Genomic DNA, 46,606 nt, shown 5'->3' on the forward strand with positions numbered 1-46,606 from the left:
GGTTTTCCCAGTCCCCGCCCATGGCGAGCGTGGCGCAGCGGATCGAGCCGCCAAAATCGAAGGCGAAGACCTGCGCGCCCGGGTAGCGGCGGAACTGCATCGCCATCAACGCGAGCAGGACTGATTTGCCCGCTCCGGTCGGGCCGACGATCAAGGTATGGCCGACATCGCCCACATGGGTGGAGAAGCGAAACGGGGTCGTGCCGTCGGTTTCGGCGTGAAACAGCGGCGGGCCGTCCAGATGGTCGTTGCGGTCCGGCCCCGCCCAGACCGCCGAGATCGGGATCATATGGGCAAGGTTCAGCGTCGAGATGGGTGGTTGACGGACATTGGCGTAGAGATGGCCGGGCAGGGAGCCGAGCCAGGCCTCGAGCGCGTTCAGCGTTTCCGGGATGCAGGTGAAATCCCGCCCCTGCACTATTTTCTCGGCGACCTTCAGCTTGGCCTCGGCGGTTGCGGGATCCTCGTCCCAAACGGTGATCGTCGCGGTCACATAGGCCGCGCCCGCCACATCGGCGCCGAGTTCCTGCAGTGCCTCGTCGGCATCCGCCGCCTTGTTGGCCGCGTCACTGTCGAGCAGGGTCGAGGCTTCGTTGGTCATCACCTCCTTGAGGATCGCGGCCACCGATTTACGCTTGGCGAACCACTGGCGGCGGATACGGGTGAACACCCGGGCGGCATCCGTCTTGTCGAGGCAGATTGCCCGCGTGCACCAGCGATACTCGAAACCCTGCGCGTTCAGCTCATCAAGCAGCCCGGGCCAAGTGGCGCTCGGCAGGCCGATGATGGTCAGGGTCTTGAGATGCGCGGCGCCGAGCCGGGGTGTCAGTCCTCCCACCAACGGGTCATCGGCCAGCACCGCGTCGAGATGCATCGGGACCTCGGGCACGCGGACGCGTTGGCGCCGGGTCGACACGGTCGAATGCAGGTAGGTCAGGGTCTCGGCATCGGAAAGCCAGGCGATCTCCGGCATGAACCCGTCCAGCAGATCGGTCAGCCGGTCGGCGCGGCTGACAAAAGCGGAAACCAGATCCTGAGGTTTGGTGCCGCGATCGGGGGCGTTCTCCAGCAGCCAGCCTTCGGCGCGGCTCGCATCATCCGTAGGCGGCATCCAGACCAGCGTCAGGAGATACGCGCTCTCGAAATGCGCGCCCGCTTCTTCGAACTGCGCGCACCGTTCGGCATCGACGAGGGCGGAGACAGGATCGGGAAACTCGGAGGTGGGGTAGTCCTGCGCCGGTATACGCTGCGCTTCCACGAAGACAGCCCAGCCGGAGCCAAGCCGCCGGAGCGCGCTGTTCAGCCGGGCCGATGCGGCGACCAGTTCGGCGGGCGTGGCGGAATCCAGATCCGGCCCCCGAAACCGCGCCGTGCGTTGCAGGCTGCCATCCTTATTCAGGATGACACCGGGCGCGATCAGCGCCGCCCAAGGCAGGAAATCGGCCAGTAGGGCGGATTTGGAGCGGTATTCGGCCAGACGCATCATCGGCTCAGACTCCGAACCAGGAGGGGTAGCGCAGATGTCTGCGCGCCACCTCGGCGATCTGTGCGTCCCGCTTCGCGGCCCAGACCGCGAGAAGGTGGCCCACTAGCCAGAATGCGAGGCCAACGAGCCAGAGCCGCAAGCCGAGCCCGATGGCGGCCGCCAGGGTGCCATTGGCAATGGCGATGGTGCGCGGGGCACCGGCCAGCAGGATCGGATCGATCAGGGCGCGGTGCACCGGCGCGAAATAGCCGGGGATGTCGTTGGGGTTCTCCATCAGATCAGCGCTCCGCCGCCGAAGGAGAAGAAGGAGAGAAAGAAGCTCGAGGCCGCGAAGGCGATGGACAGCCCGAAGACGATCTGCACCAGCCGCCGGAACCCGCCCGAACTGTCGCCGAAGGCCAACGTCAGCCCGGTCACGATGATGATGATCACAGCAACGATCTTGGCGACCGGGCCTTCGATCGACTCGAGGATGGTTTGCAAGGGGGCTTCCCATGGCATGCCGGACCCGGCGGCGAGCGCCGGCACAGGCAGGGCGAAGACGACGAGGCCGAGCGCGGTTGCGCCAAGGGCTGTGCGAAATGATGGCAGAAGGGTCATGGATGGCTTCCTTGTGTTGTTGGGAAAAGGGGGGTGAGGGCATAATCGCCCGAGGCGGTCAGGCCGGTGACACGCGCCAATTCAGAGAGGCGACGTTCGGCGCCCCGTCCGGACAGAACGGCGATCAGGTCGATGGTTTCTGCGATCAGCGCGCGCGGAACTGTCACCACCGCTTCTTGGATCAGCTGTTCGAGCCGCCGCAGCGCGCCGATGGCGGACCCGGCGTGGACCGTGCCGATCCCGCCCGGATGGCCGGTGCCCCAGGCCTTGAGCAGGTCGAGCGCTTCGGGGCCGCGCACCTCGCCAATGGGGATGCGGTCTGGGCGGAGCCGCAAAGATGCGCGCACGAGATCGGACAGGGTCGCGACCCCGTCCTTGGTGCGGAGAGCCACGAGGTTGGGGGTCAGGCATTGCAGCTCGCGCGTATCTTCGATCAGGACCACGCGGTCCGAGGTCTTGGCGATTTCCGCCAACAGCGCATTGGTGAGGGTCGTCTTGCCGGTTGAGGTCCCACCCGCGACAAGAATATTGGCCCGGCTGGTGACCCCTTCGCGCAACTGCGCAGCCGCATCTGAGGAGAGAATGCCCTTTGCGACATAGTCCTTGAGGGTAAACACCGCGACGGCGGGCTTGCGAATGGCGAAGGTGGGCGCGGAAACCACTGGCGGCAGCAAACCTTCGAAGCGCTCGCCCGTGTCTGGCAGTTCAGCAGAAACACGCGGGGCCGCGGGATGGACCTCCGCCCCGACGTGATGCGCGACAAGACGGATGATGCGCTCGCCATCGGCGGGAGACAGCACTGCGCCTGTGTCGTTCAGCCCATCGGCCAGACGGTCAACCCAAAGCCGCCCGTCGGGGTTCAGCATCACCTCGACGACGCCGGCATCCTCGAGCCAGGCGGCGATGCTTGGGCCAAGGGCCGTGCGCAACATGCGTGCGCCGCGGGAAGACGTCTCGGTTTTGAAGGGCGTAACGGTCATGATTGGCCTCGCGATGGATCACGGGACCGATCAAGAAGACCGTTATTTGGGTACGCGCAACAGCTGCGAAAGCGGAGTAGTGTTATTGGTTAGAACGGCAGGGTTCCGGCGGAAGCAAGTCCCCAAACCGGGGCGTTCCGGCGCGACGATTTCCGCGACCACCGGAACGAATACGAATCCTATTCTACGCTCACGGCTTCAAAGCTCGCGAGGGCTGCTCGAAGGTTTTCCATAATCTCTTCTGCCAAAACGTCGGGCTCTGGGAGATTTTCGAGATCGGTCATTGACGCATCACGAAGCCAGAAAAGATCGAGGCTTGCCTTGTCACGTGCCAGTAGTTCTTCCCGGTCAAAGGCGCGCCAGCGCCCATCCGGGCTTTCTTCGCTCCAGGTCGGGCTGCGTTCATATCGATTTTCGGGTTTGTAGCACGAGACGAAATCTTCGAGGTGCACGTACGTCAGGGGCTTCTGCTTCAAGGTATGATGCACGTTGGTCCGGTAATCGTAGTACCAAACCCTGGAGGTCTGCGGATCAGGGCTGGCGGCACGGTTGTCGAAGAAGATCACGTTCGCCTTCACGCCCTGTGCATAGAAGATGCCTGTAGGCAGGCGAAGAATGGTATGGAGATCCGTCGTCTGGAGCAGTTTCCGCCGGATGGTCTCTCCCGCGCCGCCCTCGAACAGGACATTGTCGGGAACAACCACGGCGGCCCGCCCCGTTGTCTTCAGCATCGTCCGGATGTGCTGGACGAAGTTCAGCTGCTTGTTAGATGTGGTAGCCCAGAAATCCTGGCGATTGTAGGTCAGGTCGTCCGTCTCCTGCTCGCCTTCCGCATTGGTGAAGCTCATCGAGCTCTTTTTGCCGAAAGGCGGGTTCGCCAGAACGTAGTCGAAGGTCTCCGACGGCGGCGAGATCAGCGCGTCGGCCGGCGACACCAGCGTATCCCCGGTCATTTCGCCGATCCCGTGCAGGAACATGTTCATCAGGCAGAGGCGCCGGGTCCCGGCGACAATCTCGTTGCCGAAGAAGGTCGAATGCTTCAGGAGCGCCTTCTGATCCTTGTCGAGCCCATAGTTGTCCGGGTCCGTCAGGAAATCATGCGCGGCGAGGAAGAATCCGCCGGTCCCGCAGGCCGGGTCGGCGATGGTCTTGCCAGGCTCGGGGCGGACGCATTCGACCATTGCGCGGATCAGGGCACGCGGCGTGAAATACTGGCCGGCGCCCGACTTCGTATCCTCGGCGTTCCGCTCCAGCAGCCCTTCGTAGATGTCTCCTTTGACATCTGCCCCGAGCGTCACCCACTTCGTGCCGTCCACCATGTCGATCAAACGGAACAGCTTCGCCGGATCGGTGATCTTGTTTTGCGCCTTGGTGAAGATCTGGCCGAGCATGCCTTTCTGCTCGCCCAGCTTGCGCAACAGCATAACGTAGTGCGCTTCCAGTTCCGCTCCCCGCCGCGAGGTCAGACTGGTCCAGTCATACCCCGCGGGGATCCCTACATCGCGGCTATAGGGGGGCTTGGCGTATTCGCCCGCCATCTTAAGGAAGATAAGATAGGTGAGCTGCTCCAGGTAGTCGCCATACCCAACGCCGTCGTCGCGCAGCGTGGTGCAGAAGCTCCAGACCTTGGAGACAATTGGGGCCGTATTCATGGGTGATTACTCCAAGTCTATCCAGGTTTGAGCCGCCATGGCAGCAAGACGTTCTCCACGCTCCCGGATTTCCGCCTCCGTCCATTGGTCTTTTTTGGCAAACCACTTGTTCAGAAACAGCCCGGTGTGTTCTTCGAACTTTTCCTTCTTTACGGTAAAGCCAGAATTTCCAGAGGAGATGTTCAGACCGCCTGTAAGCAAGGTCAAGTTTCCGAGGGAATGAACGAGGGTCCGGCGCGCCAATGCATCCGGTTCATCAGAATAGATTTCGTGGGTCTGCCCGTCCGGGAAAGGCCATTCATCGGTCCAAGTCTGAGGCAGAACGTGCTCGACCCAAAGGCCGGTGGGCTTCGTGGCGCTTTCTGCCATATGGGATCTGCTCGCAATTTCCAATTCCCACAGTATGTCAACCAAGCGAGTTCGAGGGGCGATGCTGTAGGCGTTTCCATCCAGGATACCGCGCTGGAATTCGTCATTGCGCGGGAATCGGGTGCTGTCGCCAGACCTCTGGTTAAAGTAACCTCGAAACGCTTCCACCGAGGGTCCTTGGCGCAGGAATACCTCTGCAATGGACTGGAAAACCTTGTTCAAGTTCTTCGTTGTCAGCTCGCACATGGCCCGCCGCGCCAAGAAAGAATAGATCAACTGGGCAAGGTGCATCTTCTCTGGCGCAGGCAAATCCGATCCACCTATCTGCAAGGCAACGGGGAACACGGTTGTCACCTGCCATTCCGCCAGCTTTCGCCCAAGCCAGTAGAGCGCTGGGTCTTCCTCGGCCCTGCCTTCCAACGTTTCATACAGGGGCGCATACCGTTCCAGCAGTTTCAGTTCATGCTCAACATCGTCAAATCGAGGTTTGCCCTTCGGAACCGCGAAGGCCCGGTATTCGGCATAGAGTTCGCGCACCGAGATTTTCTTGCCCGTTTCGGCGGTCAGCACATGAGCGAGAAAGTGGTCCAAGCGCGGGCGACGTGGGCGCGCATTGGGCGCAGGCTCGCGCCACCACATGTCGTCCAGGGGGTCCCACAGCTTGGCATACAAGTCCTCTACGGGGGCGTCCTGTTTCTCCGCTCGGTGGAAGATGTTGTTCCGCACGAGGTCCATGGCGAGAAGGGGCTCACCCTTCGAGTTCAGCGTCTCAAAGATCACCTGTGCATCGTCGTTCTCACCGAGCGTGATAACCACCAGCTTCAGCCGATCAAGGACGGCACTGAGCAGGGCTTCAAGGCGTTCTTCCAACACCTCAAGCTCGACTTCGTACTCACCGCCGGTCTTGCTCTCGCCTTCCAGATCGAGTTCGCTGTCTTCCTCCGGGCCATGGAAGGCAAACTCCTCAATCCAGGTGCAGAACAGGTGGTAAGCACGGAAAGCCGGAAAGCTGGTGTTCTTGGGCACGCGCTGACCATAGAACAGGCTGCGGTGCTTATGCGTTACGTCCTCGTAGGACATCTCGATTATGTCGTGAAAGATGTCCCGGTCCGACGGTGTCGGTGTCAGTTTGAACCGTGTCAGAGGGTCCTTGTCTTTGTTCTTCGGCTCATTGAACAGATAGCCGTTGATGTGCCCCATGAGGTCTTCAAGGTCGTGGTCCCGCGCCACTTCGCGCAGTGCGGCCAGGAAGATTTGAAAGGTGGTCAGGCGTTGCTGGCCATCAACCACCTGCACACGAGGCGTGCGGGCGATCTGAGAACCTTCCTCGACCGGAGACAGGATCAACGCGCCCATATAGTGTTCGAACTTGCTCTCACCGTCCAACACCTCGGCGGCCTTGGCGGACACGTCGTCCCAGAACGGCTCTAGCCGGTTGTCGCCCCACTGATACTTCCGCTGATAGAGCGGAACCATGAAGCGGCGGGCTTCCTTCAAAACAACTTCTACGGGGTGATCGTCTGCGTCCAAGGTCTTATTCCTCCGGTGGGCCGTCCCAAACACGGGCGGTTTCGGCGTCGAAAAATTTGTAGGAGACTTTGCTGCCTTCCAATTTGCTGAAACGAGACAATTTGGCGTCGGCTTCGCGGATCTTGGCTGGATCGGGCCTATAGATGCCGAACCATACGCAATCGATATTCTCGTTTCCGAAAATCGCATGGTAGATGTGCGCGTCGTTGTTGTCCGCACTGTGCCCGAACACAAAAATATGTCCCGTTTGCTCGCGCAACTTTCCGAAGCAATGACGCAAATACGGGCTGGCGAAAATCTTCCTCGCCTTTGCTACTGAGCTGCCTTCTGCGACATAAAGAGGAAGGCGCTTTTCCTCAACAATTGTCCGGGAAATCGTGGCAATCACACCTTCCTTAGTGTGCTGAGCCTTGTAGACTTCATCCTGACGATTTTGGAAGAGATGCAGTCCGCCGTGCAGGTTGAAGATGTGGCAATATGCATCCTGCTTGAAAGGTCCTCGGAAACGACCGCTTGGGCTAACCTTTCCTAGCCCGAAGCCGTCGTTCAAACGCTCCTTATGCAGGTTCACCCAATACAGTAGGAGGTCATAGTTCAGCGTGAAGATTGTCCCGAAGTGGCCTATGAAAGCATCCGCGCTTTCGTATTTGAATGTAAGTTCATCGCGGTGTGCGGGGTGAGTGGCGTTGACTGCCTTTACGAGGGCTTCCCGAACCGCCTGTGCGTCCCTCTCAAGCTCATCCGCATGATCTTGGTTGCCATACGCCTGCTCTACAACAATGGCGTCTTCCAAGGCGCGAATAACGGCCTCAAAGTCCACGGTATCCAAGGCATCGAACAGCGCCTTGATCGGGCTGCCTTCTGCAAGGTCCGCCGCTTCACGAAGGTTCTGGTAGCTGAAGTAATCAATCGAAAAGCCATTGCCGATAAGGAGCGCCCTATTCCCACCCTCGGTTGCTTCAATCGCATCGTGGAAACTTACGACTTCATCGGGCATCGGTTTTTTCCCGTAGTTTCGCCGTAGGAGCCTTGGCGCGGATGTCTTTGATTTGGTTCAGCGGGGATAACGGACCCAGTTGGCCGCCGATGCTTCGCTGCATCTGGAGCAATTCGACGTCGCTCATCTTCCCAACTCTTTCTCCAGCCGCTTCAGCATCCACCGAGCTGTGACCACGACCAATTGCAGACGGAACATGGCGTCGTGTTGCGTGGAGATTCGAGGATGCGCACCGTCCGGATGAAGAAGCTTTGCCAGACCGGGCAGGAAGGTCTGTTTGTTGCCATCCCCGAATTCATGCTTGTCACGCGATAGAAACCCTTGCTCGGCTAGCAATTGTCGTTTCTGCAATCCACTGGCTCGATTAGCCGCCTCTGCGGGGTATAGCTTGTCTGCGATAGCGTCGGTCAGCGCTTCAAGGAACGTGCGGCACTGGCTATTTGCAGCTTCCCAGTCTGCTTGAGTGATGTTTTCCTTGGCGCTGGCCAAATGGCGCTGCGCGACTGCGAAGCCATTTCGAGCCAACATGATATCGACTTCACTCCCAGTTTCCGGAAGCGCCACGAAGTTCGGCAAAGCGGTGGTGAAACCGGTAATGGTCACTTCGTCGTTGAACATGCCCTGTTTCACGTCTTTGAGAAGTGCGAAGCCATCCAGGTTCAAATAGCGTTCCAACTTGTTCCACGGTTGTGCCTCGCCGTTTCTTCCGTCCAAGCGGATCGCCAGATCAATCAAGAGTTCGGCGAGGGTCTTTTTTCCGTAGTCTGTGTGGACCACAAAGGTTGGGTTCTGGACCGCGAAGGTCTTGAGATTCAGAAGCGTCTTGGCGATTGAGCCGGCGGCCGACACATATTCCGACAGGCCGTACTCCAGCAGAAGGCTTTCCAGATCAGCGTTCGTTTTTATCGCCCCTTCCAGGATGCCGCAGGCAGAAACGACAGCCCCCCGACCAATTGAGGGATTGGATTTGGTCATGCTGAAACCCTCCGCCGTTTGGTCGTCGTCGCCTTGGCGCGGTCGGCCTTGATCCGATCCAGCAGGTTGGCGGCGGGTTCGTCGTTGGGGTTCTGGGGGACGAGGTGGCCGGCGAAGGCTTTTTTCAGGATGGATTGGCGCAGGGCGTCGGCGCGGGTGAGGGCGGCGTCGATCTCGGCGTCTAGCGCGTCGGCGGCTTCGAGTTTTTCGTCGAGGATGCGAACGATTTCGGTTTGTTCGTGAGGGGAACAGACTGGGACAGGTAACCCTTCGATCTTGGAGATACTCAGGGTGTGGAGACCAGAGGTCGAGCTTGCCTGTGCTTCGATCAGCTTTCGGCCAACCGGCGACATCATGAAATAAAGCGCGAACCGCGATGACAGGATACCATCTGCACTGAAACGGATCAGATGGTTTTGGTGGGTCATGTTCGGGATGCTGCCATCCCAGATGGCGACGCGCCCGATTTGCTCTATCGACCCGTTGCCCTCCACAAACAGCAGGTCTCCGGTGACAAGGCTAGTCTTCAACAGCTCTTCTTCCGTGACGCCGATCTCCATGATCTCGTCGAGTTCGAGCCGATTTGAATAGACGTTGGCGACGCGCAAGTATTTGGCCTTGAGAGGAAAGGCATTGCGTTTCTGGTTCTTTGTCAGGCCACCGGTCGTTTGCCCGAGATCGGACATCGCAGGAATGAGCCATTCCGCTGGAACGGGAACCGTCACCCCCGATGGAATCTTGGCCGAGCCAATGAAATCTCTGGGCCGCTTCGGCTTCGCGGGTTTCTTGCCCTTCTCGCCGTCGGCGCGCCACTGGGCGAGCGCGTCTTGCCAGGCGTCGAGGGCGGCTTTGTAGCGCGCGTCGCGTTCGGCTTGGATGCGGGCGAGGAGGGTTTCGGGGGCTTCCAGCTTGTCGGCGTTCTGCGCGCGCCAGTCGGCGGTGAGGCGGCCTTCGAAGGCGGATTTCAGCAGGGACTGGCGGTAGAGGCCGAGGGTGGTGCGCGCCGTTTGCAGGCTCTCGACACCCTTGTCGATCTCGTCGAACATCGCCTCGATCTTCTCCACGATCCGGCGTTGTTCGTTGAGGGGCGGGATCGGAATTGGAACTGTCGCAAGGTTGCCCCGCGAAATGCGCTTACGCGTCGACCCTGACTGCAGGGCAGAAATTTTGCCGCGAACTTCCGGTGAGTTGATGGCCCGCATGAGGTAGCGCGGCTCGATTGCGGCGCTGCCCAACCTGATGGCGCAGACATCAACTACGGTTACGAAGCGTTCTTCACCATCAAGCGGAAAGATACAGCACCGGCCCAATGGATCAGGCATCCGAGCAACTAGTAGATCACCTTTCTTGAGAAAGGTGCAGTTCAGTTCATCGGCCTTCTCGCGCGTCAGAAAGCGCGATGACTTATTGACAAAATGACTATCAGCAATGTCTGCCAACTGAATTAGGCGAACCGAACCATTCGGGTCTTGATCCTTGCTTTCGACCCAGTCGCCATCGGTGAAGATGCCGTCATGCGCGATTAAGTCAGGGGCGCCTTGGCCCATCCGCGCGGAAAATCCGTCATGCCGAAAGCGCCTCATTCATCTCGGTCATGACCTCGTCCATCCCATCCCCAAAGAGCGCATACATCTGCCCCATGCCGCCCTTGGCGTCGAAGGGGGCCATTTCCAGATCGTCGCGCTCGATGGTGAAGGAGGTGGCAAGGTGGTCGCGGATCATGCGCAGCCACTCCATCTGCTCCTCGGTGAACTTTTCCCCCGCGCCAGAGTGGCGGTTCAGCACCCAGTTCTGGAAGTTGCGCCGCACCCGCTCGGAATGGCGGGTCAGCGTGTCGTCGAGCCCGGTCACCCTGCGGATCAGCGCCACCAGTGCGGTCAGGTCACTGGCGGGGTTGCTGCCCTTGTAGTCATCGAGATGCGCATAGGCGCGCCAGACGGTGAGCGGAGCGAGGCGCGGGCGATCCTCGGTCAGTTTCTTAAGCACATCCTTGATCATCGTGTAGGTAATTTCGGCGCGGCGGGCGGGGGTGTTGAAGTAGATCGATAGCGCCTCGATCTCGTCCCGGTTCTCGGTCAGATATTCCTCGAACTCCTGTGCGATCTGCTTGGCGTTCTCGGCCACATCGCCCGCCCATTCAGCGCGCAGCAGCGTGTCGAGGTTGTCATGGTCGATGGTCTGTTCGTTGTCGCGGCGGATCGTGTCCATCAGGTTGATGAGCGGGCCGGTGAAGACGTTGGCGGCCTGCCTGATCCGCTCCTCGCGCGCGGCCTGGATGGCCGTGTCATCGGGCTCGGGGTTCCCGGCGGCCTTGGCATCCGCCTCGACCTTGTCGGGGTCGATGGCATCGAAGAGGTCGCGCACGATGGCGGTGAGGGATGTCTCGGACTCGGCCGCGATCTTCTCCTGATCCTCGGCCCCGAGCTTGTTGTCCAGCCGTGAAAGGCGGGCGGCGAGCGAGCTGACGGTTTCCTCGGACCGGTCGCCCATCATCAGCCCCATGGCGAGGTCCTTGAAGGGGATCGAGGGCTTGGTGTCGAGTGGCTGGCTGGCGGTCTTGAGCGATTTGGTGACGCCGACGGCATCGACGATGACGTAATGGGTCTTGGCCTGGGCAGAGGGGGAGACCTTCTTCAGGTCGTCGGGTTTGAGGACCCGGGTGCCGCGGCCCTTCATCTGCTCGAAGTAGTTCTTCGACTTCACGTCGCGCATGAAGATCAGGCATTCGAGCGGTTTCACGTCCGTGCCAGTGGCGATCATGTCCACGGTCACGGCGATGCGCGGGTAGTAATCGTTGCGGAAGGCCGAGAGTGAGGATTTCGGGTTCTTCGCCCCGTTGGTGATCTTGCGGCAGAAATCGTTGCCCTCGCCGAACTCCTGCCGGACGGTCTGGATGATGTCGTCGGCGTGGCTGTCGGTCTTGGCGAAGATCAGGGTTTTCGGCAGTTCCTTGCGGCCGGGGAAGATCTCGGGCCACTTGTCGTGGAATGTGCGGATGACTGTGCGGATCTGGTCCGGGTTGACGACGGAGCGGTCAAGTTGGGTGGCGGCGTAGGCCTGTTCGTCGTCCTGCGTTTCCCATCGACGCGCGCGGGTCTCGCGTTCGCGTTTCTCGACCAGTTGCTCTGCTTTGAGGGTTTCGCCACCCTGGGTGATCTCGGTTTCGATCAGGTAGATTTCGTTGCCGACGTTGACCTTGTCGGCGACAGCCTTCTCGTGGGTGTATTCGCTGACGACGTTCTTTTGGAAGAACCCGTAAGTGCGATTGTCGGGTGTGGCTGTCAGGCCGATGAGGTAGGCGTCGAAATACTCGATGACCTGGCGCCAGAGATTGTAGATCGAGCGGTGGCATTCATCGATGACGACCACGTCGAAGTATTCCGGCGGCAGCTTGGCGTTGTAGACGACCGGCAGAGGTTCCTTGCGGCGCCAATTCTGCTCCGCCGGGTTTTCGTCTTCGGCACCCTCGTTCAGTTCCTCGCCTTTGAGCGTGGCGTACATGCGCTGGATCGTCGAGATGACGACCTGGCTGTCGTTCGCGATTGAGGGCGATGTGAGGCGCTGGACGTTGTAGAGTTCGGTGAACTTGCGGTTGTCGTCGTTCGGGATAAAGGCCATGAACTCCTGTTCGGCCTGCTCGCCAAGGTTTTTGGTGTCGACGAGGAACAGGATGCGGCGCGCGCCAGCGTGTTTCAGCAGGCGGTAGACTTGCGTGATCGCGGTGAAGGTCTTGCCCGACCCGGTCGCCATCTGGACAAGTGCGCGGGGCTTGTCGGATTTGAGCGAGGTCTCAAGGTTCGTGATCGCCTTGATCTGGCAGTCGCGCAAGCCGTCCGGGTTGAGACTTGGTAGCGCCGCAATGCCTGCACGCAGGCTCATTGGCGCTTGTGCCCAGGATTTCAGGGTTTCGGGGCGGTGAAAGGTGAAGACCTCGCGCGAACGAGGGTTAGGATCGCGGGCATTTGTGAAGCGGGTGACCTGACCTGTACTCTCGTAGAGGAATGGGAGCGGTTCGGCGTTGCTGACCCATTTCAGCTTGGCGTTGGCGTAGCCCTCGGATTGCTCCTCGACCGAGGTCAGGCGGACACCCCAGTTGTCGGGCTTGGCTTCGACCACGCCGACCGCGTGCCTGTCGGCGAAGAGGACGTAGTCGGCGGGTCCGATGTCTGTCTGGTACTCGCGGACGGCCACGCCGAGCCCGGCGTTGAAATCGAGCGCGTCCTTGTCCTGGACATGCCAACCGGACGCCCGCAGGCGTTCATCGATCCGGTCCCGGGCGAGCTGCTCGGGGGTTTGGTTGACATCAGGTGACACGCATAAGGCCTGAAGTTGCTATATTTTTTTCAATCATGGCGTTCAAGGAGCGAAAAGGCAATTGGCGAGCGTACGGGTTGGGCTTCTACTTCCAGTTGTTGGATCGATATTCGCCGGAGCAAGGATTTATTGTGTACCTTTGGTTGGGTCTGTCTGTCCTGCTGGTAGATCTTGAACGAGTTCTTTGGTGAGAGTTGATCCCTTCGCCAACCGACGTGAGAGCGTCTGAACGAAGCCGCCATATCGCTCTTTGCCCTTCGCCTTGGCCGCCGCGTAGGTGTCATCGGGGAGGGGGGGCGTCGTCGTCAGCCAGAAGCGGACGAACAGCGCCAGCGCCTCCGTCGTGATCTCCTGATCGCGTTCCAGCCGTTCGAGCGACCGGTTCAGGCGGTCCAGCCTTCGGACGATCGCGGCCTCGCTCTGTTCGGCGCTGTCGGGGGATAGGAATGACGCCAGCGCCGCCTCGATGACTTGGGTTTTGGGGACGCGCCGCCGAGCGGCCAGCGCGTCGATTTCATCGAAGAGGGCTGCGTCGACATAGGCGGTGATCTTGGCTTTCTTCATGTCGTCACCTCACAGGTCGATGCCATCATCCGGATCGAGGGCCGCTTGACGCGCGACGGCGCGGAAGCGGGTCTGTATGGCGCGGGCGCGTTGGGCCTCGTCATCGGGTTCGTCTTCGAGGGCGGCGAATTCCTCGCGCGGGAACGGCAACTCAGGCGCCACATCCTCATGCTCGGGGATCTCAGGTTCTCTTCGGATGCCGCCATCTGCATCGTCAGCGGGCTTGTTCGTATCAGCTTCCTGAGCTTGCATGATCGGCTGAAGACTGCTCCAATCGTCGGTTCCCGCCGTGCTGATTGCTGCAGATGCTTCTACGCTAGGCGGCTTTTGGATTCTCGCCGTCAGTTGCGCATCGCGGAAGTACCGCACTTTTTGTGCCCGGATCGGTGCCGCACCCGACACGAGGATGATTTCGTCATCGGGCGGCAACTGCATGATCTCACCGGGGGTAAGCAAGGCCCGGGCGGTTTCCTGGCGTGAGACCATCAGGTGGCCGAGCCAGGGTGACAGGCGGTGCCCGGCATAGTTTTTCATCGCGCGCAGTTCGGTCGTGGTGCCGAGGGCATCGGACAGGCGCTTGGCCGTGCGCTCGTCATTGGTCGCGAAAGCGACGCGGACATGGCAGTTGTCCAGGATGGCATTGTTCTGGCCATAGGCCTTTTCGATCTGGTTCAGCGATTGGGCGATCAGGAAGGCCTTGAGGCCATAGCCCGCCATGAAGGCGAGCTGGGACTCGAAGAAGTCGAGACGGCCGAGGGCGGGGAACTCGTCGAGCATGAACAGCAAACGGTGCTTGCGGTTGGTGTTGTGCAGCTCCTCAGTCAGACGGCGGCCGATCTGGTTCAGGATCAGCCGGACCAGCGGTTTGGTGCGGGAAATGTCCGAAGGCGGCACCACGAGGTAAAGGGTGAGCGGCCGCGCATCTGAGACCAGATCGTTGATCCGCCAGTCGCAGCGTTGGGTCACGGCGGCGATCACGGGGTCGCGGTAGAGGCTGAGAAAGGACATGGCCGTGGACAGGACGCCGGAGCGTTCGTTCTCCGACTTGTTCAGCAGCTCGCGCGCGGCTTGAGCGACAACAGGATGCGGGCGATCTCCGAGATGGGCGGTCCGCATCATGGCAGTCAGAGTGGCGGCGATGGCACGCCGCGGATCGGACAGGAAGGCGGCGACGCCTGCCAAGGTCTTGTCCTTCTCGGCATAGAGGACATGCAAGATTGCGCCGACCAGAAGGGAATGGCTGGTCTTCTCCCAATGGTTCCGCCGCTCGAGCTGGCCTTCTGGATCGACCAGGATGTCGGCGATGTTCTGGACGTCACGGACTTCGCGCTCGCCGCGTCGGACCTCGAGCAGCGGATTGTAGGCGGCGCTGGCCCCGTTGGTCGGATCGAAGAGCAGGACGCGCCCGAACCGCGCCCGCCATCCAGACGTCAGCTGCCAGTTCTCGCCCTTGATGTCGTGGACAATCGCGGAGCCGGGCCAGGTCAGCAGGCTTGGGATCACCAGGCCGACGCCCTTGCCGGAGCGGGTGGGCGCGAAGCAAAGCACGTGTTCCGAACCATCATGCCGGAGGTAGCGCTTGTCGAGACGGCCCAGCACGACCCCGTCGTCTGCGAACAGCCCGGCGGCGGTGATATCCTTGGGGCTTGCCCATCTGGCAGAGCCATAGGTTGTCACGTCGCTCGCCTCGCGCGCCCGCAAGACGGACAGCAAGATGGCGACGGCAATCGCGGCGATCCCACCTGCGCCGGCGATTGCAGCTCCTTCCATAAAGACGCGGGGCGCGTAAGCGTCGTACCAGTACCACCAGGTGAAGACCTGCCACGGGCGATAGATCGGCAGGCCGAAGAGGGCGGTGAGAGGCGCGCCAAGCTGGGGTTGGAATCCCAGACGAAACGCGACCCATTGTGTCGCCGCCCAGACAAAGAGCAGCGCCACGATGCTGACGATGATGATCTGGCCCCAGAGGATCTTGGTGGCCGATGACGTGTCCTGACGGCTCATGGTGATGTCCTTTCTGTTCAGAGGCTCAGCCCGCGCTTGCGCCCGAGGCCCCAGTCGATCCCGCCGCCCGGCGTCATCGTGCCCGTAACAGTCTGGCCGAGATGGCGTTCGAGTTGCGGGGTCCAGGGGACGAGCGAAAATCCGAGGCCATCATCGATCATGGCGAAGCGGCCCGAGGCGAGATCGAAGCGTCGGCGGAATGTCCCTGCGACGGGTTCGCCCTCGGTCGGCTTGTAGTAGGGGAGGCCGGTTTGTGTGCTGAGGTCTTGAGCGATGGCGTCCAGTTCGCGGTTGCGCAGGGTGGCCAGCAGATCGCGGGCAAAGGTGACCCGCTGCCCTTGCCGGCGGGCGAGGCCTTCGGCGACAAGGTGATTCGAGCGGCGCTCCAAGGCCTGGCGAACATCTGCGCCAAATCCGGCGCCACTCAGCGGCGCGCGGTCCCGGGCAAGATGCAGGCGGTCGAGCCAAGTGGCGCCATCCGCCTCGACCTGGGCGGCCAGCGACAGATCGGAACGACCGACAAGAGACAGTTGCGGTGTCCCGTCCGTCTTCCCTGTCCAGAGCCGGGTTTCGACGATGCCACCTTGCGGCGTGTCGCCGGTCGCATCGAGATTCCGGAAGCGCAGGTGATGTACGCGACCGTCAACACCGTCGATGATCGCGTAGCCGGTCCCGGCGTGGTCATCATGAAAGCCGCGTTCCACGAGCCGCCCGAGGATCGGGGCGGTGGGCGTGCCTTCGATGGCGAAATCACCCGCTGCGCGCTCCCGGTCGGCGCCCATGGCTCGGTGCATCCGTTTGATGATGTCGCCGCGCATCCCGAGCTCGCGCAGAGTGTCTTCGGCAGTCGGTTTCAACTCCCAGACGGCAGGGGCTATTTGTTCGGCCAGCCCGAGCCTCTCCAGTGTCTGGGCACGCCCTATCATCAAGCGGCGCAGCTCCGGATCGCGGGGTTCCGGCGTTCCGCGCCGCAGGTCGGCGATGCCGGCATGATCGTCCGCCAGGGATCGTAGGCCCCGGTCCAGATCAGTCCAGCGTTCCGCCGTGACCTGCGTTTCGAGCGCTTGGGAAATCTCCCGCGCGCTGCGGGGGCCCAGTTCCAGTTGTACGAGGTCTTCTGCGCGCGCTCGAAGCCCCCGGCTGATGTAGTCACGCGAGATGACGAGATCGCGGCCATCGTCGGCCTTTCCACGCACCAAAATGTGGATATGCGGATTATCGGTGTTCCAGTGATCGACGGCGACCCAGTCGAGCGTGGTGCCGAGATCCCGTTCGGCACGGGCCATCAAATCCCGGGTGAAGGCGCGCAGATCTTCGAGATCGGCCGCGTCCTCCGGCGAGATGATGAACCGGAAATGATGCCGGTCCTCTTCGCAGCGCGCCGCAAATCCGCCCCGGTCGAGATCATCGCGTTCACACCCGAACAAGTCGGCGTCGCGCCCGTCCTGACCGACGCCATCGCGCTGCAGGTAGCCGAGATGCTTGGCCATGGGCGCGGAGCGAAAGCGCTTGCCCTGGTGGCGCACGACGCGGGCCTTCACGACGACGCGCCGGGAGGTGCGAGTCAGGCCTTTGGCCGTTCGGGCAAACCGTCCGCGCCCGAAAGAGGTGTTGCCGGAACGCATGCTGCCCGCGCCGATGCGATAGCCGGTATGTCCGGATTTCCGCGCAGCGCGCATCACCTCGTTGACGAAGCGTGTCGATTGCTTAGAGGTCCTGCCGCCGTCGCGGATACGTCCGGGGCGGATACGCAGGTCGTCGTCGCGCCGGGTCATGGCTGCACTCGCTTCCAAGACCAGCTGCCGCACAAAGAATATCGCAAAATCAGAATTTTAGATAAAGTCCTGCGGCATACAGCTTGGATGTGCGGCGCAAATCCTCGCAGAGAAACAACAGCTTGAGGTCCGCTTGCGGCACCTCTTTTATCTCGCGCTCTTTCTGTTGAGACCCTGCGCGTCGACCCTCTCCGGCACATTCTTGCGCCCGGGCATTCCAGACCTCGCCATGGTGCGATTCCGCGGATCATGGCGTTCGCCCCCTGCTGAGAGGCACGAATATGCCGTTCTGAGACGCGTCAGACGCAATCCGTTGGGCGTCATCGCCGGGGGGTTGACCCGCCTCGGCCGTCGCCGCGAACAGCGGGGCGTCGCGCCAGTCCTGCGTCCGGTGCGGGCGGCTGACTGCCTGCGCAACGTTGGTCCCGTCGGCGATGAGTGGCGCGAGGATGGCGAGGTAATTGCGGGTTTCAAGCGGCAATGCGCGACCGGTATCAAGGTGCTCTTGGTAGCGCGCAGGCCCGGCATTGTAGGCCGCGAGAAAGCCGGGTGACCCGAACCGGTCGTACATCTGTCGCAGATAGGCGGTACCGGCCAGAATGTTGTCGCGTGGATCGAAGGGGTCATCGCCAAACCCATAAGCTGCGCGCAATTCGGCCCAGGTGCCGGGCATGATCTGCATGAGCCCCATGGCGCCTGCGTGGCTGACCGCGCGTGGATTGCCCGCACTCTCGACCTCCATGACGGCACGAATCCAGGGCTGCGGGATGCCGAACCTGCGCGCGGCTTCTGCGATATGGATGTCGATGGGTTGCTGCTCAGATGCTGGAACACTGCGGTCCTGAGCGATCACGGCGGACGGTGCCACGGTGATCGGCATGCAGAGGATCAGTACAAGCGCGGTTGTGACGCCCGCGTGCCGACGCCTGTGCCCGGGTTCAAGACTATGCATCTTCCGCCCGCCCAAATGTCCAAAGAGGGATGGCACGCCCAAGGATCGTATCCGCTGACAAGGGCCCGAAATAGCGTCCATCGAGGCTGTCGGCGACACCGGTGACGAGCAAGAAAACCTCGTCTGACTCCAGCGTGACACATCCCGTCCAACGGGGAAGCGGGCGGCCCTGTTGGTCAGCCGATGCTGCCTCGGCAACAACGGTACCGTCGAGGGTGATATCGAGACCATCGCGACAGACGGTCATGCCCGAGACGGCCGCGATGCGTTTCAACAGCAAGGTATCCGCACCGATATAGCCGCGCTCAACCACCCAGGATGACAGGTCTTCCGGCAGGCGCACGGCGACGAGATCGTCCAGCGATGGCGGGTTTGACGCTCGAACAACGTAGAGGCCGATCGGCACGCTTGCTGAGGCGTTCCAGATCAGGCGCGGTGCGCGGTCGATCTGTGCAGCTGCGAGCAGACCAAGGGACAAACCGGCCGCGAGGAGGGGAGGGGCCGCCGCGCTCATGTCGTCACCACGCGACGCTTGAGCCATGCCGCATGCCGGGCAGGGCTGTAGGGCCGGGGCTCCAATGCAGCGGTCAGGCGGTTGTGGACGTGCCGCCAATGATCGGGGCAGACATCTTCCGGCGCGATGCCATAACTTTCCACAATATCGACGGACCGCAGGGCCGCCTCGACCTTGGGCCAGCCGGAGAGACGCAGCAAAAGCTGGCCGCCCGGTGTCACACAGGGCACCGTCGAGCAGGGCTCGCCTGCACCGACGGCGCGCAGAATATCGATCCGGCTTTCAACAGTGCCGTGGTCGTTCGACGACCAGCGGACGAGCGCGAAGATTGCGCCGGGGGCGAAGGCCACGCGCTTTTCCGTGCGCGTCAGGATGGTTTCCTCGGCAATCCGACCGAAGCGGATCCAGCGCTCGATGCGCCCTTCGATCCAGGTGAGGTGGACAAGTGTCTGCATCGGCTCAGCGCCCCCGCCGCAGATAGGCCGGCGAAACGGCGGCATGGCGTTTGGCGGGTAAAACGCGGTCTTCAGTCTCGTCCGAGGTCGAGGTTTTCTCGCCTCGTGTGACCCAGGCCTGCAGATCGTCGACCGCGTAGACGACACGTCCGCCGATTTTCGAATAGCGCGGGCCGGTCCCGTAGGTCCGGTGTTTTTCCAGCGTACGGCCAGACAGGCCGAGAAATCGGGCGGCTTCCGGGGTTCTGAGGTAGCGGGGCGGGAGTCCTTCATTTGGGTCGGGCATTTGAGCATCTCCGGCTGTTAGGCCGCGCGACGGCGCGTCGCGGGCTGTCGGAGGTCATCAAAACGGAAGATCGCTATGGGGAGGGATGACGAAGATCACGGCGCGAAAACGTCACCCCCAAAGGCCAACAGGATCAGGGCCTGATGAGGGTTCGATTTTCGGAGATCGCGCGGTGATCACTTGCGCGGCTTGGAGCGCCCAGTGGGTCCTTTGCCGAGAAGGAGAAAGCGATAGCCTTTGGTGGTCAGATGCGTGCCATGGGCTGTCAGTCGGGTGATCTGGGCCTTGAGGGAGCTGGTCTTCCAATGCTCGCGCGACACAGCCTCCGCGCCGAACAGATGCCGCGCTATCGTCTGGTAGCTGGCACGGTCCCGGCGCGCATCGAGCGTGCGCAGTGCAAGCTGAATGCGCCGTCGCTGCTGCGTTGTCAGGGGCGGAGGGGTTCGTTTCTGGCGCAGCAATTGCACACGGAGGGCCTTGAGTGTGTCCACCCGTGCCGCCCAATGTTCGTCCAGCGGCACCAGAATCCCAATCGGGCGTTGGATGCTTTTGGCATCCAGCACAAGCAATGCGCCTGTTGCGAGGCGCACATAGATCAAGCCGTCCTGCGTTCCGATGACGGTCAGATCATCTGCATCGATGTGCGGCGCGGCGGTGTCGCCGCCTGGGATAGGCACAGCATACCCGACCGCTGCCGGGGCGATTGAAGGCGTCCAGAACACGGGTGCATTGGGTGCGTCGATGTCCGGATCAACCGGGAAATCGCAATCCCCATGCGGCCGGTGTTTTCAATCCATCCCGCATTTGCGGGTAATTGGCGCGATAGTCGGAATTGCGGCGTAAGCATTCCCAGGCCAGTCCGGACAAGTCGAGACTGTCGAAATGCTTGTACGCCGTTTCGTCTTGCCAATCCTTGGTCATGGCGAAGCTCCGCGTCAGCTGTTTCGATGAACGATGAGTATAGCTTGGTGACGCGTCAAAACGACGGCAGGAACGGTTACTTTGCGCAACCTGCGCGGGTGTTCGCCGATCTCAGACGGATCGGGCGAAGTTCAGCCCGTACGGCCCTCAAGCAGCTTGCGATAGCCGTGCTCCGTCATCCAGCGGGCGCGGGCGAGGTGGCTGTCGTACATCTTTTTGGCACGCTCTGGTTCCTCGGCGGCATCGATCCCGAACAGAATCTCACTGACTTCCTGCAGGCTGGCACCGCTTTCAGCGGCATCAAACAGGCGCAAGTACAGCGTCATATGCGCGTGGTCGTAATCGGTCAGCTCATCGCTTTGTGGTGCGAGATCAGCGATCGGCGTGGTGCCGGTGGCAGACATGATTCCCCCTCGCCGTTGGGCGTTAAGGCTCATAACAGCACATCAGATTGCATGTGCAAGGTCGGATTGCGGTCAGTCAAACCGCAGATGAGTATTATAATACGTCGCACCAAAATACGCGATAGGTTCTTTACTCGCGGATGGACATCCGCGTTGTTTTTGCAAGGAATCTCAAGCACTACCGCCAACGGCGCGGGCTGACACAGGCCGCGTTGGCGGCGGCGATGGATGTCGACCGCGCCCATGTCAGCGCAATGGAACGCGGCCAGCAGAATGTCACGTTGCAAACTCTACAGCGGGTCGCGGCGCATCTGGATGTGGCACCGGCGAAGCTGATCGAAGAACGCGCCGAAGGAGATGTGCGTTCCCGATCATCGTGATCGATCGTCTGGGCGGTCGTCTGTTGGTTCGAAAATTGCGAGGTCAGGTCAGGGCATTGGTTGGTTTCATCGCGCCGTGCAGGCTGCTTCTCGACAGGGATCAATCCGCTATTCAGCACTGAGTTCGGTCAGCTTCTGGCCAAGGCGGCGTTGCATCAGATCATCGCCGGGCGTGGTCTCCATCAGTCGCTGAAGCGCCGCGATGGCCCAGCCCCGCCGGTCGATGCGTGTGCTGGCGGTCATCAGGTGATCGACGGCTTCGTCGATGTCGAACGGGCTGGGTTCATAGCCACGGCCCGCCAGAAGATGCCTGATCGCATGCAGAGCGACATCGGCAGCGAAGGCCGGTTCCTTGATCGCGAAATCGCGGGCGGCGCGGATCAAGGTTGAGGGGGCGGCCTCACTGTCCGCTGCGCAGTCGAGCGCGATGTCGAAATACGTCGCGGTCTTGGCCGCGGCGAACCATTTGCCCTTGCGACCGTGGAGCGCGATCAGGTCTTCCAGTAATGCACGGGCATCCCGGTCAGGGTACCGTCTGACCAGATCGCGCCACATCGCCAGCCACGTGTTTCCGCTCGCTGTGGGCAGGCCGAACCTGCGGTAGGCCTCGTCTGCCTTGCCTTGCCGTACAAGGATCGCCTCGCAAAACCGGCAGATGTCGTGATGGCCCCATGTCTGGCGATCCCCCTCCAGAAGCGCTGCGGCATAAGTGAGCGCGTCATCCTCGCGGCCCTGTCGAAGCAGGGCTTCGACCCCGAATTTGTCATCGAACCACAGCCGGGTCTTCTTGACCGCGAGGAGCGCCAGCAGATCGTCATAGCGTCCGGCCTCGAGCAGGCAGGACAACGTGAGGGTCGCGGTGCCGACATGGGAATACCGCTCCCAATCTGACCAGGCCCGATGGATCAGGGCGAGATCCCGGTCGGCATGCAGGGTCATGAGCGAGGGATACGCGGCGATTTCGCCGAACCGCTCCGAGATCGGGGCGAGGTAGTCGACGCCATCGTCCTCGATCGCTGCGCGCAACTGCTCCAACCATTTTGCGCGCGTCTTTTCATCGGCAGGGGCGGCGATCAGGATCGGCACAAGGTCGTCCAGCGTGCGGCGCACAGCGGTGCCAAGTGCGCCCGAGGAGGTGTCGATATGCTCAAACGCGGGCCAGATCCGCGCGGCCAATGCGACCACGCCGTCGGCCGCCGTGACAGGATCCGCGCGATTGACGGCCCGGATTTCCGCGCTGGCCGATTTCAACCACTGGGTCGCCTTGGCGGAGCCGCGCCATCCAAAAGCGCTTGCGCGCATGCCGGGTTTGAAGGCCCATTTGTGGACAGGTTTGCGCGTCATGCTGCTACCGCCCGCGCGATTTGCTGCGCGTGATCCAGTCGGCCCCGGCATAGGTCACGGCGTGGACATAGACCTCGCGGGCATCATCGTCGACGGTGAAGGCGATCACGGCCTTGCGGCCTGCAGGGATGGCGCGCAGCCCGGGTGCGATCTCGTCCCGGCGGCTGCCCTTGTGCGGCAGGTCAGCGAGGCTGGCGATGGTGGCCTCGATCTCGTCCAGCCGGCGCGCGGCGGATTGCGGGCCGGCATAGTCAATCAGCCAGCGCGTGATCGCGTCGAGATCCTCCGCGACCGCCGGATGGAACCGGATGCGATAGCTCACGTCTTGCGCGCAGCCTGCAGCCGGGCCCGCGCGGCGGCAAATGCGTCCTCGGCCGGGACATAATCGGCACGCGGTGTGTCGAGCCGCGCCCGGATTTCTTCGGCCATCGCTCCAAGGGCCAGCTCGCGCTCTTCTTCGTCACGCATCATCTGCTCCAGCGCCGCCGCCACAGCCGCGCTTTGCGAGGCGAAGACGCCTTGGCCCACCTTGTCGGTCAGGAACCGATGGTGGCGGTCGGTGAAGCTGAGGGTTGTCTTGACGGTCATGCTTGCCTCCGTGGTATGACTTAGTCATATAGGCGAAGGCTTGAAGATTCGCAATCTCTTAGGGCAGGGCGGAGAGCGGAATTTCGTTGCCGCCACGAACCGAATACTCAGATAGCTCAAAAAAAACTTTCCGACACATTCTGCCGAAACCCAATCTCGTACCAGTAAGACACCAAGCATTGATGATGCGCTCACACCTCAATGTCGCCTGCATCAGTTTGATTTTCCATCCAGCGAAGGTTCCAAGCAATTCTTATTCGGCGTGTGTATTCGATCGTTGATCCAGAAATGTCCGGTGCTTTGATCCTTCTCATCCGTCTGATTTGAAGGGTTCCTATCAGATCTTCAGCCAACCCAAAGTTTGTTAATTTGCGGCTACGGTAATCTTTCTGGAAAACGTGAACCCTTGCATATGCTAAGGGAAGATAACGTAAGAGGCTTGTATATGACATTTCATGTCGAGCTTTTCGCAAAGATTTACGAATTATCTCCCTACACTGACGCCGTACAATACTTTGGTCAATTTGATCGTCTCTGCTTTCGAGAACGACGTAAGCATTCAGAACAGTCCCCCAAAAATTCCGATGAAATTTCGTATTTCGTACGATTACTTCACACAATCCGGATTTCTGTCGATATTCCGCTGCGGCTAAGGGCGTGTGGACACGAAAAGCTAGCCAGAGAGAACTCAACTTTCCAAACAGCTTTGGGAGTTTTATTCGCGGCACAAAGAAGAGACCGGTATCTTCGAGAACATCCGAATACCGTTCAATTTTATGACATTGACTGCGATGGTACGAAAGAGCCCCTCCATAAAAAGCGCCAAAACCTCGCAATCCCTTTGGCTGGTTCAGTGATAAGAAGTAGCGATCATAGCCAGGTGCTAATCGTTCTGACAACACAGCCGTTTGGAATGAAGAAAAGAATGCTTTGTGATAATCAAGGGTCGCCACCTCAACGTAGACTATCAATTGCGAGCCATTGATTTGCTCGGAAGGTAGCCAACCAACCACCTGCCAATAGGGTGTTTGGGTTTCCGCCCGCAATTCCTCCAGCCGTAGGTGATGAGGCCGAGGGTACTCCGGATCTGGTTGCTTCAACAGGAATCCCGACATTGCAGCGACCATTCCGTTACACACATCCAATAGATCATCAAACATTTGAATGACCTCATTGTCTCGAAAGTCTTTCGAGTTCCCCTTCTTGTCCCTGTAATAAATTCTGTTAGTGCCATAAGTTACGCCGCCGTGCGCGATGCCATTCCGCATCACGGCCTCATATGGTTGAAGAAGCGTCTCAAAATCGGTTCCGTCCAACTCACCTGAAATGTCATAAAGTTCAAGTTTTGCGGTACCCTTGTTTCTGCCAACTCGAGAGAAGTAGGCTGGGATCATCAAGAGGGGCTTTAGAACGGCTTCTGTAAGGCGTAGGTAAGCTGGGTTGATATTTTGATCGATAAGCATGAGTTTTCGATAGTCATCCTCACCTTGCAACGCGTCGTCATGCCAAGGGAACCCATTGATTTCTTCGACATAGCGGAACGCATTGTCAATATTGCCGATTTCATCAGTAATGAGTTGCCGCAACGCTCTGTGGTCTTCCTTGTTTAGACGCTCCAACTCACGAAGGAACAGCTCCGTGGCAAACTGAGAGAAAAATTTATGTGGTCGCCTTTCGATATATTTCCACAAAGAAATGAAATTTTGATCTTCGACCGTCTTTAAAAAGGGAAACCGACTAGAAATGTAATTTGCTTGTTCGTCATGCAACTTGCCTAGAATTGGGTTTTTCACTGTTACAACTTTCGGTCGAAGTCCGATACAACTGTCCTATGGATCCAGAACACTGTGTGCTCTTGAGTGCTCAGAACCTACATATGTTCACGACGTGGGAAACGAAAGCATAGGAGTTTGCAAACCGAGCCAAAGCTCCAATCTGAGTGCTGCTACGCCGCATATGAAGTTTCGGTGAAGGATCGGTTTGGGCCGGAAGTGCCGTTTACAATCCGCACCACGAACCGCTCTAGGTCAACCCAACAAGGGAAAAGCGCACCCCGCCCGGTGATCCCGGGCGGGGTGGTTTGCTGTCAGTCGCCGTTGCGCCGGGTGTTGGGGCGCGACCAGATGAGGCTGAAGGTCTCTTCGCCGCCTTCGACCACCGTGTCGTCGAAGAGGTTGGCGTAGATCGGCTGGGTGAAGCTCGGGTCGTCGAGCTTGAGGCTCAGGTAGTCGCGGCCCTCGGTCGAGCGCTTGGACCAGGCGGCGCCGATCTCGGCACGGCCGACGAAGACGCGGTGGGAGGGGGCGTTCTCGTTCGGGGTGCTGTCCTCGGGGACGATGCGGACGGCTTTCGCCTGAACGCTTAGGGTGACGATTTCGCCGACGTATTCGTTGCCGGTCTTCTTGAAGGTTCCGATGGTGGCCATGTCATATCTCCTATTGGCTTGTCCGAGCCCGCGCCCATCGCGGCCTCGATGGCGATCGTCAGGACCGGGGCGATCCGCCGACGCAGCCCCTGTGGCCCGCAGCGCCAGCGGAGGACGGCAAGGCCGGTCTTTCTTGTTCCGCGAGGAATGGCTGACCCGAGACTTTTCGGGGACGCCAGGGGAAGAAAGTCCGGACCGGCCGTTGCGGCCTAGGCGGTCGAGGCGTCAGCCGATCCCGGTCAGATCAGCCGCTGAGAGGCCCGCAAGGGACGCGTGGCTTCATGCCATGGAAGAGGGGATGACAGGCTACCTCTGGACCGCGCAAGATCCCGGCAGCATGCGTCGTGCAAAGACAGGTTGCGGCGTACAGGCGGAAACGGTGCATGTCCCGGACTTGCCTCGCTCCTCCGGGATTGCCCCCTCTCGCCGTGTCTGTGCTTGCCTGCCGTGATGATCGGTATGCCGTCGATCCAGGTGTATGCGCGACCGGGGCCATGAGTCATGACGTGGGTCTCGGCGATCTGGCCTTACTCAGCAGGTCCTGCACAACCGCGATGCTACGGTGACGGCGAGGATCGAGTCCTGTTGCCTCAATCGGTTGCGGGGCACGCTGACGATGTGGCGGACAGCACGCAGCGGCGCAAGCTTCACAGGGCGTTCAGTATTCTTCGAAAGACCTGTGCGGATGCGGGTCGGACATGGCGTTGACCTCGGACCAGCCCGACACCCGCGCCCAAGCGGTCCCGCCCACAACCAGCGCGCCTAAACAGGACAAGAAGGTGATGGTGACGGTGCCCGCGCTGCCGAATTCAGCAAGGCCTTTTGCGGCATGAAACCCGGCGATCCCGGCAGGGATCGCGTAGATCAGACCGATGGCAAGTTTGATGGGGATGGAGCGGATGCGGTCGAAGGCGAATTCCCCCAGAGCGGCGACCAAGCCGCCTATGAAGAGGCCCGCAATGATCGACAGGGAGATGCCTTGGCCCGTTTCATAGAGATACATGCCCGAGGTCAGTCCGATCGCGAAGGGCAGGGCGTAGACGGCCAGGTTGAACAGGATCCAGCAGAGGGCACCGAGGCCGAACAGCGTGAAGAGGGTGGAGAAAAACATGAGGCACTCCTTTCGAGAACAAGGATCGCGCCGCCACCTCCTCCATTGGCACGGGCAGATCATAGCAGAAAACGGCCCGCCCCGGGAGGGTCCGGGGCGGGCGTCGGCGGAAATCCAGTCATGCCCTTGGGGCAGCTTTCGGCCGGAAGTCGAATAGCGGAATGCCCATCGTGCGGGCCTTGTCGGCGAGATTTTCCGTGATGCCTGAGCCCGGGAAGACGATGAGGCCGATGGGCAGGGTGTCGAGTAACTGGTCGTTGCGCTTGAAGGGGGCCGATTTGCCGTGCCGCGTCCAGTTGGGTTTGAAGACGATCTGCGTCACGGCGCGATTGTCGGCCCAGGCAGTGGCGATGCGCTCGGCCCCACGCGGCGCGCCGCCGTGCAACAGGACCATGTCGGCGTGTTTCGCGTGGACGCGGTCGAGCGCCGCCCAGATGGCTGTGTGATCGGTGCAGTCCAACCCGCCGGTGAAGGCGATTTTTGTGCCCAGCGGCAGCAGCGGTTCCAGATCGGCCCGGCGCTTGGCGGCGATGTGATCGCGGCTGTCGATCAACGAGGCGGTCAGGGTGCGCCGGTTCACGTGGCTGCCTGTGCGCGGGTGCCAGGTCTGGCCGAGATGCGCCTCGAAGCCCTCGGCCGCGAGATCGCGCATGGCCTCAAAGGCATTGCGCCGCTCGATGAGCGTGATGCCCTCCGCGATCAGGGTTTCCAGTTCGACCGAGCGGACCTCGGAGCCGTCCTGTTCGCGCTGCGCGCGTTTCTGCGCCTGTTCGTTGCTGTCGAGATCCCGGCCTGTCCGCGTCGCCATGCGGTGAAACAGGTTCGTGGTGGACCAGAGCAGGTCTTCGAGGTCGGGTTCCAACCGCGTGTCGGACAGCGTCGAGACGAGCGCGTCGAAAATGTCGGCGACGGCGGTGCGAATGGCGTCGGGTTCCGGCAAGGGGCGGGGATCGGGTTCGTCCGTGAAGGGACGCCAGCCGTATAGCTGCAGTTCCTCGAGTACGATGGCGGTGGAGGATCGGGTTTGAAGGTGTGTCTCGGGCATGATGTCGTCTCCGGTTGTCGAAGACCGCGCCTCTCGCGGCCTTCCCGGGCAACGGAAAAGCGGGGGCCGGACGGGTCTGCATTCTCAGGGGTCCCCGTCGCGCCCGCGCGATGGGGTGGAACCGGAGCGCAGCGGAGGACGGCCGTGGCCGTTGCGGGCGCGTCCGGGCTCTGCTCCGTTTTGCCCGCTCTCGGAAGGCCGGAAGGCGTGGCTCTGATCGCGGAGGCGCTGGCCGGCTGCGCCGACTCCGATCAATCGATGGCGTGGTCGAGGAAGGTCACGGCATCCTCGGGCGCCAGTTGCGGACGCAGATGCGCGCGCAACGCGTCGCGGCCAATGGCCCGCAGATCGTCATTGAAATCGCCGAGACAGGCGGAGAGGTGGATCGCGTCGATCCCGGCCTGTCTGGCCCGATGCGCCAGTTGGTCCGCGGCGGACAGGCCTGCCGGGTCGGCATCGACGGCGATGTAGAGGCGGCGAAGATCGGCGGGCAGCTGCAGGGCTGCGAGATGGTTGGCGGACAAAGCCGCCACGACAGGAAGCTCCGGCAGGGCCAGATGCAGGGAGAGCATGGTCTCCAGCCCTTCGCCTGCAGCGAGCACGCTGACCGGTTTGCCGATGCGAACACCATGGCCGAGGAGATTGCCCATCGCCTTGCGCGGTGGAATGACCGGGGCCTTGTCCGCAGTGGCGGGGTCAAGCCAGGTGCGGTGCAGGCCGGTGAGCCGTCCATCGAGGTCCGTCACCTTGGCGAGCAGGGCGGGCCACGTCTCGGGCGGGTCTGTCAGCGCGTGATCCTCGCGCCAATAAAAGCATTTCGGGTGAAACCGGAGACTCTCGAGATGTCCCAGCCCTGTGAGGCCGCGCCCTGCGAGATAGCGTTCTGCCAAGGTGCCCGACATCGGCTGGCCCATCGCCCAGAGTCGCCGCGCCGCCTCGGGTGAACCGCGAGATGCTGGCGGATTGGCGGCGCGGTGCCTGTCCGTCTGCGGCAGGCTGAGGAACCGGCGCGCTTCGTCCAGCGTGTCCTTCAGGGTGACAATCCCCATGTTGAGGGCGACCAGATCCAGCAGGTCGCCGTGCTGCCCGGTAGCGGAATCTGTCCACTTGCCAGCCGCGCCGGGTCCGGAAGTCGGGCCCGAAAGCCGAACGTAAAGACTGCGGCCCGGCGTGTTCTGCACGTCGCCTACGATCCAGTAGCGGCCTTGCTTGCGTCCGTTTGAAAGGTACTGTCGGCAGACGGCCTCGGCATCCTGGGCAAGGCGGCGGGCGATGTCGGCGGCGGGGCTGTGCATGCTCTGTGCCTCCTGTCGTGGATTGAAAAAGGGGTCCGCCATTTCTGGCGGACCCCGGCTGCCGGAACTCGGGGGGAAGGAGCTCCGACCTGCTCGAAGGTCACTCGGCGGCAGTTCGGGCGAAGGCGTCGCCGGCGACGGGATCATCTTCGCTCAAAGGCTCGGAGTCTGCGATAGCCGGTTCGCCGCCGTCTTCCGCCGATTGCGCTTCGCCGGTGTCGGGATCGTCGTCCGAAGGTCCTCCATCGGCGTCGTCGATCAACTCGATCTCAGGCGCGTCCTCTTCCGGCAGCGGCGGCGTGCGCAGCGGCTCGGGTAACCAGCCGGTGCTGACGAGCAGGTCCTCTGCAGCGGTCACCATCTCCGGTTTCTTCAGCCCCGCGATGCGGTCGGCGGCATCTTCGCCTTTCGCCTCGCGCACGGCCTCGAGGATGCGCGCCTTGGTAACCCGACCGAGGTAGCTGTCACCCGTGGCCGTCCAGCCCGCTTTGGCCATGTCGAGCCCGACGGTCCCGGCCAGCACATCCGCATGCGCGATGGCGCGCGGTCGGCGCTGGCAGGGGTCGTAGACAGCATTCACGCTCATCGACACGCAGTGGGCGAAGAGCGCCTCGCGGCTGCAGCTGTCGAACTCGGTCAGCGCCTCCCAGAGGTCTTCTGGCGCTTTCGGCAGGTTCCGCGCCCAGGTCTCTTGGCGCTGGTCGATGGCCTGCGCGTAGGCCGTGTCGACGAGGCCCGGCACCTGCGATCCGAACCCCGCGTTGCGCGGTTCGATCTCGACGCAGCTGTCGACGGCGTAGCGGTAGAAGAGCCGCAGGACCATCGCGTGCAGCGCCGCGAGGACGGCGACCTGCGGGTCCTCGGCCAGTGCATTGCGCAGCGCCAGGGTGCGATGGGCCGTCAGTTCCATGACGAGGCGGTCGGAGAGCGGTTTGAGGCCGTCATCCTCGTCCTCCTCGTCCGTAGTGGACGCGACGGTGTCGTCGATGTCCTCTTCCGGCACCATTTCCGATGCGACCTCGCCGAGGTCCTCCACCTCTTCGGCCGGTTCATCTTCGGGCCGCACGTACCCACGTTCGACCCGCAGCCGCCCGGAGCTGTCGAGGCTGACGAAAGCTCCGGCCAGAGCGAGAGCGTCGGCCTCGTACCGGATCGGACGTGCCTCGAGGGCTTCCATCGCCTCCTCGATCTCGCCCAACCGGGTATCGACGTCGTCGGGCAACTCGTCGGCCTCCGCATGCTCGGCCTCGAGCGCTGCGTATTCGGCCTTCAGCGCCTCGTAGCGGACAGCCTCCTCGTCGGTCATCGGCACCGCCTCGCCATGGACCCGGCGCATCCCGAAGGTGTGGCCATAGGGGAACTCGGTATCGACCTCGACCCATTTCCAGCCCTCGTCGCGCACCGTCTCGGCCTCCTCGGCGAGCTTCTCGCGCACCATGACGTCGAGCAGGGCGGCATCCTGCAGCCAGCCGCCGTCGTCCTGCTGGAACAGATCGCGCAGGATCTCGCCCCCGGCCTCGACGTAATCGCCCGTCCCGACGAACTGAGCCCGCTTGTCCGACGCCCGCACCGCACCCTCGGTCAACATGCGGCGTATCTCGTAGGGCTGCCGGGAATAGTGCCGCTGCAGCGCCTCCCAGACCTGCTCCTGCCGCGCGTGATCAGGGTTGACCGTGAAGGCCATGAGTTGGTCGAGCGTCATCTCCTCCTCGGCATAGGCGTCGAGCAGCGACGGCGCGACCGCGGCGAGCTTCAGCCGCTGCTTGACCACGCTGGCGGAGACGAAGAAGGCCGCGGCGATCTCTTCTTCCGTACGGCCCTTCTCGCGCATCGCCTGGAAGGCGCGGAACTGGTCGAGCGGATGAAGCGGCGCGCGCTGGACGTTCTCGGCGAGGCTGTCCTCCTCGGCGAGCCCGTCGGTGCGCACGATGCAGGGCACCAGCGCGGTCTTGTTCATGCGCTTCTGCTTCACGAGCAGTTCCAGCGCCCGGAACCGCCGCCCGCCGGCGGGGATCGTGTACATGCCGGTCTCGGCGCCGCTCTCGTCCAGCACGGGCCGCACGGTGATGGAGCTGAGCAGCGTCCGCCGCGCGATGTCCTCGGCCAGTTCCTCGATCGACACGCCCGCCTTGACGTGGCGCACGTTCGACTGGCTGAGCATGAGCTTGTTGAAGGGGATGTCGCGCGAGGCGCTGAGGGTGATCTTCTGTGGCTTGGTCATCGGGATATCTCCGCGACGGGCCAGCCGGGAGCCTCTCTCCCGACCTCCAAACCCGTCACGGAAAACCCGGCCTACCTCTTCCTCTAAAGGGACCAGACGCCATGATCACACCACCCAGAGCGGCGGCTCCGAGGGACGAACCGGAGCTTCTGGTAGGCAATTCAATCCTTCAATCCACTCCAGCGATTAATTGTTTTTTTCCAACGCGCACAAAATCAGCGTGTAATTTGACAATCTCTGCAGCAAGATCGTGAAAGTTGCCAACGACGCGCCAAAATCGTTCCGGCTGCTCGATCTCCCATTCCGGCGGCACCCAGTGTCGGTCTGCACTCATCTCCGTAGCGAAAGTTTCAGTCGCAAGCAGAGTCGTGTAGGTGTCGGTCTTTTCCCAAAGAGCTTTCCGAAGCGCTTCCAATTCGGGCGAAAGAAACTCTCGTTCTGGGTGGTTCCACTCATAGAAAAACTCCCAAAGCGGGTCGAACTTTGCTCGGGGAAAGGAGAAACCTGCCATATTATTCCTATCTAGAAAACCTATCACGCCGTCAGTTTGCAGGAGGCCAATCATTTGGTCATATAGCGCTCGATCATGTATCCGGGCTTCGTCGACCTTCCCCCGAAATTGAGGATAGTGAGCGAAGAACACGTCGTCGTCAGTGGCAAGGTCTTGGCAAAGATCATCCCAGAAGAGAATACCAACGCGAAACTTTCCTTCTTGGCGGCGAGCCTCCGAAAGAATGCGCACTTTTCTTTGTAGAGGCGCATCGCGTGGCGCGGTTGTCGCGATGTAAACACGATCAAGCGGTGGATCAAATTTCTCGGCGTTTGCAACTTCGTCCTCAATCACGGCGAACGAGATACCGCCAACCGTGTTCTTACATTGGACTCCAATATGGCGGTCATCATCATCGTGTCCAAATACATCAATACCGTCTTGCTTCTGGCCGGTGCGCCCATGGCGTTGAAAGTCCGTACTGCCCCATCTCAGCTTGGCCGCTGAAAGAGTAATATCTTCGAACTCATCCCAAGACTTGGGCGGCGGAACTACGGAAGAGGCGATTGTTGGCATTTAATCTCTTTGGCAATTGTCGGTGTTGCCTACATGGCAAACCATTTTGTTGATGCAATACGGTAAGAGTTGAGTTCGCCGCAATTCGCAGTTTGCGGACTTCTAGTCCATGGTCTCGATTGTATCGAACAGTTTTGCGATTTCCACATTTTAAGTTCCAAATTTGTGAGCAGCAGCAAAGAGTTCAAAGCGTTCATTGACATCAACATCGCAAGGAGGCGGCTCTTGCCTTAAGCCACCTCCTGCAGCCATTGTCTACGCCACCGTGTTAAACAACACCTTCGCCTTCCCCTCCATGACCAGCCGCGCATCCTGCTGCGGTTTTGAGCGAGCCACTGCCGTGATCCCCTGTACGAAGTCGAACACGCTTTCCGGCGGGCGGCCTTCCTCGGCCAGCACCGTCTCGACGATCCGCGCCGTCTCCGCCTTCGAGAACCCGCGCTTGCGGAGGAAGTCCTGACGGTCCTCTTCCGACCGCGCGACGATCTTCTCCCGCGCCGCGCGGATGCCGTCGATAAAGGGCGCGGGCGAGGACTCGGCGAAGCGGCTGAGCGCCGGGGCGGCCTCGTGGGCAAAACGGGAAGCAGCGTTTTTCGAGTGCCGGATGGTGATCTCCTGGAAGTCCTCGACGCCCCAGAGGTTGCGGTTCTGGCAGACCGCGCGCAGGTAAAAACTGGCGATGCCGAGCGTCTTGGCGCCTACCTCCGAGTTCCAACAATAGAACCCCCGGAAATAGAGGTCGGGTGAGCCGTCGGGCAGCAGCCCCGCCTCGATCGGGTTGAGATCGTCGACGAGGAACAGGAAGACATCGCGATCGGAGGCGTAGAGCGTCGTCGTCTCCTTCGTCACGTCCACGCGCGGGTTGTAGATCCCCGTCGACCAGTCGAGCACGCCCGGCACCTTCCAGCGCGTGTCGCCCGTGCCATTGCCCGCGATGCGCTGAACGGCGGAGACGAGTTCGTGGTCGTAGATGCGGCCGTAGTCGGGGCCGGTCACGGCGCGCAGTTCGGTGCGACCATCCGCGACTTCCATAGTCTTGATCTGCTCGACCCGGTGGTTGGTCAGACCGTATTGCAGGTTGATGCCCGCCAGCGGCGCGGGCAGTTGCCGCAGATAGGCCGCGGGCGCGCCGACGAGGCTCGAGATCTGGCCGAAGGACCAATGCGTCGGCGCAACTGGCTCATCCGCGCCAGGCAGGACGAAGCCCAGCTTCTCCGGGTTGTCGCGATGCGCCTCGACCCGGATCGCCGCACTCTCCACCGTCCGCGTCCGGCTCCGCTCCGCCCGCCCCTTGACCGAGGCGAAGAGATCGTCGAGCGACAGATACCGCTCGTCATCCGGCCGCGAGAACCATTCGGACGATACCCGGTCCACATTCGTGCCGCGCGTCACATCCACTTTGTAGCCGCCGCTGATATCACGCCCGGCATCGATTATCTCGGTATTCATGGGTTTTCTCCCGCGACGGGCGGCCGAAAGCCTCTCTCTCGACCTCCAAACCCGTCACGGCGAAAGCCGCCGAACTCTTGCTCTTTTTTACGCCATCGTTGAGAATTCAGAGGCCTCAACGCGACGGATAGCTCACGCGTCGAAATTCTCGCTCTGACTTCTCCTCCACAGTCAGCCCGGCCGGTCTGGAAGCTATCTTTGTCTGGGTGAGCATAGAAACCTTTCTAAGCGCTTGATTGCGCTATGAACCGCGACAGGGCCTCGCGTCGTGCAGCTCGATCCAGAGCGTAGGCGGTGTGTCTGAACTCGACGCCGTCAAGGAGGCCTTGGATATAGCCTGCAATTGTATCCGCAGCCATGATGAGGACGCTGTCAACCGAGTGGACGTACTTGCTCGTAATCGATCCCGTCGAATGGCCGACGAGGGCAGCAATTGTGCTTTCTGTGAAGCCAAGATCATTCGCCGTGCTGGCGAAGCTATGCCGAAGAATGTGGGCGGTGAAGTCGGGAATCCTGCGTCCGCCAAAGATCCTGTTCCAATGGTTTGGAAAACTTCCAAAGGTCTGTGACGCTCGTGTCCCAGGAAAAACGTAGTCGCCAGAAATCGCCTTTCGGCGTTCTTCGAGCAATTCGATAACAGGTAGTCCGATCGGTCTTGTCGACGCACCTTCCTTGGAGTCCGCAAGACGCAGGCAGCTGTTCTCAAAATCGACTTCGCTCCATTTCAGGCCAAGTATCTCGCCACGTCGACAGCCGGTGAGCGCGAGAAGCCGTGTGATAGCGATTGTAGGAGCGAGTTCATGGTCCTCGCCAGCCTCGCGAAGCATCTTGCCAAGCTCGCGGTATTCGTCATCGCTCAAGCGCCGATCCCGCACCTGATCTTTCGGCTTTCGAATACCATGGGCGACGTTGTGTTCGATGATCCCGATGTTAATTGCATAAGTGAGCATCGAGCCTGTCAGGCCGACGCATTTGCTTGCCGTTCCACGACCGCCGCGCAGAATAGAAACACCTCGCTTCTTGCCAGTCTTTTTGACAGCACGCGTTTTCCCGGCAATCACGTCGTTCATCATCTTCGTCACGTCTGCCTTGGTGAGGTCACGCACGCGGCGTTGGCCGATCAGGGGGATGATGTGTCCGTTCAAAGCACCGATGTTCGTATAAATCGTGGACGGTCGCTTTGGGCGTCCGCCTTTGCCCATGATTAGCCCGGCTTCCATGGCTTTGACGTATTGCTCGGCCAGTTCCTTTACGGTCATCGCTTTGCGGTCGAGCTGCCGGTTCTCGGCAGGGTTCTCACCGCGAGCGACCTGGCCGAGCTGCGCCATCGCTTCCCTTCGGGCGGTCTCGGGCGTCCAGACTCCATGAAGGCCGATCGCGTAGCGCCGCGAGCGACCGGCTGCACGATACTGTATCACGTAGCTGCGTTTTCCTGAGGCGAATACGCGCAGCCCGAAGCCAGGCAACTCATCATCCCATACGACATAGTCTTTGTCGCGTATCTCGACCGCATCGACGAAACGTTTCGTAAGTTTTGCCATCCGAATTCAGACCTTTCCGATCGGCCGGCAGCCTTCTCACGTAAGCACTACGTAAGCACACGGGCGAAAGCTGCGACCTGTTTCTGGATAGAAGCTTCGGAACAGAGAAACGGAAATGCAAATATATTCAGTATCTTATCGTGCTCCGTCGCGCCCTATCGCGCAATTAGGAAAGGTGTCAATAGCGCCTCCGAAGGCAGAGGCCAGAGGTTCGAATCCTCTCAGGTGCGCCATTTCGCATTTTTTGCCGCAAATGTCACCTAAAGCCTTGAAGGGTAAGGCTAAATTAGGTGTTCGAAGTCCCTGATTTCGGCAGTAGGGCAAAGGCTCTACGAAGGCCAGTCTTATGACTGTTTTCTTCAGGGTAAGATCGGAATTATTCCATATAGTCCAAGGACTTGAGAGGAATCGCATCGCGTGTTCGAACGACTCCTCGAAGGTATGCCGAGGCTTGCCACTTTGGGCGAGTTGTTCTTCTGCTAAGACCTTTTCCCGCTCCAGCTTGGCGATCCGCTTTTCATAGGCGGTCACGACAGAGCTGTTGCTCGCATCAACGATGCGATCCAGCAGTTGATCGATTTGCTTTTCCAGTTGCTTGATGTTCGCCTTCAGCCCATTGGAGGCCTCTGAAGCCTGCGCTAGGCGCATATCCCACGCATCGCGGAACATGGCTTTGACCAGCGCGAACAGCCCCTCAGTAGGCTGTAGGCTTCGCAGCACGTCCTCAAACTCGCCTTCCAGTACATCGCGCTTGATCGACTTGCGATAGCTCGGGCAGCCCTTCGTCGGGCAAAGATAGTACGGATACTTCTCCTTCTTGCCCTGCGACCAGCAAGCCGTCAGCGGCTTGTCGCAATCGCTGCAAAGAACGAATCCCCGCAGCGGGAAATCGGCGCTGATATCCTTGCGAGCGGGAGCTTTTGCTGTGCCTTTCAGTCGAGCCTGAATCTTTTCGAATGTCTCAAAACTGATCAGGCCTTCATGCTGACCCTTGCGAAGCGACACGTTCCAGTTCGGGGCTTCGACATAGCCCGCATAGATTACACGCGTCAGCATGTCGTAGATTCGCTGATTGCGAATCTCTCCACCAGGCAAATCTTTCGGGAAGGGAGGTTGACGCTCCAAGAAGCGTTTCACCTCGACTTGCGTTTCAAAGCGCCCAGAGGCGAAGCCTTCAAGCGCTTCCTGCAAAATTGAAGCGTTGGGTTCATCGCGCACCAGTACCTTGCCTTGGCCGCTTACGCGCTCGTAGCGGTAGCCTACAGGTGCCTGAAAAACCCAATAGCCGTTCTGAACCCGCGCCCGCATACGGTTCACGGTTTGCTCACCGTTCTTCTGGCGCTGGTGCTGCGACACCGATGCCAGCAGGTTTTCCACGAGTTGGGAGTCCGAATCTTCGCCGAACTCGATGGAGGGGCTGACAAGCACACCGCCAGCGTCACCGATCTTCACCCGAAGCTCGAAATGCGCCATCAGGTCGCGTGCAAGGCGGCTGATGTCATCAATGATGACGGCATGCGCTTCTTTGCGATTGGCGCTCAGGAAAGACAGCATCGCTTGCATGCCAGGGCGGGTCGTGAGGCTTCCTGAACTATCATCACGGAAGACCTCGACAACATCGTAGCCCTTGTACTTGGCAAACTCGCGGCAGCGGGTCTCTTGCGAAGACAGGCCGTCGCCGCGTACCGTTTGCTTTGCACTCGATACGCGGCAGTAGATCACTGCTTTGCTGATTTCCTGATTGTTGTCCTCGTGATAATTCATTCCGCCTCCAGTCGGGCTACCAGCCCGCGCACGTCCAGTTTATCTTGTTCTTGTGCTGATCCTAGCCGATTGAACTCGGCCTTGGGGCTGAGAGCGTCTGTCTGATGGTGTTTTCCACAGACTTCTTGCAGAGGATGGATGCCGAAGCCCAAGTCGATGAAGGCGACGATAATAGACCAGAGCGCCTTCAAGAACTCTTCGCGCTGCGCCTCTGTCATCTCTGTGTTATCAAGAAATTCCTGATACCGTGCAAAGTCAACATGGACGACAGGTTTTGTGGACGCGCCGAAGCGTCCGCGCAGATCAGTGCCTGCGGAGTTATACTCATCCTTCATGGCATTGCCCTCCTGAAGAATGTTATTTTCAGTTATTTTCATTGTACCACCTTTAGCTGTAACCCTACAAATTCTGCGGTTTTTAGAAGGGTAGTTCATCATCGTAGTACCCTTTCGAATTCTGGAATTTGTCGATGTATTGATCCCAATCCCGACGCGCTTCTTCTTCAAGGTCGCTGATCATCTCTTCATGTTTTGAATAGAGATCGGCATTCATCCACATTTCGGCTTTCAGGATTGCGTGGACGAATAGGTGGAGGGCGTATTCATCCTTGTTCGTGTGGCCGAAATATTCGGCAACCCGTTCGAACTTGTTCCAGTAGTAGTCATCCATGTCGCGGGCGAATGTGTAGTTGCTCATTTCAGAACTCCTTCGATCAGTTTGTTGAAATCCAGCGGCAGGAACGTCACCAGCTTGCAGCGCTCGCCGTATGCAGGTCGTTCTTCGCGGCGGCCTTGGATGCCGTAATAGGCGCACCAGGAAACCGAGTTGCAGGAGTCGAACCCACGCATCGGATGCCTGCACTGGTAGTCCCAGCCGACATGTGGCGTGCCGACGAACAGCAAGCAGCCAGCAATGCCCGTCAAAACGATCATGCGCGGGCGGATCAGCACGGCTTTGATCACTCTGCCGAGCTTGCGGCATAGCCGCTTGAATGCCCATTCGGGGCGTTTAGGCGGCTTGGCTCCCACAACCTTGATGTCAAACTTGCTCATGATCTTTTCCTTCCCGTCTTTTGTCGAGTTCGTATCTGAGCCGCACGATTGGCGTTTCCTGCGGGTATGGCGGAGCAACGGGGTTATCCTTTGCCCACTCCGCCCACGGCGCGATGAACCAGAAGGGAACGCGCTGCGCCTTTAGCGGCGGCAGGCCGTTAACGAGCAGCAGTTGTTCGTTCCTTGCCAGCAGTCTGATTTCATCGGCGGCCATGAGTGGCCTGCCTGTCTCGGACAGGCTTTCGCCGATATCATCGGTGGCAAGACGACCGAGATTGTAGTTGCGTGTTTTGACTGTCTTCTGGCCGAGCGCTTGAGAAAGCGTTTTGGCCAACTCGAAGTCCTGCACGGCGAAGAACTGTGTGACTTCGGCCTGCGAAAGCAGCGTCCGCGCCGTATGAGGACCGTATATGCGGACGAGTTCGGCAAGCTCTTGAACGAACATCCAGACCCGCACGCCCAGACCTGGCAGCGCGGTCAAGCTTTCGGCGAGTCCCGCGAGCCTGCCCATGTTCGCAAACTCATCGAGAACAAACAGCACCTCGCCGCGCTCTTCAGAGCGGGCAACGGCGGTGATGGCTTTGTTGACGATCAGGCCTAGGGCTGCACCGTGCGAGGCAATCCGATCTTGCGGAAAGGCAAGATACAGCGAGACATCCCCGTGCTTGAGATCGGCAAGGGCGACATCGGAGAAGCTGACGGCATCAGCGAGGTAGCCGCCAGGCTCGAAGATATCGAGCGCCTGCACGGCTCCCGCGCGAAAATCGGCAAATTGGTCGGCATTGCCTTCGATCTGTGCGGCGAGGTTGTCGCCGACATCGGCCAGCAGACCGCCGAGCGCGTCAGAGCGGCACATCGCGTCAACGGCACGTTCAAGCCGCTTGGGATTGGCGATGATGCGCCATGCTTCAGGGAGGGTGCAAAGCCTGGGTTCACAGAGCGCAAGGTACAGGAGCGTTCCGCGCAGGATGGTGCGCGACCCTTCGCGAAAATAGAAGTTCCGCGTATCTTCGGGTTCGGGCAGGAGCTGAAGCGCGGTGGCTTTGACCTCATCAGTCAAGCCGCGCTGAAGCGCAGGGTCGCTTGCCAGCTCGATGATGGTTTCCAAGGGATTGATGCGGTCTTGCGGCAGGCCGTGCAGCCCCCAGGGGTTCAGGACGACCACGCGCTGCCCGAAACGCTCACGGCGATGCGCAGCCGTGACAGCGGCCAGTTCGCCCTTGGGATCGGTGACGACAACCGAACCCGTGTAATGCAGAAGGTTCGGGAAGACACCGCCGATGCCCTTGCCCTGGCGGGCAGGCGCACAGGTCAGAAGATGCGCCTTGCCGCTGTGGAAAATCGGCTGATCATCCAGCAGGCCGAGATACAGGCCTTGCGGGTTGAGCATCCCCGCACCCTCGCAGTCTTCGAGCGTGGCGAACCTGGCTTCGCCGAAGATTCCCGAGGGCTGCTCGCTGGCCTTGCGCTTTTCGCGTTGCCGCCAGGCATCGTAGTAGCCTGCCACACCGCCAAGCGCAGCGATGCCTCCCACGACCTTGAAGAACCCAAGATAGAGATCATCCGCCGCGCTCGTGCTGCCGAGCATTGCGGGCGCATAATGCCCGAGCGCGATAAACGACACGCCAAGGAGCAATGCACCTGTCGGCGAGTTGGTTTTCGTCTGATTGCCAGCCATCGTGTCTTTCCGTTCGTTGACGCGGGTTCATGTACTGGCTTCCCATAGATACAAAGTTTGCAGAATCGTCACGGACACAACTTGGACACGGCAGCATGGCAGATCAGTACTTTCACTATTCCGATGACGAGAGAGAACGCCTGCGCCGTGCGTTGCGGGAGTACGGCGAGGCGATGAAGCTCACCGCCCAAGGGCTTGCTGATGACATCACAAAGAAGACGAAATTCGCTTTGAACTTCGATGCAGGCAGAAAGCGCGTTTCACGGTTTCTGGAAGGAAAGCACCGCCAGCCCGATGACTTCATTGATGCCATTGCCCGTTATCTCGGCAGCGTGCCGCCGCCTTTGATCGAGCAGAGCGCGGCAACCCTTGCTCATTTCTTCACGCGCGGCATGGAACAGGCAGAAGGGATAGATAGCTTGATCGGTCGCTATCGCGTTTTTGCCAGTACCGACAGACGCGCACATGGGCATGACGGTTTCAGGGAAACCATGAGCTTGAACCAGTGGGGCGAGTTTAGCGCCCCGCCTGTCAAACCGATGATATCGAGAGTCCCTTATGCGGTGATCGATCTGAAGCCGATGCCAAAGCACGAAGCCTTGCTCGTTTCAGAAACCATCTTCAATTTTTCCGTCGATCCCGAAACCGAAGAATTCCCTGATATGCTGCCCCGCAACAACGACGCAGGGGTTATTGTTGCGTTCGGGCATTCTGACCGTGAAGTGCCGCGCTATTTCATGGCAACGCGCACCGTTCTGGAAGTGCGGCTCTTCCGCCTGTACAAAATCTCGGACAATCCCCTGACGTTACGCGGGGAGTTGAGTTTTGACGGCGATATCGGGCGGCCACAGAACATGACGCACTCCGATCCGCTGCACCCTGAATACGAGGTAGAATTGGTGCGTATCGATGAACCGACCGAAGAATGACGAAGCGGGATTCCGCAGCGCAACATCTTGCGCTATGATCCTCGCATGAAAGTTCTGTTCGTCTGCACCGCCAACAAGCTCAGAAGCCCGACCGCCGAGGATGTGTTCAGGGATTTTCCTGGCATCGAGGCGCTGTCGGCAGGGACGGACTCGGAAGCCCCGAGGCCGCTGACGAAAGAGCTTGTCGCCAGTGCCGACCTGATCTTCGCGATGGAGAACCACCACCGCGAGCGGATCAGGAAGAAATACAAGCAGAGACCCGCTGACAGCAGGATCGTCACGCTGTACATCCCCGACGAGTATGAACGGGGCGATCCCGAGCTTGTCGCGCTTCTCAAGGAGAAGGTTGAACCGCGTCTTTCCAGCATCCTCAGCGCCAGTTGAGGGTGCTGTAGTACAAAAGTGGCGCATATTGGTGCGCCGCAACAATCCTTGTAGTACAAAGGCCTAAGGCCGCCGAAAGGCGAAACCGCAAGATGTGTTTTGTAGTACAAAACCATCTTGGCAAGGGGGCTCGCTGCGCGCCCCCGTTGCATCCCCCAGCCCGTGGCTCTGTCAGGGGATTGACCCCAGCCAGAGCCAGCAGAACGTATCGCCGTTCAATCACTCGCGGGAGACTTCGCTCTCCCTGCACCCATCGACTTTGAGGGCGTTCCTGCCCCCAAGACCCCTGACAACTCCATTGAGGCCACTTCATGGAGACCAAAGAAGGGAGCATTCGCGCTACCCTTCCTTGGAACCTTCCCATCGACCAAAGAGCCTTCGAGCCCCTTGAAACCCTGACCAAACCTGCGCGGATTGGATGCCGCCATCTTACCGAAGATGGATCACTCTCGGGGGTCTATCACCACCCCCAAACCCAGCTCGTCGGACTTTGGGAATTGCCTCCCCACCGACACCGAACCCCGCCTGACAGCGCCCTCTATGGATCGCCCTCGGTGTTTCTAGTCTTCGCCTGACAACATGCCTTCTCACCCGCAGGGGTTGTGGATATCGTCGGATTATCGCATGCGCCTCGTAGACTTGGCTGCTATGCTTGGCGAAAATGCATCCGAGGTACGCAGTGACAGACCACGCCGAAAACATTCTGGCTGACGAAGCCGAAATCACTTCCGAAACGCTTCTTTCTCTACTCCGCTCATATCGAGATGCCGCGCGAACCGAGCGGGACAAAGGGACATACTTCGAGCGATTTGCGGCGGCGTTTCTGATCAATGATCCTGTTCAGGCCGAGCAGTACGAAAGCGTGTTGCCCTATGCGGAGTGGGCGAAGGCGCAAGGTTGGGATGGTCGCGATACTGGCATTGATCTCGTCGCGAAGCTTCGGGACGACGAAGGCTATGCAGCGATTCAATGCAAGTTCTACGACGCGAGCTATCGAATCCGCAAAGAGGATATCGACAGCTTCATCTCCGCCTCAGGTAAAGAACCGTTCAGGCGCCGCGTGATCATCGACACGACGGAAAAGCCGTGGAGCGAGAACGCCGAGTCGATGATACGCGGCCAGTCAATTCCGACGATCCGCATCGGATTGAATGAACTTCAGGAGAGCCCGATCAGATGGGACACTTTCGCCGCGCGCGGCGAGGTTGTCCTGAACGACAAAAAGAAACTCCGCAAACACCAAGAAGAGGCGCTCGCCGCCGTGCGCGAGGGCTTTCTTGAAGCTGATCGCGGCAAGCTCATCATGGCTTGCGGGACGGGCAAGACCTTCACAAGCCTGAAGATCACTGAAGCGTTGGCAGGGAAAGGCAAGCTTGTCTTGTACCTCGTGCCTTCGCTTGCGCTCATGGCGCAGACTGTCCGCGAATGGACAGCAGATACCGAAACGCCGCTGCACTCTTTTGCGGTATGCTCGGACACCCAGGTCGGCAAGCGCCGCCAGAACAATGACGATGTTGCCGAGATCGACGTTCTCGATCTGGCATTCCCAGCGACTACGGACGCTGCGAAGCTCGCAGAAAAGGCTTCGACCCCGCTCAAAGAGAAGATGAACGTCATCTTCGCGACGTATCAGTCGATCCAGGTGATCGCCGATGCGCAAAAGGAACACGGCCTCCCCGCGTTTGACCTTATCATCTGCGATGAGGCGCATCGCACCACAGGCGCGACGCTTGCGGGTGAGGACGAGTCCAACTTCGTCAAAGTCCACTCGAATGATGTGATCCGTGGCAAGAAACGGCTCTATATGACCGCTACGCCGCGCATCTTCGGTGACAATGTGAAGTCCAAGGCGGAGGAAGTAGATGCCGTCCTCGCGTCGATGGACGATGAATCTCTGTTCGGCAAAACGCTCTTCTATCGCGGTTTCTCGTGGGCGGTGCAAAACAACCTTCTGACCGACTACAAGGTCATCGTTCTCGCGATGGACGAAGGGCTTGTCAGTTCATCCGTACAGAAGCGCCTAGGCGACGGCGCGAGCGAGCTTGTCCTTGATGACGCCACAAAGATTGTCGGTTGCTACAAAGCACTGACAAAGACGGACATGAAGGTGGATGTAGCGGCAGACCCGCACCCCATGCGCCGCGCGCTCGCCTTCTGTCGTGACATTCGAAGCTCGAAACTGATCCGCGACGAGTTTTCAGCCGTTGTCGATGAGTTCCTCGGTGTGGATTCCCTCTTCGAAGACGAGGATGACAACGCCGAAGGTCAGCTCCGCTGCGAGATCGAGCACGTTGATGGTACGTTCAACGCGAAGCAGCGCGGCCTGCTTCTGGACTGGCTCAAGACTGATGCAGGGGATGACGTCTGCCGCATTCTGACGAACGCGCGCTGTCTTTCCGAGGGCGTCGATGTTCCTGCTCTCGACGCAATCATGTTCCTTCACCCTCGCAAGAGCCAGATCGACGTGGTTCAATCTGTCGGGCGTGTAATGCGCCGCGCTCCAGGCAAGAAGATGGGTTACGTCATTCTGCCCGTTGGCGTGCCGGCAGGCGTTCCGCCTGAGCAGGCACTTAGCGACAACGAGAAGTACCGCGTTGTCTGGCAGATTTTGAACGCTCTGCGCGCTCACGATGATCGCTTCGATGCCACGATCAACAAGGCGTCGCTCGGTCAGGACGTAAGTAGCAACATCGAGATCATCGGCGTCACGGGCGCGAACAGCGCTGAACTCAATGCGGTGACGGCAACCGTGCAGGAGTTGCCCACCCGCGCCAAGAAGTCGGGTTCGGGGATCGGCAGCGGTGGCGGTGCAGAAGGCAAGCCAGACGGGGACAGCTCGCCGCAGCAGACAGAGATGCATTTCTCCGTCGATGAATTTTCACGCGCGATCATGGCAAAGATCGTGAAGAAGTGCGGAACACGGGATTACTGGGAAGACTGGGCGGTCAACATCGCCGAGATCGCGAAGAACCACATCACGCGGCTGACAGGAATATTGGAAGAACCAGACACGGCAGCACGCAAGGCTTTCGATGACTTCCTGGCAGAGCTTCGCGATGATCTGAACGATACCATCACCGAAGCCGACGCAATCGAAATGTTGGCACAGCACATCATCACGCGCCCCGTGTTCGAGGTGCTGTTCGAAGGCCACCAGTTCACGAGCGAAAACCCCGTATCACGGGCGATGCAGCGAGTTCTGGACGTGCTGAACGAAGCCAATCTCGACAAGGAATCCAAAGACCTCGAAAAGTTCTACGCGAGCGTTCAGATGCGCGCGAAGGGCATTACCGACCCGCAAGCGAAGCAGCGCCTGATCGTCGAACTGTACGACAAGTTCTTCCGTAAGGCGTTCCCGCGCACGACGGAAAAGCTCGGCATCGTCTACACCCCCGTCGAGATCGTGGACTTTATCATCCACTCTGTGAATGAAGTCTTGCAGGAAGAATTTGGGCAGACCCTTGGTTCTGAAGGCGTCCACATCATCGACCCTTTCACAGGCACGGGTACATTCATCACGCGCCTTCTCCAATCAGGGCTTATCAAGCCCGAAGAGCTGGAGAACAAGTTCCGCAATGAGATTCACGCCAACGAAATTGTACTTCTGGCCTATTACATAGCTGCGATTAATATCGAAGCTGTCTACCACGGCATCCAGGGTGGGGAGTATGTCCCATTCGAAGGCATCTGCCTGACGGACACATTTCAGATGTACGAAAGCGACGATCTGATCTCACACTACATGCCAGACAACTCGGAACGTCGAAAACGACAGAAGGCAACCGACATACGCGTGATAGTTGGCAACCCACCATATTCTGCGGGGCAAAAAAGCGCAAATGACGACGCTCAGAACGTAAAATACGATGGATTGGATTCATCAATTAGGGATTCTTACGTCAAGAATTCATCTGGGAATCCTAGGAGTTTGTATGACAACTACTTTAGGGCATTTAGATGGGCAACTGATAGAATTAAAGATAGCGGAGTTATCGCCTTCGTCTCGAATGGAGGGTGGATCACATCGAAAGCGGCAGATGGATTTAGAAAGGCTCTAAGTGAAGAATTCACCTCTATCCACGTGGTCTATCTTGGTGGCGATATTCGAAAGAATATGGCGACGAAAGGAGCTGCTGGAGAAGGCGAAAATGTCTTTGGGTCTGGTAGCATGACAGGCATCGCCATAACGATCCTTGTAAAAAATGGAAAACGCAGCATAGGCAGTAAGATTAGATACAACTACATTGGACGCGATCTTAAGCGTGTCGAAAAGCTTAGAAGGCTAGAATCCTTCATTAGTATCCGCGGTTTAGCCTCAGAAGACCTCTGGGACGAAATAGTCCCAGACGAACATAATGACTGGCTCAATCAGCGGGACGATAGTTTTGCCGATTTCATCGCAATGGGGCAAAAGGGTAGCGATTCGAACTCAATATTCTCCGACTACTCCAACGGAGTGAAGAGCAACAGAGACCCTTGGTGCTTCAATTTTTCTAAGGCTGCTCTCCAAGAAAACATGGGTAGCATGATCGATTTCTACAAAGATGCATTGGAGCGGCCACACAAGGAAGACATCCAAGACGCGACGAAGATAAGTTGGTCGTGGCGACTGAACGAGAACTTCAAAAAGGAGAAGTTTGTTCCTTACTCTGAAGATTGCGTCATACTCTCTATGTACCGCCCATTTTGCAAGATGTGGCTATATTACGATCCATTCTATAATGAAAATAGGTATCGCGTTGCGCAATTCTTCCCTATGGGAAAAGAGGACAACCTTGCTATTTGGGTGACGGGCGTCAGTGCGGCTGTACCATTCAGCTGCTTTATGAGCGACCTAGTTCCGTCTCGTGAGGGGCCTTCCACTAATCAGTGTTTTCCCCAGAAGCTTTACAGCGTCGCTAACGCTTCCGAGGTGGATTTGTTCAGCGGGGATAAAGCGTCGGGTGACCTACTTGAGAGGGACTGTATTACGGATCAGGGATTGGCTCATTTTAGAGCCGCTTATCCAGGACAAGTCATCAGCAAAGAGGACTTGTTCTACTACGTTTATGGTATACTGCACTCGGAGGATTATCGCCGTCGCTATGTTGACAATCTTGGAAAGGAGCTGCCGCGCATCCCAAGCGTGAAGAAGGCTGAGGATTTCTGGATGTTTAGTCGCGCAGGCCGCACCCTCGGAGACTTACACGTGAACTACGAAACCGCCGATCCCTATCCAGTAACGATCAAGCAAGGCGACCTGCGAACCGCGGTCATCAAAGACCCAAATGCCTTTTACCGTGTCACCAAAATGAAGTTCGGTGGTAACGCACGAGAGAAGGACAAGAGCACCGTCATCTATAATGCCAACATCACCATGCAAGGTATCCCGCTCGAAGCCTATGACTACGTGGTGAATGGCAAGCCTGCTCTTGAATGGGTCATGGAGCGCCAGGTCGTGAAGACAGACAAGGCGAGCGGCATCGTGAACGACGCAAACTGAACCGCTCCGGGTTTTCCGGAGGCTGATTGGTCTTAGTTACGCGGCCATGTCTGATGTTTCCAGAGCCGCGTAGA

The 46,606-nt window shown here is 59.8% G+C and carries 42 protein-coding genes (1 of these 42 cut by a window edge); 4 read left to right on the forward strand and 38 right to left on the reverse strand.

From position 1 onward, the window contains the following. The 21 genes from trbE to Q1B16_RS15695 all read right to left on the reverse strand — a co-directional run. Positions 1-1,486: the 5' portion of a conjugal transfer protein TrbE gene (gene trbE / locus Q1B16_RS15595; protein ID WP_299790714.1), read on the reverse strand. 995 nt of this gene lie to the left of the window's left edge; 1,486 of the gene's 2,481 nt are visible here — the first part of the coding sequence; it begins with the start codon at positions 1,484-1,486; its stop codon lies off the left edge, out of view. Between the two features lie 4 nt (positions 1,487-1,490). After that, on the reverse strand, positions 1,491-1,760 hold the full coding sequence (locus tag Q1B16_RS15600; RefSeq protein ID WP_299656976.1) for a VirB3 family type IV secretion system protein: 270 nt from the start codon (positions 1,758-1,760) through the stop codon (positions 1,491-1,493). Then, positions 1,760-2,086, reverse strand: a complete 327-nt coding sequence (locus Q1B16_RS15605; protein ID WP_299790718.1) for a TrbC/VirB2 family protein — start codon at positions 2,084-2,086, stop codon at positions 1,760-1,762. The genes Q1B16_RS15600 and Q1B16_RS15605 overlap by 1 nt, the downstream gene beginning before the upstream one ends. Beyond that, positions 2,083-3,066 carry a P-type conjugative transfer ATPase TrbB gene (gene trbB / locus Q1B16_RS15610; protein ID WP_299790721.1) on the reverse strand — a complete coding sequence of 328 codons (984 nt, stop codon included), beginning with the start codon at positions 3,064-3,066 and terminating at the stop codon, positions 2,083-2,085. The genes Q1B16_RS15605 and trbB overlap by 4 nt, the downstream gene beginning before the upstream one ends. A 179-nt stretch (positions 3,067-3,245) precedes the next feature. Further along, positions 3,246-4,718, reverse strand: coding sequence for a class I SAM-dependent DNA methyltransferase (locus Q1B16_RS15615; RefSeq protein ID WP_299790724.1), 1,473 nt, complete (start codon positions 4,716-4,718; stop codon positions 3,246-3,248). 6 nt (positions 4,719-4,724) lie between these two features. Beyond that, positions 4,725-6,617, reverse strand: a complete 1,893-nt coding sequence (locus Q1B16_RS15620) for a DUF262 domain-containing protein (RefSeq protein WP_299790727.1) — start codon at positions 6,615-6,617, stop codon at positions 4,725-4,727. A 4-nt stretch (positions 6,618-6,621) separates the two neighbouring features. Continuing rightward, the gene (locus Q1B16_RS15625) at positions 6,622-7,614 is read right to left on the reverse strand and encodes a DUF4917 family protein (protein WP_299790730.1); all 993 of its coding nucleotides are present in this window, start codon (positions 7,612-7,614) and stop codon (positions 6,622-6,624) included. After that, complete coding sequence (locus tag Q1B16_RS15630) at positions 7,604-7,741, reverse strand: hypothetical protein (RefSeq protein ID WP_299790733.1); 138 nt, start codon at positions 7,739-7,741, stop codon at positions 7,604-7,606. Before Q1B16_RS15630 ends, Q1B16_RS15625 begins: the two co-directional genes overlap by 11 nt. Further along, positions 7,738-8,589 (reverse strand): hypothetical protein, encoded by an 852-nt coding sequence (locus Q1B16_RS15635; RefSeq protein WP_299790736.1) that lies wholly within the window; start codon positions 8,587-8,589, stop codon positions 7,738-7,740. Before Q1B16_RS15635 ends, Q1B16_RS15630 begins: the two co-directional genes overlap by 4 nt. After that, positions 8,586-10,172, reverse strand: a complete 1,587-nt coding sequence (locus Q1B16_RS15640) for a restriction endonuclease subunit S (protein WP_299790739.1) — start codon at positions 10,170-10,172, stop codon at positions 8,586-8,588. Before Q1B16_RS15640 ends, Q1B16_RS15635 begins: the two co-directional genes overlap by 4 nt. After that, a complete protein-coding gene (locus Q1B16_RS15645) occupies positions 10,153-12,903 on the reverse strand; it encodes a DEAD/DEAH box helicase family protein (RefSeq protein WP_299790742.1) in 2,751 nt (916 codons plus the stop codon). Before Q1B16_RS15645 ends, Q1B16_RS15640 begins: the two co-directional genes overlap by 20 nt. Before the next feature lie 126 nt (positions 12,904-13,029). Further along, positions 13,030-13,467, reverse strand: a complete 438-nt coding sequence (locus Q1B16_RS15650) for a ribbon-helix-helix protein, CopG family (RefSeq protein WP_299790745.1) — start codon at positions 13,465-13,467, stop codon at positions 13,030-13,032. Between the two features lie 9 nt (positions 13,468-13,476). Next, positions 13,477-15,471 (reverse strand): conjugal transfer protein TraG, encoded by a 1,995-nt coding sequence (locus tag Q1B16_RS15655; protein ID WP_299790748.1) that lies wholly within the window; start codon positions 15,469-15,471, stop codon positions 13,477-13,479. Positions 15,472-15,488: 17 nt separating this feature from the next. Next, positions 15,489-17,246 carry a DUF3363 domain-containing protein gene (locus tag Q1B16_RS15660; RefSeq protein WP_299790751.1) on the reverse strand — a complete coding sequence of 586 codons (1,758 nt, stop codon included), beginning with the start codon at positions 17,244-17,246 and terminating at the stop codon, positions 15,489-15,491. Between the two features lie 247 nt (positions 17,247-17,493). Further along, positions 17,494-18,198, reverse strand: a complete 705-nt coding sequence (locus Q1B16_RS15665) for a lytic transglycosylase domain-containing protein (protein WP_299790754.1) — start codon at positions 18,196-18,198, stop codon at positions 17,494-17,496. Further along, a complete protein-coding gene (locus Q1B16_RS15670) occupies positions 18,191-18,712 on the reverse strand; it encodes a S26 family signal peptidase (RefSeq protein ID WP_299790756.1) in 522 nt (173 codons plus the stop codon). Before Q1B16_RS15670 ends, Q1B16_RS15665 begins: the two co-directional genes overlap by 8 nt. Next, a complete protein-coding gene (locus Q1B16_RS15675; RefSeq protein ID WP_299790759.1) occupies positions 18,709-19,167 on the reverse strand; it encodes a DUF2840 domain-containing protein in 459 nt (152 codons plus the stop codon). Before Q1B16_RS15675 ends, Q1B16_RS15670 begins: the two co-directional genes overlap by 4 nt. A 4-nt stretch (positions 19,168-19,171) precedes the next feature. Further along, positions 19,172-19,453, reverse strand: coding sequence for a helix-turn-helix domain-containing protein (locus Q1B16_RS15680; RefSeq protein ID WP_021100692.1), 282 nt, complete (start codon positions 19,451-19,453; stop codon positions 19,172-19,174). A gap of 176 nt (positions 19,454-19,629) precedes the next feature. Further along, entirely contained in the window at positions 19,630-20,130 is a 501-nt protein-coding gene (locus tag Q1B16_RS15685) for a DUF2285 domain-containing protein (RefSeq protein ID WP_299790762.1), read from the reverse strand. A gap of 73 nt (positions 20,131-20,203) precedes the next feature. Further along, positions 20,204-20,374: a DUF6499 domain-containing protein gene (locus Q1B16_RS15690; RefSeq protein WP_299790765.1), complete on the reverse strand. Its 171-nt coding sequence runs from the start codon at positions 20,372-20,374 to the stop codon at positions 20,204-20,206. Between the two features lie 131 nt (positions 20,375-20,505). Beyond that, positions 20,506-20,778: a DUF2285 domain-containing protein gene (locus Q1B16_RS15695; protein WP_299790768.1), complete on the reverse strand. Its 273-nt coding sequence runs from the start codon at positions 20,776-20,778 to the stop codon at positions 20,506-20,508. A gap of 140 nt (positions 20,779-20,918) precedes the next feature. Here Q1B16_RS15695 and Q1B16_RS15700 point away from each other — a divergent pair, with 140 nt between their 5' ends. After that, entirely contained in the window at positions 20,919-21,158 is a 240-nt protein-coding gene (locus Q1B16_RS15700; protein ID WP_299790771.1) for a helix-turn-helix transcriptional regulator, read from the forward strand. 108 nt (positions 21,159-21,266) lie between these two features. Here the strand turns inward: Q1B16_RS15700 and Q1B16_RS15705 are convergent, their stop codons facing one another. From Q1B16_RS15705 to Q1B16_RS15785, 17 genes are all read right to left on the reverse strand, one after another. Further along, entirely contained in the window at positions 21,267-22,502 is a 1,236-nt protein-coding gene (locus Q1B16_RS15705) for a hypothetical protein (RefSeq protein ID WP_299790774.1), read from the reverse strand. A gap of 4 nt (positions 22,503-22,506) precedes the next feature. Further along, a complete protein-coding gene (locus Q1B16_RS15710) occupies positions 22,507-22,824 on the reverse strand; it encodes a type II toxin-antitoxin system RelE/ParE family toxin (protein WP_299790777.1) in 318 nt (105 codons plus the stop codon). Continuing rightward, positions 22,821-23,090: a hypothetical protein gene (locus tag Q1B16_RS15715; RefSeq protein WP_299790780.1), complete on the reverse strand. Its 270-nt coding sequence runs from the start codon at positions 23,088-23,090 to the stop codon at positions 22,821-22,823. Before Q1B16_RS15715 ends, Q1B16_RS15710 begins: the two co-directional genes overlap by 4 nt. Before the next feature lie 191 nt (positions 23,091-23,281). After that, on the reverse strand, positions 23,282-24,883 hold the full coding sequence (locus Q1B16_RS15720; protein WP_299790784.1) for a hypothetical protein: 1,602 nt from the start codon (positions 24,881-24,883) through the stop codon (positions 23,282-23,284). A gap of 293 nt (positions 24,884-25,176) precedes the next feature. Then, positions 25,177-25,515, reverse strand: coding sequence for a DUF736 domain-containing protein (locus Q1B16_RS15725; protein ID WP_299790787.1), 339 nt, complete (start codon positions 25,513-25,515; stop codon positions 25,177-25,179). Positions 25,516-26,173: 658 nt separating this feature from the next. After that, a complete protein-coding gene (locus Q1B16_RS15730) occupies positions 26,174-26,626 on the reverse strand; it encodes a hypothetical protein (RefSeq protein ID WP_299790789.1) in 453 nt (150 codons plus the stop codon). 118 nt (positions 26,627-26,744) lie between these two features. Beyond that, complete coding sequence (locus tag Q1B16_RS15735; protein ID WP_299790792.1) at positions 26,745-27,671, reverse strand: DUF2493 domain-containing protein; 927 nt, start codon at positions 27,669-27,671, stop codon at positions 26,745-26,747. Positions 27,672-27,922: 251 nt separating this feature from the next. Continuing rightward, positions 27,923-28,966, reverse strand: a complete 1,044-nt coding sequence (locus tag Q1B16_RS15740; protein WP_299790795.1) for a toprim domain-containing protein — start codon at positions 28,964-28,966, stop codon at positions 27,923-27,925. Between the two features lie 100 nt (positions 28,967-29,066). Next, positions 29,067-31,187 carry a ParB N-terminal domain-containing protein gene (locus Q1B16_RS15745; RefSeq protein ID WP_299790798.1) on the reverse strand — a complete coding sequence of 707 codons (2,121 nt, stop codon included), beginning with the start codon at positions 31,185-31,187 and terminating at the stop codon, positions 29,067-29,069. Between the two features lie 169 nt (positions 31,188-31,356). Next, on the reverse strand, positions 31,357-32,253 hold the full coding sequence (locus Q1B16_RS15750) for a hypothetical protein (protein ID WP_299790801.1): 897 nt from the start codon (positions 32,251-32,253) through the stop codon (positions 31,357-31,359). Positions 32,254-32,508: 255 nt separating this feature from the next. Then, positions 32,509-33,702 (reverse strand): DUF932 domain-containing protein, encoded by a 1,194-nt coding sequence (locus tag Q1B16_RS15755; protein WP_299790804.1) that lies wholly within the window; start codon positions 33,700-33,702, stop codon positions 32,509-32,511. 224 nt (positions 33,703-33,926) lie between these two features. Then, the gene (locus Q1B16_RS15760) at positions 33,927-35,243 is read right to left on the reverse strand and encodes a site-specific integrase (RefSeq protein WP_299790807.1); all 1,317 of its coding nucleotides are present in this window, start codon (positions 35,241-35,243) and stop codon (positions 33,927-33,929) included. Positions 35,244-35,378: 135 nt separating this feature from the next. Further along, positions 35,379-37,007: a recombinase family protein gene (locus Q1B16_RS15765; protein ID WP_299790810.1), complete on the reverse strand. Its 1,629-nt coding sequence runs from the start codon at positions 37,005-37,007 to the stop codon at positions 35,379-35,381. Further along, the gene (locus tag Q1B16_RS15770) at positions 37,004-37,444 is read right to left on the reverse strand and encodes a hypothetical protein (RefSeq protein ID WP_299790813.1); all 441 of its coding nucleotides are present in this window, start codon (positions 37,442-37,444) and stop codon (positions 37,004-37,006) included. Before Q1B16_RS15770 ends, Q1B16_RS15765 begins: the two co-directional genes overlap by 4 nt. Further along, entirely contained in the window at positions 37,425-37,703 is a 279-nt protein-coding gene (locus Q1B16_RS15775) for a hypothetical protein (protein WP_299790816.1), read from the reverse strand. Before Q1B16_RS15775 ends, Q1B16_RS15770 begins: the two co-directional genes overlap by 20 nt. Further along, positions 37,700-38,059 carry a hypothetical protein gene (locus Q1B16_RS15780; protein WP_299790818.1) on the reverse strand — a complete coding sequence of 120 codons (360 nt, stop codon included), beginning with the start codon at positions 38,057-38,059 and terminating at the stop codon, positions 37,700-37,702. Before Q1B16_RS15780 ends, Q1B16_RS15775 begins: the two co-directional genes overlap by 4 nt. Further along, entirely contained in the window at positions 38,046-39,737 is a 1,692-nt protein-coding gene (locus Q1B16_RS15785; RefSeq protein ID WP_299790820.1) for a type IV secretory system conjugative DNA transfer family protein, read from the reverse strand. Before Q1B16_RS15785 ends, Q1B16_RS15780 begins: the two co-directional genes overlap by 14 nt. Before the next feature lie 95 nt (positions 39,738-39,832). Between Q1B16_RS15785 and Q1B16_RS15790 the strand changes: the two genes are divergently transcribed. The 3 genes from Q1B16_RS15790 to Q1B16_RS15800 all read left to right on the forward strand — a co-directional run bounded on the left by Q1B16_RS15790 (position 39,833) and on the right by Q1B16_RS15800 (position 46,532). After that, positions 39,833-40,666 carry a hypothetical protein gene (locus Q1B16_RS15790; protein ID WP_299790823.1) on the forward strand — a complete coding sequence of 278 codons (834 nt, stop codon included), beginning with the start codon at positions 39,833-39,835 and terminating at the stop codon, positions 40,664-40,666. 45 nt (positions 40,667-40,711) lie between these two features. Beyond that, the gene (locus Q1B16_RS15795) at positions 40,712-41,050 is read left to right on the forward strand and encodes a hypothetical protein (protein WP_299790826.1); all 339 of its coding nucleotides are present in this window, start codon (positions 40,712-40,714) and stop codon (positions 41,048-41,050) included. 679 nt (positions 41,051-41,729) lie between these two features. Beyond that, positions 41,730-46,532, forward strand: coding sequence for a type ISP restriction/modification enzyme (locus tag Q1B16_RS15800; protein ID WP_299790829.1), 4,803 nt, complete (start codon positions 41,730-41,732; stop codon positions 46,530-46,532). Positions 46,533-46,606 lie beyond the last annotated feature (74 nt).

Origin of the sequence: uncultured Marivita sp. (genome assembly GCF_947488135.1) — a bacterium.
In the GTDB taxonomy this organism is placed as follows: domain Bacteria; phylum Pseudomonadota; class Alphaproteobacteria; order Rhodobacterales; family Rhodobacteraceae; genus Marivita.

Bases quoted from the DNA above. Each gene is read 5' to 3' on its own strand.
- Q1B16_RS15600 (WP_299656976.1), bottom strand. From the start codon at position 1,760: ATGGAGAACCCCAACGACATCCCCGGCTATTTCGCGCCGGTGCACCGC.
- Q1B16_RS15605 (WP_299790718.1), bottom strand. From the start codon at position 2,086: ATGACCCTTCTGCCATCATTTCGCACAGCCCTTGGCGCAACCGCGCTC.
- trbB (WP_299790721.1), bottom strand. From the start codon at position 3,066: ATGACCGTTACGCCCTTCAAAACCGAGACGTCTTCCCGCGGCGCACGC.
- Q1B16_RS15615 (WP_299790724.1), bottom strand. From the start codon at position 4,718: ATGAATACGGCCCCAATTGTCTCCAAGGTCTGGAGCTTCTGCACCACG.
- Q1B16_RS15625 (WP_299790730.1), bottom strand. From the start codon at position 7,614: ATGCCCGATGAAGTCGTAAGTTTCCACGATGCGATTGAAGCAACCGAG.
- Q1B16_RS15630 (WP_299790733.1), bottom strand. From the start codon at position 7,741: ATGAGCGACGTCGAATTGCTCCAGATGCAGCGAAGCATCGGCGGCCAA.
- Q1B16_RS15635 (WP_299790736.1), bottom strand. From the start codon at position 8,589: ATGACCAAATCCAATCCCTCAATTGGTCGGGGGGCTGTCGTTTCTGCC.
- Q1B16_RS15640 (WP_299790739.1), bottom strand. From the start codon at position 10,172: ATGAGGCGCTTTCGGCATGACGGATTTTCCGCGCGGATGGGCCAAGGC.
- Q1B16_RS15650 (WP_299790745.1), bottom strand. From the start codon at position 13,467: ATGAAGAAAGCCAAGATCACCGCCTATGTCGACGCAGCCCTCTTCGAT.
- Q1B16_RS15655 (WP_299790748.1), bottom strand. From the start codon at position 15,471: ATGAGCCGTCAGGACACGTCATCGGCCACCAAGATCCTCTGGGGCCAG.
- Q1B16_RS15660 (WP_299790751.1), bottom strand. From the start codon at position 17,246: ATGACCCGGCGCGACGACGACCTGCGTATCCGCCCCGGACGTATCCGC.
- Q1B16_RS15665 (WP_299790754.1), bottom strand. From the start codon at position 18,198: ATGCATAGTCTTGAACCCGGGCACAGGCGTCGGCACGCGGGCGTCACA.
- Q1B16_RS15670 (WP_299790756.1), bottom strand. From the start codon at position 18,712: ATGAGCGCGGCGGCCCCTCCCCTCCTCGCGGCCGGTTTGTCCCTTGGT.
- Q1B16_RS15675 (WP_299790759.1), bottom strand. From the start codon at position 19,167: ATGCAGACACTTGTCCACCTCACCTGGATCGAAGGGCGCATCGAGCGC.
- Q1B16_RS15680 (WP_021100692.1), bottom strand. From the start codon at position 19,453: ATGCCCGACCCAAATGAAGGACTCCCGCCCCGCTACCTCAGAACCCCG.
- Q1B16_RS15690 (WP_299790765.1), bottom strand. From the start codon at position 20,374: ATGACCAAGGATTGGCAAGACGAAACGGCGTACAAGCATTTCGACAGT.
- Q1B16_RS15695 (WP_299790768.1), bottom strand. From the start codon at position 20,778: ATGTCTGCCACCGGCACCACGCCGATCGCTGATCTCGCACCACAAAGC.
- Q1B16_RS15700 (WP_299790771.1), top strand. From the start codon at position 20,919: ATGGACATCCGCGTTGTTTTTGCAAGGAATCTCAAGCACTACCGCCAA.
- Q1B16_RS15705 (WP_299790774.1), bottom strand. From the start codon at position 22,502: ATGACGCGCAAACCTGTCCACAAATGGGCCTTCAAACCCGGCATGCGC.
- Q1B16_RS15715 (WP_299790780.1), bottom strand. From the start codon at position 23,090: ATGACCGTCAAGACAACCCTCAGCTTCACCGACCGCCACCATCGGTTC.
- Q1B16_RS15725 (WP_299790787.1), bottom strand. From the start codon at position 25,515: ATGGCCACCATCGGAACCTTCAAGAAGACCGGCAACGAATACGTCGGC.
- Q1B16_RS15730 (WP_299790789.1), bottom strand. From the start codon at position 26,626: ATGTTTTTCTCCACCCTCTTCACGCTGTTCGGCCTCGGTGCCCTCTGC.
- Q1B16_RS15735 (WP_299790792.1), bottom strand. From the start codon at position 27,671: ATGCCCGAGACACACCTTCAAACCCGATCCTCCACCGCCATCGTACTC.
- Q1B16_RS15740 (WP_299790795.1), bottom strand. From the start codon at position 28,966: ATGCACAGCCCCGCCGCCGACATCGCCCGCCGCCTTGCCCAGGATGCC.
- Q1B16_RS15745 (WP_299790798.1), bottom strand. From the start codon at position 31,187: ATGACCAAGCCACAGAAGATCACCCTCAGCGCCTCGCGCGACATCCCC.
- Q1B16_RS15750 (WP_299790801.1), bottom strand. From the start codon at position 32,253: ATGCCAACAATCGCCTCTTCCGTAGTTCCGCCGCCCAAGTCTTGGGAT.
- Q1B16_RS15755 (WP_299790804.1), bottom strand. From the start codon at position 33,702: ATGAATACCGAGATAATCGATGCCGGGCGTGATATCAGCGGCGGCTAC.
- Q1B16_RS15760 (WP_299790807.1), bottom strand. From the start codon at position 35,243: ATGGCAAAACTTACGAAACGTTTCGTCGATGCGGTCGAGATACGCGAC.
- Q1B16_RS15765 (WP_299790810.1), bottom strand. From the start codon at position 37,007: ATGAATTATCACGAGGACAACAATCAGGAAATCAGCAAAGCAGTGATC.
- Q1B16_RS15770 (WP_299790813.1), bottom strand. From the start codon at position 37,444: ATGATGAACTACCCTTCTAAAAACCGCAGAATTTGTAGGGTTACAGCT.
- Q1B16_RS15775 (WP_299790816.1), bottom strand. From the start codon at position 37,703: ATGAGCAACTACACATTCGCCCGCGACATGGATGACTACTACTGGAAC.
- Q1B16_RS15780 (WP_299790818.1), bottom strand. From the start codon at position 38,059: ATGAGCAAGTTTGACATCAAGGTTGTGGGAGCCAAGCCGCCTAAACGC.
- Q1B16_RS15785 (WP_299790820.1), bottom strand. From the start codon at position 39,737: ATGGCTGGCAATCAGACGAAAACCAACTCGCCGACAGGTGCATTGCTC.
- Q1B16_RS15790 (WP_299790823.1), top strand. From the start codon at position 39,833: ATGGCAGATCAGTACTTTCACTATTCCGATGACGAGAGAGAACGCCTG.
- Q1B16_RS15795 (WP_299790826.1), top strand. From the start codon at position 40,712: ATGAAAGTTCTGTTCGTCTGCACCGCCAACAAGCTCAGAAGCCCGACC.